The organism is Vulcanisaeta sp. JCM 16159, assembly GCF_001316265.1.
Classification (GTDB): Archaea; Thermoproteota; Thermoprotei; order Thermoproteales; family Thermocladiaceae; genus Vulcanisaeta.
In genome coordinates this window covers 55499-110724 of record NZ_BBDN01000002.1, presented here as the reverse complement: position 1 = coordinate 110724, position 55226 = coordinate 55499, and the positions used below count along the sequence as shown (strand labels likewise).

Here is a 55226-nt window from a genome sequence, read left to right as displayed (position 1 = left end):
TGAATCCCTCATTAACCTTACCAACAACATCATCATCACCAACCACACAGTCATTGAATGTTAGCTCAGAGGTGCCTGTGCCTCTTATGCCCATGACGTGTATTGGGCTTGCCTCAATGCACTTATTTCTCCTTACTAGGAATGCCGTTATTGCCCTATGCCTGGCCTCCTTGGGTCCTGTCCTCGTGAATACTATGTAAACATCGGCATAAAGCCCCTGGGTAATCCACATCTTTTTCCCATTGATTACCCACTCACCACTCCTCCTCTCAGCCCTAGTCTCGATAGCCGCGGCATCACTACCACAACAAGGCTCACTGAGCGCGAATGAACCTATTAATTCGCCCCTAGCCAGCTTAGGAGCTAATTCCTCCTTCATTTGCTTATTGCCATACGTATAGAACGCGTCCGTTACCAGGAATCCCTGTACCTCGGTTAATATTCCCATTGATCCGCTATACCTCGATATAACCTCAATAGACAATGCTGTGCCCAGAACATCCATTCCATAACCACCATACTCCCTCGCAATATTGGGGCCAATACGCCATTCTTGCCCAACTCCCTAATTACCTCGCGTGGGTAGTAATTCTCCCTATCTACTTTGTCAGCAATGGGCTCTATAAACCTCCTACTCAACTCATCAACTAACTCAACAAACTTCTCGTGATCCTTCGTCAATGATGGGTGCCTTATCGGTATCATAATTCTACCTCCGGTAGCCCCCTTGTTAATATTCTATGAATTACTATTTTCTGAACCTCATTCGTACCCTCGGCAATCTCAAGGACCTTGGCATCCCTATAAGCCTCTCGGAGAAGCTCTCCTTTGAGTATCCGAAGCCGCCAAGTATTTGAACGCCATCCCTCGCTATTTCAACGGCCATTTGTGCCGTGTATAGCTTGGCTATTGAGGCGTAGAGTACGAATGATGGGTCCTTATTATCATAAAGCCAGGCAGCCTTGTAAGTCACCGTCCTGCCAATCTCAAGCTTTGTCTTTATGTCGGCTAACTGGAATTGAATCCACTCCCAATCAATCAATGGCTTACCAAAGGCGGTCCTTGTCTTGGCCCACTCAAGGCTTCATCAAGGACTCCCTGTGAAAGCCCAAGGGCTACCGCAGAAATGCCTATCCTGGCTAGGTCCAGCGTGACCATGGCTATTTTGAATCCCTCATTAACCTTACCAACAACATCATCATCACCAACCACACAGTCATTGAACTTAACCTCAGCCTCACCAGCACCCCTCATACCCATCATCTCCAATTTACTAACCTCAACGCAATCACTTCTTCTCACGAGGAATGCCGTTACCGCCTTATGCCTAGCCTCCTTAGGACCAGTTCTGGCGAAGAGCAGGTAAACGTCTGCATAGGCTCCCTGCGTTATCCAAATCTTTCTACCGTTTATTACCCACTCACCACTCCTCCTCTCAGCCCTAGTCTCGATAGCCGCGGCATCACTACCACAACAAGGCTCGGTGAGTGCATACGATGCTACCCACTCACCGCTGGCGATCTTCGGCAGTACCTCCTCCCTCTGTTTGTTACTACCATACTTGAGCAACGCGTATACTATGTTATCATTTACTATCTCTGTTATGAAGCCTAGGGTTGGGCTGTATCGACTCAACTCCTCAACAACCACAACACTACCCCTAAGGTCAATGCCTGGTCCACCGTATTCTGGCGGTGCAGATGGTGTTAGGAAGCCCTGCTTAGCAAGTTCCCTTATTAGTCCCTTGGATAGTAGTCTTCAAGGTCCATTTTTCTGGCTAGGGGGACTATGTATCTCTCGGCAAACTCCTTGACACTGTTTCTAATGAGCTGGTGTTCCTCTGTAAGGAAGGGATCTGGCATATAACTAAATAAAATCATTATATTAATAAGTATTACTCATGTTAGTACTTTCTTAATCAAAAATATTATTAGTAATACTATGATTAATGAGATAGTGAATAACGAGAAATACCAGGCAAATATTAACGTAAATAAACCTGGATTAATACCAGCCTCCTTAATAATTGGGTTAATTACATTGAATACTGGCGAGTTGACGAGAACCTTCTCCATAATGTATGATAAATATATTATAAACAGGGATAACAATAGGGAATAGGGCTCAAGGGCTCCAATTAGTAGTAGATATAATACTATACTTATTATCAGTATAATCGTGTAATTTATTAAGAATGTAGATGGTATTAGAAAGCCCATGACTATTAATAATGATGCATTGATTATGAAAATGTAATTACTATATGTGGGTTTATATGATATGATTATCATGGAGACCATGTTTATAATAATACCAAGAAGCGCCATGTCAGTATATTGCGTTAGTATCAACTCAAGTATTAGCCATACAATACTAACCAACATGTATAAGACGTAATTACTTAACTTGATCATAATAATCGCTATTAAAACTATTGATTGATTATATCGAAATTTAATAAGATAACTTTACTTCTATCACCAATATTATTAAGAACCTTATTTAATTCCTCAGTAAGTGGTTCATCATTAATGGGATTGCTTACGTAGGCTATGTCCCTTAAATCATCCTCACTTACGTACTTGCGAAAGTAAGTCGGTATATCCACTGATACGTTACTCCCATGGTAATTCCTGATAACGCCTATCCTCACCTCGCGTTCTAAATATGGAATAGCGCCCCTACTCACGACCTTTTCCTCAATATAGTCCCTGCGTATTAGTACGACCTTAACCTCGCCACAGTATTGTACTGAATCACTTATCATCTGCAAGGCATCATCTATGGGTCTCTTGCCGTTCCTGGGTATTAGCATCCTCGATGATGCGCTAATTATGAATATTGGGCATGAACCATAATCACTCCTATTAATCATCATTAACTCATTAACCCTCGCGCTGGTTATCCAGTGTATTGATGATGCAGGCCTCTCATAATCATAAATCAATAAAGACCTAAGGTCACCTAACCTACCCTCTAGGGATAAGCCATACTCTATGTAGCCACCAATCCCCGTTCTGCCAATGGACCTAGTTACCTGTCTTGGCTTTATAATGACATCAACATTACGTAATAATAACCTTTGAATTACCAAGAGCCCCAGTGGTTCCTTGAATTCCATAATACCGCCAACAATTCTCGTACTGCCAATCCACCTACCCACTAGTTTGATGAGGTAATCGCCATCATTAACCTTAATTCTCAAGGTATCAGATAGAATATGAGGCGAATGGGCCAACGTAAGTTCCGCATCCCACCGTATTGGTAACCTGGAGGAAACCCTTACGCCAATTGTCGCCGATGAACCTACTGTAAGTTCTACACTACCTTGGCTAAAGATTAATTGTGAGTATAACGCCATTAGGATTGCCAGTAGGTACCATGATAGTACGTAAGACGTAAACACCAGGAAAAGCATTATACCGAAGTATGTACCGAATAGGTTATTGGTCAATAACCCAATGTAGGTAATGCCGGAGAGTACGATGTACGTAATCAATAATTTATTGCTTGGTATTACGCGTATCATGACCTATGAAGCACCCTCTCCATGAGTGGTGTCGGTACTTGCTGAAGCAACTGCCTAATTAATACTGTACTGTCAGTGCTGAGGGTTATGATCCTGTGATTCAGGACATACGGCGCCAGAATCTTTACATCATCAGGTATTACGTAATCCCTACCATCCAACAAAGCCCAGGCCCTAACCAATTTACTAAGTACCTGCGCAGCCCTTGGACTCGCACCTAGCTTAACATCGCGGGCATTCCTCGTAGCCTTATCAAATTCACTATGTACCTAGTTATTGATTGGTCAACGTATACTGAGTGCATTAGGGATCGAAGCAGATCAACCTCCTCCTTACTCACCACGGTATTAATTGAATTAACATTACCAAGGTCTATATTCTCCGCAATCTTCAATTCTATATCCTCACTTGGGTATCCTAGTCTTATTCTTATCATGAATCTGTCTAGTTGTGCCTCTGGTAGTGGGTATGTTCCCTCAAGCTCAATCGGATTCTGAGTAGCTATTATCATGAATGGCTTCGGTAATTCATACGACTTACCACCAATTGTTACCTGACCCTCCTGCATAGCCTCAAGCAAGGCAGACTGAACCTTAGGAGGAGCCCTATTAACCTCATCGGCAAGAACTATATTCGCGAAGATGGGGCCAAACCTAACCTCGAAATCCCCAATCTTAGGATTGAAAATGAGTGAACCCGTTATGTCACTGGGCAGTAGGTCAGGCGTGAATTGAATACGACTGAAGGAGAGACCAAGTGCCTTTGCAAATGCCTTGACCAGCGTCGTCTTGGCAAGTCCTGGATATCCCTCAATTAATGCATGGCCACTAGCGATTAGGCATGCAAAGAGAAGCTTAACTTCATGCTCATAACCAATCACGGACTTAGAAACCTCCTTCAGTAGTTTATCCATAATTTGCCTTGGATTTATTGAATTCATTATTGTTTACCTAAGATATGAAAATGCATATATATTTTAAACTCATCGCGCCTTAACATGACTTATTAATATGTATATTAAATAACCGATTATCCAAGGTAAGACAAGTAGCAACCCAATCATAACCGAGGACCCAATACCTGCAGGACTGATACCTATTAATGGCTTGCTATGAATAGGTGCTGGAATAAACATTACCCAGCCGCCAACAAATGACTCAACCCATAAAATATTCGTTTCGGAACTAAAAACATATACATCATTACCCTCATTAGTACCATAGAAACCAAGGGCTATCCTGGTCGGTATGCCGTAATATCTCAATACGGTCATTGCAAGTGCTGTGAAGTCAATAATGGACCCCTTTCCAGTGCTAAGTAGGTTTTCAGGACCTACGGAATAAGTAGTGAGTTCATACTTGTTGTTCATTAATGTATAAAATACCTTATTAACAATCGCAATTAGATTGCTTGTTTTCTTAATGCCAAACGCCTTTGTAATGTCTAGGCCAGATATTGACACACCCGTAGGCCCTAAATATTCAACTACGTCTAAGAAATTAGAGTTATTGTTAATTAAATTACCACAGACGTACATTGTGTAGTTAGCCTTAATAATTGGCGTTTCAGCAACAACAATATCTCCCGGCTCAAGAAGCATTAATTCCGTCGTTGGATATACACCGATTATTGTCACATTGCTAATAAAATAGGATATTGGTGATTGTGTATTAACAATTATGGGTATTGGAACAACCTTCATTGGCTCGTTGAATGTTACGTTTATGAGATATTCAATACAATCATAGCCATTGCTAAACCATATTGTTAATGGAGGACTTGTGGCACTAATAGTTATTAATGATAATGTATTCATTAGAGTCCCATTGCTATACTCATTAAAGACTAAGTACCTTAAGTAAATAGGCACCTTAGACTGCGCAATAGCCTCAAAACCTGAATAATTACCTGGCGTTAATACCGTAGGTAATGATACAGGTCTATAGGTGACCATAGGTGTGAAGTAGCCTATGAAAAATGAACGGAATATTAAACCATGGTACATCCCAACATACGTTAGGTTATCCACCCTAAGCAAGCCGGCGAATTCACCTTCATACGTATCCTGAGGAACCATTATGTAACCCGTGGCATTTGCAAAAAAATAGTTGATACACATTAATTGAGAATGCGCTTCCAACATACGTAAGCGAAGCATTGATGGGTATGGATGATGAATTTCCCTGCAATGGCCCAAGTAGCAAAAGCATTATTAACAGGTTCATTCTATCTAATCATTAGTAATGCCAATTAATAAAACATTGGTTTATATGACAATACTACTAACACTTATCATAACACTTATTCCACCAATTAATGCGCTTGGAAGCACATACACAGGTTTTTACAATATAATTAATTGGCCGGTAATAAGCGTATCGATAATTAATGGAACATACACAAGCAATGGGATAGTAATAGTAATATCACCACAGGAATTGCCTAACCAGCAATACTATGCTTTCACAGGCATCGGATTAATAGGTAATAATTATCTCCTGATTAATGGCATTATTTACGCCAATGGAACAATAAGTATTGCGGAAATAACCGCAATAAACGCATCAGTAAGTTTAAGCTCTAATAACGAAATTAACACGCAATCAAGCTACAACATCACTACCTATCCCTCAGATTATGAAGTAGTTGGGCAACGAACATACCACATAGGCAAGATAGTAGGAAAAACAGCAACTAACACGGCGATGACAGGTAGTAATAACTCATCAGCAATTTATAAAGGGCAGACAAGTAATATCCAATTTAGTGCAATACACGGCACAAACGTTGAAGTAAGTAATAATGGCATTATTATTTACATAATTATTAATTCCTCGGTAATCGCAACGATATCCCTAATAGCAATGTCTATGATAATGCCATTACTTAAATACAGAGTGCATAATGATAAGGAATGCATAGATGAGTTATTTACGAAACTCGTGAAGAAAACCGGATTAAAAGACCTGTCATTAACCATAGGGACATTCGTAACTACCTAATGAACAAGTTAAAGGTTAATAATGATATCATTGACAAGGTGATAAATTACTACGAAATGGCGATTTATGGAAATAGGCCCATTAAGTGTGAGGAATTTAAGAAACTGATTAAGGAAGCCCTTAATGCAGGTTCTCGTGGGAGGAATTGATGAGGCTGGCCGTGGCCCCATCATTGGACCTATGGTAATGGCAATAGCCATTACCAGTGATATGGATAAGCTGAGAACAATCGGTGTTAGGGACTCAAAGGAGCTCAGCCCAACCAGTAGGTCTCGTTTATTTTCAATTCTTAAATCAATGCTGGATTACGTAGATTATGAGGTCATTGAGCCCTGGGTAATTGATGATTACGTTTATATGCACTCCTTAAATATACTTGAGGTTGAGGTGGCTACTAGATTGATAAATAATGCATTGAGTGCGGTAATGCCTAGAACAATATATATTGATTCTCCAGATCCGAAGCCAGAGAGGTTTAAGGATATGGTTAGGAAGGGAATAAAGGGTAATGTTGAGGTTGTGGCTATGAACAATGCTGATAAGTTAATACCTGTGGTGTCGGCCGCGAGTATAGTGGCTAAGGTCATCAGAGACTCAATAATTGAGGAACTACATAGGGAGTATGGAGACTTTGGCAGTGGTTATCCAAGTGACCCAAGAACAATAGCATTCCTTAAGGGCTGGATTGAGGGCCATGGCGATTTACCGCCTATTGTTAGGAGGAGCTGGTCGACAGTTAAGAGATTACTTAGCGGGCGATTAGATAGGTACCTATGATATTCATAATTTCACTAAGTATTAAATACCCAGGTGATTACTAGCAAATTAATATGAGGACGAGCCTAATGGTGGCAATAATTGGATTAGCATTTATGATCATTGGTTTTATCTTATCCTCAATCGCTAGCAATATATTGCTCTCATCATCATTTTTCATAATAGGTTTCCTACTCGATACATTGGGCATATTGATGATAAATAGGGACATTGAAAGTCTACTTGTTAGGCTTGAAATGGAACATAACAAACCGAGCCCGGATGATATTAAGAGAAGACCCTTTAGAAGACCAAAGAGATGATTTGAGCAAAGCCTTTACATATGTCATCTAACCATAACCCTAGTAACTCTTATTTACTAATTTAATAAGTGATTATACATTGGTGATTCTGTGAAGACAATATTAATAACAAGCGGCACGAAGGGCGGCACGGGCAAGACCACGATAGCCGTGAATATGGCCGTAATACTGGCCTATGAATTAAGGGATAAGGCTCAATACCCTATTGTACTTATTGACTTAGGGTTAGATAGTGGTACCGCGACCATGCTGATGCTTGGTAATGTTGAGGAGCAAATGCCATATACATTGGCCGACTATTTCATGGGCAAGATACCGGACCCTCTTTCAACGTTTTACGTAAAGACCTGGCAAATTGATAACGATATCTTTAAGCTCGTTTTCACAGCATCCATAAGCCAATACCCAAGTCAGGTTAAGATAGATAGATACCTCCTCAAGGCTCTATTGAATGCCGTGGAGGCGATTATACCGTTGTATGTAATAATTGATACACCAGCCCTTGGATTATCCTATGACGCATTAGTCACATTACTTGAGGTTAGTAATAACGTTATTTTAATCGCCATACCCGACCACAGCAGTTTGAAGGCTGTTGGTAACGTAGTTAATCTCATACATGAACTTAAGGCGAGTAATAAATTGCTGAAGCCCATACTAAACATGCTCAATATCAAGTACCCAGTCGATGTGGTAAGTGGTTACCCATGGACAAAGCTCCTGAGGGACATAGTCGGCATTGAGCCTCATGTGATCCCATACGATGAACTATTCTCAATATCAAGACAGGCATTGGAAATAGAAAGCCTTAAACTATCATTTTATGAATCACCAGCCTCGACTCAATTTTTAAGTACATAGATTATTTAATGGAAGCAGCACCACCAAGTTAGACCTAATAGGGCACGCTTGTTGATAAGCCAGACATTGATCCAAATAATGCATTTGCTAGGAATGGCGACATTGCATAGACGAGAACCACCATTATCGTCAGCACCACGGCATGCCTAAACCCTAGGGATAACTCACCCTCACCGAGCTTCCCAGCTATTAGCCCCATTATGAATGAGTCAATGGTTATTGTGAAGGAGAATGAGGTAGCCAATAAATTAACTAAGTAACCAGATGCAGGACCTGCGGTAACACCACCAGGGCCGACCCTGGTCACTATTGCAACCACCGAGAAAATCAAGACAACCAATGTAACTATTAATATGACAGCGCCGATGTACGGCACGTACCTAAGAGGCCTCAACCTAGCCCTCATGTTCTCCTGAACGCTGACTATCGATGATGCGAAGTTAGCAAGCATATCAAGGACTTGCGGCGATGCACCACCAAGGTCTATAGTCTCTGTAAGTAGGAATGTAAATACCTTCGAGTAGTAACTATGTAGTTTGCCCATTACTGAGGAAAGCACGTCTCTCATTGGCACACCATACCTAATCTGCCTAACCATGGTATCCAGGTACTTATCAAAGGCGCCATACCTCCTGGTATACCTCAATGTCTCAAAGGTCTTTTCAGGCGTAAAACCACTCTTTCTTAGTTCAGTAACGTCCCTGAGAAACTCCGCGTATTCCTTATCAATTTCCCACCTCTCATTAACCACCTTAATTGAGTATATTGCGGTAGGCAGAAAGGCTAAGGCCAACGTCAGCCCAAACACTATTGTGAAGTCAAGGGGTATTGGCGACCCACGGATATAAATCCTATTGCTTAAGTCCTGGTGAAACAGCATTGAATATTCAAGAAAACCAAGTACAGCGACGACAGCCATAGACGCACCGGCCCACTTATACGGCTATAATCGGTATACGGCGACCTAAAGGCCGATACCTCACCGAGGTATATGAATGCTATGGATATTGCAGGCACGACAAATAAACCGAACATGTAATTAGAGTTTATTGCCTGCATGAAGGCCGCATACCTATTACCGAAGGGCGTCACGCTTGCGCCAGGTATAGCACATCTAGGCCTATGAGGAGTATTGCCGCTGAGCCTATGTAGCTCTCCATGAGCATTCCGAGGAATTCGGCGGCCCTATTCATGCGCTCAATGGCATTACTGACAATGTCATGAAGCCTGGTGTTTATGTAATGGACTATGTCACCTCCAGTCCTTACAGTGTTACGTAACCACTGATGAACTCCCTAAGCGACCTACTCTCTATCATTGAGGATACGTTGGACAACGCCGTAAGTGGATCCTCGCCGAAGATCTTAAACCTAATATAGGTCCACCTGGCCACCCTACCCATGACCTCCAGGATCTTGGCCTCGGCAATTCTCTCCACTGCCCTGAACACGGAAAGCCCTGAATTCGTTATTGCCGATACATAGGCCACGAAAAATGGCAACTCAGTATCCACCTTAAAGGCGAGGTCGCTCGCCGTTATCCTCGGCAGCCCAATCATTAGTTCGTAGACGATTAGTGGAATAATAATGAGGACAATACCCATAATTATTAAGGTGAGATCCCTAATACCGTAAGGTGTTGAGAATAATAGTCTCATTTTAAGTAGTATTAATGCGTTGTTTAGGTTCATCATTACGAGAATTACACCAAGTGGAGCCGCTATTACGAGCATTATCGTTGTTATGAACAGGACCTAGCCATGTATCTCTCTGAGCTTGTAAATGACAACGATGCATTAAGGCTTCTCTGCAATCTCTCATAAACCCTTGTATTCCTTAACCTCAGGATTAATGGTCCCATCACCGATAATGCTAATTCATCGAGGTCCACATTCTATTCTATAATTTCAACCCTTATAAACTTACCTCTACATGAAATAAAGCAGTGCACGTATAATTATGTAAACAGCAAACGTAATAATACCCAATGCTGAAACAAGTTTTACCACAAAATCAACCTTAGAACCACCATAAACCTTACCAACATAAACAGCGTATGGAAACACGAAAACCCAAATAAGTATCGCCGTGAACAAACCAACCACACTGAAAATGCCAAAGACGCTCATGAAGGAAAGACCTGCTGTAAGCCACCAAAAAAACCTGGTAGGGATTTGTTAATCCCATGGAAACGCCCATGAAGTAATTAAGAAATGGAGACCTATTACTGCTGGTATTCCTGGGTGAAAATGTGGACTTAAGTATCGATATAGCTAAGTACATCATAACTGCAAAACCAATGAAGTATAGGTAATACACGTAGTGCCCCAAAACCCTGGAGAAGAAGTACGTAATAACCATGAGAATGCCATCTGCGGACATAGCCCCAAGACCAACACTGGTACCATGAATTGGCGAACGCGTAGCTCAGCAGCAATTAACGCATTCATGGGACCAGGAGGAACTGCGAGGAAGAAACCAAATACCATTCCAAGTACAAAGTCATAGAACTGATGAAGCATTAATAATTCTCATTAGCACTTAAAATTAAAAATTTACGTATGAATTCTAAATTAAGAGGTGATGATGGACCCAACAGATGAAGAATACTTGGCGGCTAATATTTAGCAATTGAAGAAAATCAATAGTTTTTAATTAAATTATGCCGTGGTTCGCATGACCTTTGTCTTGGCTAAGTCATTGATCCTTGTGAAGTATATGGCAAATGGCCTATATGCCAGGTGTGACCATTTTGCGAAGGGTACCTCCAACACTAATAGTGGTGTTACGAAACCGAGATGCACCGTATATGCTATGTAAGTTTCTATGGGTAGACCCAGGTATTTAAACACATCAACAAGCACGCCTGTGATCACCACGAGGTATAATAGGGTTAGGAAGAACCAATCTGTGGAGTGGGAGTACTGCCTCATTACTGCGTTCTTCCTTAAACGACCATAAATAGCATAGCCAGCGCCAACAAGCAATGCCGCTGATGCTATGTATCCACCGAGCCTTATCGGATTGTATATTGGGTAAAGGGTGTTTGTTTGGAATAGGTCCAGGAATACTATTACGAATACGAATATAGTTGCATATCCATAAACAATTAGTATATGCATTATCCAGTTTAAGGTATTTCTATTGCACTTCAACATCCTGACTTGCGTAAGGAAGTGAGGCACTATTGTCCTTATTAGCTCCCTTATATACGTTATGAAGGATATATCCCTAGCCGCAACTGTGAATCTATACATCCTATAAACATTGGTTAATAATAGGGCAGAAAGCACCACCAGTATTGCTATATCGCCCATCTCCACGATATGCGGCGGCAGGAAGGAATCTAGATCTACCCTTGTGAGGATGATTGGTCCGTGTACGAAGTATACGCCGAGTACTGTAATAGCGAAGAGGAGGATTGTCGAGATGAACTCCACTACTTTTGACCTATAGAATCTTCTTGAGAAGCCTGTGAAATCATAACGTGTCGTTAAATACCTCCTAACGGCCATCATAAAACCAGCTGGATCTGCACCTCTTGGACATGATTCTGTGCACTCACCGCAGTAGTAACACAGCCAGCTCAGTACTTGAAATTAGCTTATCCTCAAGACCAAGGATTGCGTACCTTATTATCTTCCTCGGAAATTCATGCCCCTCCTGGCTAAGGGACAAGTCGCCGTACAAACACCACAGCTATAGCAGGCAGATATATTAAATGCCCCAAGTTCCTTTAGCTCATCTATTAGTTTAGGATTTACCTTAGCCATGGGCCTCACCCCTCAATCTATACCTATAATAGCCATCATCGGTCTTTTCAGTTGGTTCCACTAAGCCGTACTTAAACATGGTCATGAGATGCCAAAAGACTATGTCCTCGGGCAATCCCGTCTTTGAGGAAATCTCTTTAACAGTTAGTTCCCCATCCCTTCTTAAGCAATTAACTATCTTACTTCTTATGGTCGTTATTTCCCTAACGTACTCCGTAAGTTCCTTAGGTGGCTGAATCCCTAATTCCCTCTTTAATTTATCCATTGAGAGTTCCCTCCTAGTCATGAGCACCACCTGCTGCCCTTATCATATCCTCAATCTGTACATTCCTGAGACCCCTAAGTTGAATAGCGCCACTTGGACACACGGCCACACAGGCTCCACAACCTTTACAAAGTGCTTCGTTCACCCATGCCTTCTTACTGCCTGCATATTCCTTAATTACGATAGCGCCGTACGGACATTCACTCACACATAGCCCAGAGCCCCTGCATCTATCTTGGTCGACAAAGGCAACGAAGGGTTCTAGCTCGGTATATCCCTTAAGGACCAGCGACATGGCCTTTGCCGCAGCTGCTGATGCCGATGCCAAGGTCTCACCAACACCACGCGGTGCCTGTGCAGTACCTGCAATAAATATTCCACTCAACATGGTCTCCACAGGCCTAAGCTTAGGATGAACCTCCTGGAGAAAACCATCAGTGCCCCTGGATATCTTCAATTTCTCTGCAATATTCACAGTACCGTCAGACGGCTCCATTCCCGTGACAAGAACCACTAAATCAACGGGCAGTTCTAATTCCATGTGCTCGGTCAAAACATCCTTAACCTTAACAATGGGCTTACCATTAATGTATGTGACCTGCGGCTCGCCCTCATCAACATCATACTTTATGATAACCTGTCCCTGCCTACCGGCCTCCTCAAATAATAACTCATTTATCCCGTAAGACCTAACGTCCCTAACTACATGGTATATTTTGACATCCTTCAGGAGCTCCTTAATGGCCACCGCGACGTCCAATGCAGCTATGCAGCAGTACCTAGAGCAATACTCATTCGCCTTCCTACCCTCTACCCTTCTCTGCCTACTCCCTACACAATAGATAAAGGCTATGCTCCTCGGTCTCCTACCATTAATAACCACATCACCGTACTTATTGATCATGCCCACCAACTCCTGAAGCGTAATTACGCCAGGTAAGCCATACCCATACTCACCCTTTTCAGGCTTATACGGCTTAAACCCAGTGGCTACAACTATTGCGCCAACCTTTAGATGAACAATCTGTGGTTCCTGAGAGAGATCAATCTTATCACTCACCTTAGTACATAGGCCGCATTTATCACATAATGCCATGTCTATCGCCGGTATCTCAGGGTAAGTACCATTGAATGGAGGAAACATTATTGCAGTTCTCTCAGAGACCCCGTAACTGAACTCATCCCTGGTCTTTCTCGGCATATCTTTCTAAGTTCCTCAACTTCTCGTTCATTAGGCTTGCCTTTGAAATAGCGTGGATTCACCCTAATGGTAACATCGAAGTTACCCACATAACCAGACACGTTTTCTACCTCGGCATTAGTATATATAGCTACATTACTCATATTCCTAAGTCTCTCTATTAACTCCCTCACTACGTCGATAGCTGTTTTTTTCGTATGGAAATACCTTAATGTTGCCTATTTTGGCAGCATTACCGCCAAGAAATGGAGCACGTTCAACAAGGTATACCGTAAGTCCCGACTCAGCCAAGTCCAGTGTCGTCCTTAACCCAGCAATACCACCACCAATTACGAGCACTGAACGCTCACAATTCACCCTAATCCTGTTGAGGGGTTCGGCATGCCTTAGATACGCTATTGCTGCCTTAACCTGTCTTACTGCCTTATTTGTAGCCTCCTCCTTATCGTTCTCATGAACCCACGAACACTCCTCCCTAATATCAACATGGTAATACATGTACGGGTTACCACCAGCTCTCGCTATTGCGGCCCTAAATGTTGTCTCATGAAGCCTTGGAGAACACGAAGCAACAACAACAGCATTTACCCTACCACTCCTTATATCATCCTCAATCAACTTCTGACCAGCCTCAGAGCACATAAACATGAAATCCCTGGCAACAACTACACCCTTCTCATTACGTACCTCATCAACAACCCTCTTTACATTAACAACGTCAGAAATATTACCACCGCAATGGCATACATATACACCAATCCTAATCTTATCGCTTCTTTCCATTGCTAATCACCTCTACTGGTATCATCCTCTCCTGCTTAAGCGATTTTAGATAAGCCGCACACCTCGCTGCGGCCGATGCCGCTTCTAGTATGGTATCAGGAATGTCCTTAGGACCTGTTGCGCAACCTGCCGCGAATATACCCTCCACATTTGTTTGCGTTGGTGTTGATGGATTAGTTACTATAAACCCTAATTCGTCTACGGTTATTTTTGCACCATGAACCTTTGAAAGAACCTCATCATTATTTGGTAATAGACCCACCGATAGAACCACTAAGTCGTGTTCTGCTGACTTCACCCTGCCTTCATCGATATCTTCATAAATCACCCTGACATTACCGTTGGATAGCCCCTCAATCTTAGCTACTCTACCACGCACGAACTTAACACCCATAGCCCTTGCCTTCTGGTAAAACTCCTCGAAACCCTTACCATAAGCCCTTATATCCATGCAGTAAATAGTCACATCAGCTAGCGGTAATGCGCCAAGGATTAACTGGGCCTGCTTTATTGAGTACATGCAACAAACCTGGGAGCACCTTGGGTTACCAACCGTCTTATCCCTAGAGCCAACGCAAAGTACGTACCCAATACTACTTGGTTCCTTACCATCCGATGGCCTAAGCACTGAGTTGAATGGCCTTGTTGGCGATAATAACCTCTCCATCTGCATTGCGGTTATCGCATTCGGGATCTTACCATAACCATACTGCTCCTTCCTTTCTGCAGGGAATAATCTATACCCAGTCGCTATTATTATTGCATGTGCCTTGATCTTATATATCCTAGGTTTTTGTGCGAAGTCAATAGCACCAGCAGGGCATGCTCTTTCGCACTGTCCACAGAATATGCAATTATTTATATCAATTACAGCCTTCTTCGGTACAGCAGTATCGAATGGAATATATGCAGCCTTTCTTCCCCTAAGGCCATAATCATACTCTTTAGGCAAAACCACAGGACAAACCTCCTCGCATGTACCACAACCTGTGCATAAGTCCTCATTAACGAATCTCGGCTTTCTTAATACAGTAATCTCGAAGTCACCTTTACCCTTAACATCAATCCTAGTGACCTCGGAGTATGTCCATAAATCTATGTTTGGATGATGAGCCACGGCAGCCATTTTAGGAGTTGAAATGCAACTTGCACAGTCAAGTGTCGGAAACACCTTACTTAGCAGGAACATCTTACCTCCAATGGTAGGTTCCTTCTCGACAAGTAATACCTTAAACCCCATCTCGGCCAGGTTAAGTGAGGCCTCCATACCGGCAATACCACCACCAATAACCACCACGTCATACTCGAAAGAGCCCTGGATTAATTCTGCTCTCTCAAGAATTTTCTGTGATAAGTCATTTCCCATGTCCTCACCTTAATTGGACCTAATTCTATTAACCTGGAATAGAAGTCATTCACTAACCTAACGAAGGCCTCACCGCATACTGAACAAATGGCAGCCATCTTAACCCTCTCAGGCTCTATACCTTATTGCTCATTAGCTCCTGGGCCTCCCTAATATGCTTCGCAGTTCTATCTGTGCAATCCCTTAAGTATGGACAATCCGTACCATCAGCAGCCACAAAAACTCCATCAAAACCACTCTCGAACGCCAGTAATATCCACTCAGGCTTATCATTGACGAACATGGAACCCTAATCATCGTGGTCTGCGCAGGATAACTCAGGTGCATTAAACCAGCGGAGCATACTCCCGGGTCTGAGATTATGTTTGTTGTAAAAATAAGAATTTGTGGATTTAATTTTTTTAAGAACCATCCATATCACCCACCCATTATTTCATTCTCTTTACGAATATTCTCCAGTAACCCGGTTCCTCTATTGTTCCTAGGTATACATGACCCATCTTCCTAGCCCAGAGAGGTAGGTCTCTCTTCGTGCCTGGATCTGATGAAAGAACCTCAAGTATACCCCCAATTGGCACCTCCGTTATTGCCTGCTTCGCAGCAAGTAAGGGGCCAGGGCATGACATACCTCTGGCATCCACAGTCTTGCTCGGCTTGAGCTTCCTAAGCTCCTCCGGACTTAATTCACCCCTTGTCTCACTCATGCCCATCACCTACACAAAGAGTGTTATGTCAGCCTCAGACATCTTATCTACCCACTCACCCGCACCTATTATGTCATCGACTAAGTCAACGAAATCCTCCTTCTTGGCATTCCATATGTTGGCTGCCGTCGAGCATACATAGATCTTTAGGTTGCCCGTCTTCTTGGTCTCCCTCAATAAATCAAACCATGACGGTAATCTCAATTCCTGCAACCTTCTAGCAACCTCAGAACTTAGGTTCTGAAATTCACTGAAGTTCGTGTTTCTCTGAATAACGTCCTTCCTAAATGCATATGCTCCCCACAACTGTAGGAATAATTCAACCTCCATACCCATGGCCACCGCACCAGAAACAAGTATAGCCAAACCAGTCAACCTATCCACACTGCCTGAGAACACGGAAACCGCCATCCTCTTCTGTTTACCACCCATACTATCACCAGTCTTTATGATATTCAAGTGAATAATAAACAGTATTTCACGTCAAATGTAGAATAATAAAAACATTTTAATGTTTAATAATATAATCAAAAAGCAATAAATTAAATCAGCATTACGGATTTAAATCAAATTGATATATTAATTATTCATATCTATACATTTCTAAGCGTATTCCGTCATCTCATTCAATTATTCTCTTAAATTCAGAAGATGCTAATACAATGAATAAAACTACGAATATTGTTAAGGCCAATAAATCAGTTGCTAATCCATTGAGGACACCTATTATCATTGTTTTCCTTAGAGCATCAACAGCATAGGTTAATGGATTTATAAGTACTATAACCTTAATCGGCGTAGGCATGATACTTATTGGATATATGGCATTGCTTGCGAAGAAGAGCGGCATGGTTATTGCCTGCCCAATCCCCATAAACCTCTCCCTAGTCTTCATGTAAGTGGCGATCCATATTGAGAATGCTGAAAATCCAACTGCGGTAATCACCACTATGAATAATGAAAGCATTAAGTAAATTGGATTAGACTTAACTCTGACGCCTAACGCTATGGCTATTGGCGTTATTATTGCAAATTGGAATAAGGCCCTAATTATTGATGCGGAGGACCTGCCAAGTACAATGGACATTCGGGAGACTGGCATTGTCAATAGTTTCTTCAAAATTCCGGACTCCCTTTCCCAAACTATTGTTAAGCCATAGAATATGGATACGAAGGTCACGGACTGCATAATTACGCCAGGCGTTATGAATGCAACGTAGGGAATACCATTGGTGGGTAATGCCCTAACCCTAGCCATTACTGGGCCAAAGACAACAAGCCAAAGTATTGGCTGAACAGCCCTTGTGTAGAGCTCAGTCCTATTGTATTTTATCCTACGTGCCTCAAGCTCCATAAAAGCAAGAATAGCGCTAATATAGCTACCCATACTCAACCCCTCATTACAGCCCTCCTAACAGCTCTTAATTCGCTCACCTTACTCTCAACCTCACCGATTCTCCTTCCGACATATTTCAGGAATACATCATCAAGTGATGGCTTATACACCGATACTCTCCTTATCGATATGCCATGATTAGAAATAACATTTATTAACGTAGGCAAGGACTCATCTGCATCCCTCACCATAACCCTGACAATGCTCTCATCAACAAAACTAACATCCGCAATACCATTACTAACCTCCTTTAATACCTTCACAGTTAATTCAGCATTACTAACTAAAAATTCAATAACGTCATTACTAACGGAACCTCTCAACTCATCAATAGTACCCTGCGCAATAACCTTACCCCTATTAAGCAATGCGGCTCTTCTAGCATACAACTCTACCTCATCCATATAATGGGAATTGAAGAAAATGGTAATGCCCCTTTCCTTGTTAAACGTAATTAACTTCTCCCACACAAGTCTCCTAGCCGCTGGATCCAGGCCCACGGTTGGTTCATCCAGGAATAAAACCTCGGGCTCTATGATCAACGCAGCGGCAATCTCCAACCTCCTAATCATACCGCCCGAGTACGTACTAACCAACCTGTTTGCAGCATCCATTAAATCCATGAACTCCAGAACCTCCCTAATTCTCCTACGTGCCTCATTGCCTGTCACTCCATAAACCTTCGAGTAAATGAGTAGGTTCTCATAACCAGTCAAATCTATCCAAATACTGAACTCCTGAGGAACATAACCAATAACCCTCCTAACCTTATCACCCTCCCTAACCACATCATAACCCATTACATAAGCAGAGCCGGAGGTTGGCCTTATCTGCGTCGTCAGTACCCTCATAAGCGTGGTCTTACCAGCACCATTAGGACCAAGCATTGCAAAGATCTCACCCTCATCAACACTCAACGAAACATCATCAAGGCCCTCACGTTATTATTATAAACCTTTACTAAATTACGAACCTCAACAACACGCATATTAACCAATTACGACAAAAATAACGCATCATTTAAATTACCTACTCTCAATGTTCGCATATTTACGAGACTAAATACCTACAAATCGCACCAAGCGGTGTTTCGTTGATGACTAAAATTAAATTCATGACAGTCAACTATATTTAATTACCTATAAAGGATTATATTTACCTCCAATATAAGTTAATTAATTACTTAACTCCATTATGATTCAAATATAAGTAAAATTTATATATAACTAATTGTTAACTTAGATTATGCCCACACTAAAGAATAGGGTCGCAATAGTCACGGGGGCCGGTCAGGGAATTGGGAGGAGCATAGCCCTGAGATTAGCAAAGGATGGCGCTACCGTCGTTGTCACGGATATAACAGGCAAGGAGAATGAAATCCTCAACGAGATAAGGAACCTAAGCGGCCAGGGAATAGCATTGAGGCTCGACGTGACTGATCCAAGGATGGCTGAGGACGTGGCCAAGAGGGTCTATGACACGTATGGGCGCATCGACATCCTCGTGAACAACGCCGGCATATACCCATTCAAGCCCTTTCTCGAAATGACGATTGACGACTGGTACAGGGTAATTAACATAAACCTAAACGGTACATTCAACGTAACGAGGGCTGTTGTGCCCTACATGGTTAAGCAGAAGTATGGCAGGATAATAAACATATCATCCATAGCAGGAAACATCATGGGCTTCGCAGGACTAACGCACTACAGCGCATCCAAGGCAGGAATTGTCGGCTTCACCAGAGCCCTAGCTCTTGAATTAGCCCGCTACGGAATAACAGTAAACGCCATAGCACCAGGTGCCGTTAAGACGCCAGGTGCGATGCAACCAGGCAGTGAGGAACAGGTGAAGATGATGGAACAAATAATACCAGTGGGAAGATTGGCAGAGCCCGAGGACATAGCATCTGTAGTCGCATTCCTGGCATCAGACGAGGCAAGTTATATCACGGGAGACCTAATAATTGTTGATGGTGGATGGTCAATAACGTAAAGGCATGGTAGATCCAATTACAGTTAATAAAAAAATACACCCCTTTCTTCGTTAACAGTACAGTGCAGGAAATAATTACAAGCAATGCTTCATTTACTTCATTAATAAATATGTAAAATAGTAAAAATTTAGCGGGCCGGTGGGATTCGAACCCAGACCTACGGGTTAAGAGCCCGCCGCTCTACCTGGCTGAGCTACGGGCCCAGTTCGGCTGTTTTTTCTCTGATTTAAAAGCATTTTTCTGGGCTTTTACATATTCGTTGGTCGTTACGTGGTATTGCGCATTTTTGGTAATAGTAATAGTACTTAAATTTGGCTATTGAGAGTTAAGTTCTGATGAGGTTTTTCATTATTATTGCTGCGTTCGTCATGGTTCTGTCCATGCCGGTTTACGCTCAGAGTTGGTTTTTACCCATTAATTCGAGTCAGGTTTCCATTGTCGTGTCGCCGATGAATTCAACATATATCCTCAACGTGATTGGTGAGGCTAGGTGTTGCGTGTACGCTGAGGTTTATGAATTAACCTATCAACCTCTTATTAATGAGCTGGCGAGCCTGGCTCAGAGGGGTGTTGAGGTTTACGTGGTTTTGTCAGGCAATGTATATGGCGGGGTACCCGAGGAGGAGTACTCAGCCGTTAATGAGTTAATTAGTTCCGGTGCCCATGTTTCGTTTAATTATGGCTATGACTATGTGCATAGTAAGGTCTTCGTCATAGATAATGATACCGTGATAATAGGCTCAATAAACCCAACCTACTACGGCTTTGAAAGGGACCTAGGCATTGACCTTGTGATTGAGAACTCAAGCATTGCCCAGGTCTTCGCCGGGATAATACTCACTGATTACCGTAATGAATCAATCACGCAGATAAACTACCCAGGCATTGTGATGTCACCAATAAACTCGGGAGAATACCTAGAGGACCTACTCAGACAACCGGGGACTCTCTACATGGCTATGGAGGAGCTTTACACATCCTCGGGGATGTACAGCCTAATCCTGGCACACAATGATAGGCTTATACTCGTTGGACAACACACAGAGAATGAGGAAGCAGTCAATGAGTTAGGCGCGGTGATGGTTAGTGACCTAACGGCTAAGGCGATAGTCGTTGGCGACTACGTGTATGTGGGTAGTGTGAACCTCGATTATAACTCAATAAATAGCAATAGGGAACTCGGCATAATAATCGAGAACCCACAGATAGCTCAGGAAATAACCGCAATAATACAGCAATGGTATAACGAAAATAACATGCAAAATCCGCAAGTAACATCGCAGTCCAGCTACATAATGCCAATACAGGCCGTACTACTGCTAATCCTAATTATTCTAATTATGTACATGTTAAGATATACGTTAAGACCAAGGAGGCGGAGAATACCAAGGCTATGAGGCATGGATAAACGACCGTAGAAAAATACTTTTAAACCAGTGAATGAAATACAACGAGTCGCGGGGGTAGCTCAGCCTGGTTGGAGCGCCCTGGGGTGGTAGCCCCGCGTATGGCTCATAACCGGGAGGTCCCGGGTTCAAATCCCGGCCCCCGCACCAATCACGTAACACTCCATGTTGTTTGTATTATTTTCGGCTTGAATTTTACGGGACTTCATGACGAGCATTAAACCATGGATCATGAGCTTTTCATAAGTAGGTATTTTGTATAGCAATTACTGCAATGTTTGCTGTTAGGTTCGTAGTTAATCCTGGTGGAAGCATGGGCTTTATTGGTATCACCATAGGTTTGATTTTTGATTGGACTATTAAGAAGGAGGAAAGGGCATATTATATGGTTTCTGTTACTGACTTTATTATTTCCTTTGTTTGTTCTATGCTTTTCTGTATTCCCTGCCATGTCTCGAGTGGCACCTTTATCTTCACGTCCTTCCACTTGTTAAGTACATCGTCAACGTACTTCTCAGCTTTCCTCAAGCACTCTGGGCATAGGTAGTACTTACCAACCGGTATTACCTCGACAACCTCCCTATTCCTATGGTTATTCATGTGGCACTCGAGCTCTATCCTCCTAACGCCATCCTCAAGCTCCTTGATAATATTCAACTCACTTAATTTCGAGTGCACGGTCTCCACAAAGTCACTGATGTACCTTAGCTCTGAGTAGTCCTCTGGTAGGAATACATTGGCTATGTTTGCTATGCTCCTGACATCATCCTCAATAAACCAATCCACAACACTGAGTAGAAAAGCTGCGTTTAACATGCTGTCTAACCTACTTATCAATTCCTCATTAATCCTAACCCTAGCCGCAATGCTGCCGTCTATATTTAAAAACTCAATGTATGGCTCCTTACCAACCACGACCCTATAATCACCCCAATCACTGCCCACTCCCCTCAGTGATTCCTCAATGTTAGACCACCAAACCCTATACTCACGCTGACCAACCCTGAATGAAACAATAAAACCATCAGTGAACATCGGCCTGGCCAAGACATCAACATTACCAACGACATAGTCCCTAGGAACCTTAATGGTAAGCCTATTCCTAAGTGTATCCCTAAGTGCCCTCAACTCCTTAATTATCCCAATGATATCCCCAAGCCCGATTTCCACATAACTCATACGATAGGTTATGCCTTGAGGATTAATTTAAATCTTTTTAGTCTTCTCTGGATAAAGATTTTATAGGTCTCTATATATTACTGTATTTGTTCCCTTGTAGAAAATAAAACGATAGATGCAATACAGAAGCAACGTAATAATTGAGCCGAGGAGAAAAAGAAGAAAGAAAAGAAATGTACTTATTTTAGCCCACGATAGTGGGCCTACCTTATATTTCTCTGATTTCTTCATAATTTTGCTTTTATTTAAAGATTTCTCTGGTGTTTTCTTTGGAATAATCTTGTTTTTATTAACGTGAGTTATTTGCTGTTTGTAAAGTACCGTGTGAGCAATTAATGTTTAAATAGTGGGTTAGGGATAATTGCTTTAACGTGGGCGTTGAAGATTGCATCTCAGGTGGAATTAAGTGCTCAAGGTATTTGGGCGCGTTTGATTGTTTAATTGTTCATTTTTGGTTCCATGAGCTTGAGTTGACCGTTGAGTTCGTAATTAGTGATGATGGGTTGCTTGACTCATTAATAGTTGAGGGGCCGATTTTCCGAAGCCCGGGTAACTACGTCCAGGTTAGGTTTGAGGTTTATACGAAGTATTCACCCATATATGGTAACGTTATTCATGATGTGAAGGGCAACAATGTCCTCATGCGGGTAGTATGTAAAGGGGTTAGGAGAGAGTTATTGATGGGTTATGGTAATGAGGATTTCATAGATAACCCATGTAGGTATGCCATTGGGATGAGAGGTAGGGCTGGTAATCCCAGCGATGATTTAACGCTAAGAATAATAACTAACATAATGGACGACCTCAAGGTAGCGTCTACGGAGCAGATACTCGATTTATTAACATCCTGCTAATTAAGCCCTAACCCTCAACTGCCTTCCTAATCCTTTCTATACCCTCCCTAATCAACTTCTCATCAAGTGCAAAGCTAAGTCTCACGTATTCCCTGCCCATGTGGGTTTCTGAGAATGCTGTTCCGGGCAGTACGACGACTCCGTAATTCTCAAGTAGCCAATCGGCGAATTTCTCAACATCCATGCCCAATTTATCGAGTATCTTCTTAACCCTTGGATACATGTAGAAGGCGCCCGTACTCCTCCAAACCTCGATACCAGGTATCTTCCTCAACTCCTCATACATCACGTCCCTCCTCCTCCTGAATAACTCAATCATGGCCTTGGAACTCCTCCAGGATGCCTCATTTCTAAGGGCCTCAACACCGGCCTTCTGCGCAATGCTCGGTGGGCAACTATAGGTGTTCGCTGCTAACTTCCTTATCGGATCAATAACATCCCTACTAGCCACTAGGTAACCAAGCCTCCAACCAGTCATTGAGAAGGTCTTACTAAAGCCATTGGTATAGAGCACGTAATTCCTCCACTCAGGCTCAAGCTCTAGGACACTCTTAAATGCGCTTGTCTCATAAACGAAGTTGTCATATATCTCATCAACAATAACCAATAGATTATGGTCCCTGGCTATCTCAAGGAGTTTGGTAACCTCCTCAGGCCTGAATATGGCGCCCGTTGGGTTGTGTGGGTTATTTATCACAATGGCCTTAGTCCTCGTGGTTATTGAACTCTCAATAGCGTCTAAGTCTAGCCTAAATCCATCTTCTGGGTCAAATCTCATGGAAACATAGATAGGCTTACCGCCGAAGAATTTCGTGAGCTCTGGATATGCTGGGTATGTGGGGTCTGGTATCATCACCTCATCGCCTGGCCTTACGTAGGCCGCTATGGCTAGGAAAATAGCCGTCTTAGTTCCAGTGGTTACAATGACCTCATCAGGCCTAACGTTAGTGCGGTACCTATAGTTAAGGTAGTCGGCAATGGCTCCCTAAGTTCCCTAATCCCCTCGGTTTCCGTGTATCCGGTGAATTTTTCATCAAGGGCCCTCTTGGCCGCGCTTATTATATTGTCAAAGGTTGGTATATCAGGTTGGCCTATACCGAATGAAATAACCTTAATACCTTCTTCTCGGTAACCTCACGTGCCTTAGCTAGGTATGTGAAGGCCTTCTCACCCTGTAAATCCTTAATAGTGTCCTTGAGGTAATCATTAATTGGGTTCATTGAATGCATGTTATAATTACCTCTTAATAACTATTTTTCAACAAATAATCTACATCACACTAATTATTGCTATATAACTTGCGGTTTGAACACGAACAATAAGAACAAAATTCAAAACTATTCAATCACTCCAGAGGCTTCAATGACATGTCATCCTCATAGGAAATCACGCATATAAACTCAGCCTCGCCATCACCAATATTCTCAATCGCATGGGGCTCGTACGGGCCCGTGAAGAAGAAGTCCCCTGGACCAAGTTCGTAAATCTTCTCATCAGTCCTAACCCTGAGTTTGCCCTTAAGTATTACAACAGCCTCAGTATACTTATGACTATGGAGGGGCATAACACCGCCAGGCTTAACAATGAACCTCCTGACCGCATACTTAGAACCATGCTCCCTAGTTATCAGCCACTGAACATAGAAGCCCCTCGTACCCCTAAGTAGTTTTGAAACGTCCTCGGATGGCACATTGTTTATATTGCCCACAATCACAGGTAAGACATATTGATGAAGTAAATAAGCAGTACCATTACATTGGTATTCGCCGCATATATACATAGTATTTACTATATTCTTGAATATAATTCATATACATATATCCATTGTATTTTTCATTCGAAAAGTCCATTCTTTTATCGTTAATATTAAACTTTATTCTAATCATACGAATTCCATATAACGTAGTTCTTTAAAAATCTTTCTACAAAAGTATCTCCTCACTATTCATTCTCGTTTTATAAACTTAAACCTCTCATAGATAAGGACAACCCCATTATCGTTAATAAAAAAAACTCAACGGGTATTTTGGCCCCATTCACTAGGGTGTAGAACCTGGCGTAGTCCCTTCTTACCTCATCGGGTACGAGTATTGTCGTTTCCTCAGTATACTTCGTTGTACTCTTCATTACTAGGTAGTCTCCTTGCCTTTGTATTGAGATCTTTACAGTACCACCATACGCTTCGTATGCTCCCTCGAGCCTTTTATTCACCTCCTCAATCATAAATGCCCCTAATTCACTTGGGTCATGACCAAGCAACTTGCTTAGTACGTAAATCCCCATCTTTGATAGTGGATAACCCTCGGCATTCGCATTATGATAACCCCCATCTTCTCGCTTGGTATGTATGCCATATCCGCCGTGTAGACACCCACATTGCCGCTATGCTCAACTAACCTCCTACCGTAGAAGTTCTGGCTCACTATTAGCCCATAGCCGTACTTCTCATCACCGATGATTTTCCAGGGCACGTCTATGTAACCCCTCTCGGCAGTCTCAATCAACTCCCTACCCACCATCCTAACGCCATTAAGCTCACCCCTATTGATTAGCATTGACACGTACCTGGTCATGTCAACGACATTGCTAAGTAATCCGCCATCAGAGGTTATGCCGAATGGAAACTTACTCGGTATGTGCTTGCCCTCCCTATCAATTATGTACGGTGTCGCAACCTCAGGGTCCTTGAGAACCTCCTCAGCCATGAAGTAGGTCCTGGCCATGCCAAGTGGCTTCAGTATTTTCTCCCTAACGAAGTCCTCATAGGGCATACCACTAACTCTCTTGATTATTAAGCCCAGTATTACATAACCCTCATTAAGGTAGAAGAACCTCTCGCCAGGCCTTGCCACGGCCCAATCCGCAGCACTCCTCATGAACGCCAGCACATCTTCGGGTGTTGCCAGTGGTAGCCAATTACTGTCAAGACCAAGCACACCATTTATGTAGGCCTCGGCATAGCCGAGCGCGGGTAATCCACTGCTGTGTGTTAGTAGGTGGTGTATCGTGACCGTACCCATTGGGTTTAACTTAATCGGTACGTACTTATCGACTGGGTCCTCAAGGCTCAGCCTGCCCTCCTCAACAAGTCTTAGTATTGCTAATGCGGTGAAGGACTTCGTTATTGAACCGATACCATAGATAGTCCGTGGCGTTGCAGGTAAGCCCTTATCAATATCCCTAAAGCCAAAGCCCTTGGCATAAACCAACTCGCCGTCCCTAACAACACCAATGCTTAGGCCAGGCAGTCTCGACTCCCTAATTTTACTGAGAATGAATTCCTCGATTTCCCCGAAATCCATCGATAAATTAATAGCTTCGAATTAATTAACCTAATTGCGGTATTAACTCCCTGATATTGCAGGAGACATCCCTCGTAATTCCGTACTTGTAGTCATTACCTGCCTTAACAATGCCCATTGATTCCAGGTACTTTACGAGGGCCGCAGTCTCCGTTAACGCCATGTACCTATTCATTGGGTCTAAATCAACATAGCCCTTGTTATCCATCCACCTGAGCTTCTTCGTTATTTCAAATATCGTTAATTCACCATTCCTTAGTGCATTTAGTACTTCGCAGAGTCTCGAAACCCTGTGCATGATTAATTCATTTATCCTCGCATTAACGTTACATATCTCACCCTCATGTCCAGGGTATATGCACTTAAGGCCTATGTTACGTATCTTAATTAATGAATTAAGGTATTCAAGGAGTGGGTTACCTGGATTTATTGGTGTTAAACCAACATGGGTAGTTATTGTGGGTAGTATTAAGTCACCTGTAAATGCTATTCCTTTCTCGTTAAGGATGACTGAAATATGACCCGGCGAGTGACCCGGCGTTAGTAATACCCGTACACTCCCGATGTGATTTTCTTCACCATCAATAATCACATCAGGGTTTACCGAATTCATCCTCCTCCTACCAGATATGTTGCTGGTAACGTTTCTATAAAGTTCCATTTCTGTGCTTGGAACGCCGTAATACTCCGACAACTCCAGAAATCCCCTAACGAAGGAATCCCTGTCCATCATCTTCATGACTTGCTCATAATCCCTCCTATGCATTACCACGCTAAGGCTAAGCCTATTACGCAGCTCATCAGCTAGGCCTGTATGATCAATGTGCATATGCGTAATGAATAAGGTACTTACCCTGCAGTTTGGTATTTCCCTCAACCTATTAATTAATGGGTTAAGTAGGTCCATATTGGGGTAACCTGCGTCAATCATCAAGCAATCATTTCCCTCCCTAATCACGTAGGAGAATACGTAACCAGGGTCCATGGGCATATATATTTTTAATTGATAAATTAGGCCACTAACCTTCTCGTTAACTTCTATCATTATCCTACAACAAGTATGGAGTAATTAATTAACTTTAAGCCGTTCACTTACAATAGGCATAGCCATAATCCTCATGCACACCAACAACTACACACCCAAATCCCTCCTTAACCCATCCAATAACCTCAGGACAGGTATTCCCATAATTCACCTATGGTGCTCAAAGACCGACTCTCTGATCAGCCTAACGTGCTTATAATCATTAGTATAACCTCATATTCACAAAACCCGCAATTCATCTTCAGAACACCCGTACCAACGCTAGCCCCATTAATGTCCTCACCTAGAGTCATCAATCCAACCCAAATTGCATATGCTTTCATTACCCATGGAGGACCAAAGCACATAGCCATTATACTCCCTAAGTCTAGATCTCTCTGAACACAGGTAATACTAGAAATACTATTAAGTGCTGCATTAATAGGTATTACTCCATTAATCAAGTCATTTAGCTCAACATTTCTAACCAGTTACCCAAATGACGTGGGATGAGAACCCAACAGCTATACCTCATTCGCACCTTTTCCCTATGAAATAAATTGCGGCGTCACCGATGAAAGTGCCAACATCAGCGGCATCCTTATTCCTGGCACTAATTACTCTGTACTTATCATCTGTATCGAGAGGTGATCCTGTAATAACACAGGTTACGTAATCCTCAGTGTAAATCTTTATTTGGCATTTTCTGCCTAACCCACTTAACAAGGCCTGTACTGTATCACCGCAATTTTTGCCATATAGCACTTACTTCCCTATTTTATTGTTCCTCTGTTCAATGTCATCAATGATAGAAAGAATCGGCATAGAGCACATACCAGACTCGATGAGGCATGGTAGGACCATGTACCAATTCACATTGTGGTTCGCAAGCAACCTGACCGTGGCCGATTACGCCCTCGGCCCAATACTATATATGCTTGGCCTACCAATACCCTGGCTAGCACTCGCCTCGTACTTGGTAACGTACTCGGCGGCTTATTGGTAGGGTTATTAGCAGCCATGGGACCGACCTACGGCTACCCACAGATAATGATTTCAAGGGCTGCCTATGGCAGGGTAGGCAACCTACCTTCGCAATAGCGAATTGGATTAGCACGCTTGGTTGGTTCTCCGTGAATGCTATAATCGGTGGTTACATAATAAATTACATAGACCCTGCAATACCGCTTTATGTGGCGATTCTCATAACCGTGCTAACCCAATTCATAATCGCACTCTTTGGCTACGACATAATACACAGGTCTGAGTACGTACTATCAATAGTACTTGGGATAATGTTCGCCGTCTCCCTAGCCCTGTCATTATCGAAACCTCACCTGTTGAGCACCTACGTTAGGAACACCTCGTTTAATCCATTCAACTTCGCAATAGCGCTGGCAACGGTGTTCAGCTACATAATGTCGTGGGGCCCGTACGCCAGCGACTACTCACGCTACCTACCAGAGAGCACGAGCAGGCTAAAGATAATAACCTACGCAGCCCTCGGCGGCCTACTGGCCAGCCTATGGAGTGAGGTCGTGGCTTCGCCGTCAGTGCAGCGACTGGAAACACGAGTGGCTTACCAACCGTGCTTGTGCAGTTCATGGGTAGTTATGGGATGGCCTACGCCATAATAGCGTGATAGCCCTATTCCTGGGCGCGCTGGCCGCCAACGTCCTCAACATATACACCAACTCACTATCCGCCCTGGCAGTATACAATAGGGCAAAGAGGTGGCAGGCGTTAGTGGCTGGCGCGGTGGTTGGTACATTGATGGCTGTACTCGGTGGACTGAATTTCGTGGGTTACTACGAGGGATTCCTACTATTCCTAGATTATTGGATAACGCCTTGGATCGGAATACTGCTGGTGATGTTCTACGTGAATAAAACCAGGGATTGGAAACTCGTGGAGAGCGGGCCGAAGGTTATTTGGAAGGCGCTGCTCGCTTACATAATTGGCCTATTAATCTCGGTACCATTCATGAACTTAGATGCCGCCACAGAAGGTTTAATACTCTTCATAGGCCCAGTAGCCAACACCCTAGGTGGCGCTGACATAAGCTACTTCGTATCGTTTATAGCGGCCTCATTAATATACCTAGCTTACTCTTAATCGTTTGAGGTAAGGTATTAAAACAAAGTTAAAAATAAATCAGCAGTATGGGCATGTTGTTATTTTTATTTTCCTAATCCTGGGGTTTATGGTGTATGATACTATTACTGTTAGTATTATTGACGCTATTAGTATAACTAGGTACCAAGTGCTCACTATTGAGTAGTAGAAGGTTATTGCTAGTATGGCTATCCCAATTGCTATGGCTATCCTGCCACCCAAGTGGTTAGTCTCAGGCTCCTATCGCCACGAGTATTAGGCTTAATACGTAGTATAGGGAGTCGATAGCGTAGGCGTCCTCCATGGCGTTATAGGTTAACTCCAGTGGCTTTACGTAACCGCTCACGTAGGCTGCGACATACGCAAGCATAATGGTTAGTACTGCCACGGCAGTGCTTAGATAAAGGGCCTTATGTGGGCTCTTATACCTTGGGTGTGTCTCGGCGAGCCACGCGGGTAATAACCTGTCCCTAGCCATTCCATAGAGCATCCTCGCGGTTGCATTCAGTGTGGCTAGGTAGCACCCGAATACGCTAAGCATAACACTTATTGCGAATAGTATTAAGCCTGCGGTGCCTAGGTAATGCTCTATCAACGTGTATACTGGGTTCGGGCCCATGCCCTCGGCCATACTAACGAAGTTATTAATGGCGCTTTGTGTGTAGCCTATGTTGAGTAGTATTGCGTATGTGACTAATATGTAGAGTATTCCCATGAATACCGTGGCCCACAGCGTGCTTGTCGGCACACTCCTCCTCGGGTCCCTAACCTCCTCGGATATTTGCGTACTAACCTCAAAGCCCATGAAGTAGGTTATTGCGAAGATTAGGCCTCCAGACAGCGCCGTCAATACGCCGGTGGGCGTTGTTGCGAAGGTTCCCTGTGCCGTGAATGGAAGTACTGAGAGTTTATTGATGTTGGTTATGAATGATAGTATTACGAACATTAATAGGATTGCTATTTCAATGCTCGTTAACGTCATTTCGGTCCTAACGCTGGGCCTTATCCCAAGGACCGCGGGTATTAGGGCCAGGACTATGGGTATTGGCAGTAGGATTAATGGGTTTATCACGTGTCCCGTTACTGCGTATATACTCCGTGCCTAGGTATGCGAAGGCTATTGCCACCGAACCGACGCAACGATGCTGTAAAACACTGCGTAGATTATTCCGTTTATGAAGCCTGTCCTGGTATTTATCGTGTTTGTTACGTAGGCGTAGAAGCTCGCTGCATGTGGGTATTTGCGGGCTAGTACGAATATTGAATAGACAATGGCTAGGACACCTAGTAACGTGAGTAGCATTGCCAATGGCGCAGCGGCGTATGCGCTACCCATTATTAGGGCTGCACCGCCTGCGATGCTGTAGGCTGGTGCTTGGCCCGCCAGTGAGTTATACAATGAGCCGAGGAGTCCCGTGGCATTCCTCATTAATTCACTACTTCTCTGTTTCGACATCGTTAGTTACGGCAACACCACACCTTTTTATACTTAGTTAAACGTTTAATAGCGTGAGTCAACGTGAAAACTAAATCAACTAAGGTTACATTTAGTTACTAACTTTTCTCCAGATAGAAGAGGCATCGCAGTGAGCATGGTTCGTGACGAGTTAATAAACCTGTTAGGCGTAATGGGGAGTACGAGGTATAGGACAATCCTTAAAATCCTAGGTGATGGACTTACCAGGTTGGAGATTATTGAGGATAGGTACGTGAGTGATACGGTGTTGAGTAACTTATTGAATACGCTTGTTAATATGAGCATTGTTGAGAGGAGGGATGGTGAGTATGCAGTTATAGACCCGATCTACGCCGCTGCCGCATGAACGCTTTAGGGGAATGGCATAAATAGGTTGGGGCTCAATACGTATGCTGGGGGCATGAGGGTTAGGGACATATACGTGGTGGGAGTTGCGTCGGCCTCCTTCTTCATGAGTTACTTCTCCAGGCTTGCCTGGAGTATTGTATCGACATACTCATCGTTGAGACCCACCATCGTCGAAGATAGTATTGTCTTCTCATTATTCTTCATAGGTTACGTGGTTGTTCAGGTACCTGCCGGGATTATTTCGGATAGGGTTGGTCCAAAGTACGTGATTATAGCATCACTAATCGGTTTGGCCGTATCATCCTTCGTGTCTGGTATGGCCAACGCCATGTGGGTTGAGTACGTGGCTAGCCTATTCATGGGACTGAGCGCTGGGTGGATTTATCCAGCTACCGTGAAGCTACTAACCATTAGCTTTAGGGGACCCGAGCTGCCGGTTGCCATGGGCTATTACAGCATTGCCTGGCCGCTATCCATAGTGCTTGCCGGTGCCACCCTGCCCGAAATCTGCACAGTCCTTGGTTGGAGGTGGAGTTACTACATTATTGCCCTCACTTCAATAATCATAGCGTCACTATACGTGCCAACCAATGTTAGGGGCTATGGTGGTAATGCACGTGGTGCATTAAACCTTAAGTTATTGAGGAATAGCGACGTTATGGTCATCAGCCTCTCCGGTTTTCTATTCTTCATGTCATACTGGACAATAACGCTATACGCCTATAAATACTTCCTATCTATAGGGCTTAATGACTACGTTGCCGGCCTCGCTACTCACTCCTAGCCTATTGGGTATTCCATCAACGTTAATTGCCGGTTACATAATTAGGAACCTGGGCGTCAGGAACACGTTATCATTGTTCGAGGTATTATACGGTATATCAACAATACTTCTTGCCGTGATCACGAGGGAGTTACCACTAATGATACTGGCAGCCTCCATGGGCTTTATCAGGTTTATAATAACGCCGGCAAACTCAACCGCCGTATCCAAGATAGGTGGTGAATTAGCCGGTAGCGTGACTGGCATTGCGAACCTCTTCTGGCAATTAAGTGGCGCCATTGCCCCAGTGGTTGCATCAATTATCCTTACCAATACGGACTATCAATCGTTATGGATTGTTATGGGTATTATAATACTCATCTCAGCAATAATTTATCAATTAACATTAAAGATCCAATAAACTCATGACGATTTATTTCTGCCATTAAGATAAAGCTTATAAATTATTCTAAAATACAAATACTTAATTAACGTATGAAAAATAATGCGTTAACATCCTTACTTCTAAGACTATTAATCCTTAGTTTCACTATATCATTAATTATAAGCTATATTGGGCTATGCAACTAATGAATTATTGGGCTATGTAATTAAGATACCTCCGGTAACCATGTTTAAATTCGTGGGCCTATCGCCATATACTTCGCTAGGGTATTTTGACAACAACATAACTAGTGATATAGTGCTTTTATTACCTGGTTGGTATCATTATGATTATTGGAATGTATCAGGTGGTTATTACATCGATTTTGGTGTTTGGAGTAATTCATCGGTAACCCTTTATGTGCTGACAAGGCAACAATTCAATAATTATTCCTCAACAGGAAAGTTCCTTAGTGGGTACTTATACTCGGTAAGTGGTAGTAATATTACGGGTTATTACTACGTAAATGAGGCGGGGACTTACTACGTGGTTATATTGAATAATGGAGGTAGCACCGCCCTAGTGTATTACATAATAATGGTAACTAAGTCACAAAGTAATCAATGGGCTAACCCAATGGGTATCAGTGATTACGGAATAATGAAAATGGGCAATGAGTACCTGGCCTATAGCTATAAAACGGATGAGTTTGTTGGTGAAGCAACCATATACAATGCTTTAACGCAAGAACCTAATTCATGCTTAACCGGCTTCGTAGAACCAGGTAATGATTGGTTTAGTGTTCAACTCAATACTATCTTAATTGTAAACGCAACTAATGGTAATACCCAGTACTATTGGCTACAGGATATTTTACATTTCAATTCTCAGGGTAATCAATTCCAAATACTTGACAATATATGGAATCATACCAGTGGCGTAAGTATACTTAATTCGGCGTTGATTAATGGTAATGGAGCCGTATCCACAACTAAGACAGTTGTAGGTAGTGAGCAGTATTATGGTGATTTGGGAATAGAGCAGCCGGAGTCGGCAACCTTGCCATTCACCATTTACCTGGTCATAAAGACCGGGCTAAGCAGTAACGGCTACCCATGGGCAGCCTTCGGATACTCACTCAACGGACAAACAACCACGTGGTACGACAACGTAACAATAAAGATAAGAGCCATGTCAGCATACATGGAGGTCGCACCGACGGATGATGGTAGGGGATTACCCATCGATGCCGAGTTAGTAATTGCCGGCCCATGGAATAGTGAATGCACAGTCGCTAATTCATTAAATGCGTCGCTAGGTCTTTATTTTGCATGGCCGTATCCGTATAATTACTACTTATCGCCAGTGCCGTCCATGTGGAGTTTTGGTTCTGATACTGCTGAAATGATATATAATGCTCACGTAGTACCTATTAATTATGGCTATGTCAATATTGTAAACGGCCCTGAGAATCTAGCATTCTTGACTACGTACTTCATACCATTAACAATTACTAATCCCATTAATGAAAGCACAATTACTAATGTCTATACTGTGAATAGTACAGTGATGCTAAGTGAGCCGAATATAGTATTACTTACCCCTGGCGAGTCTAGGTATGTGTTTACGGATTATGTAATTAATAGCTCATACGTGGTCACCACAAACCCGCTGAATTTAGTGCTCCAGGGACCAACCAACGTGTATATTAATTACACATTGCAGTACATGCTCACGATTAATGACTTAAGCGGATTGCTTAATGATAAGAGCGGTTGGTATAATTATGATTCTGTTGTAGCACTTAATGAACCAGCGATCTATTACCTTGGTAATGAGACACGATTAGTATTTAATTCCTACTACATATACCTCACAGGAACTAATTTCTACCATGTGGTTACAGTTAATGTCACAAATTTATTAATTGACAATCCATATACAGTCATTGTTAATTGGACGAAGCAGTACCAGGTTAATGTGAATAGTCCCGTGCCTGTGATAATCTCCTTATCGGGGCTACAAAACATTAGTGGCTATTCAATAGTTACATGGGCTAACGAGAGCTCTGTATTAATAATTCTCGTGCCCAAGTACTATGTATTGAGTAATGGAACTCGCCTAGTTTACCTGGGTAGTAATGAGACGATTATTGCAGATTCGCCATTAAATATAACCCTAAGTGACTTTAAGCATCAGTACCTCGTTGTTGTACATAGTGAATATCCAGTGAGTATTAATGGTACTTACACGACTAACACGACCGAGTGGCTTTATAGTGGTGAGGTGCTCATGATTAGGCCGGGCACTGTATTTAGCGATGGGGTATTCCTAAGCGAGCCTGGGCTTGTAATCACCGTCAATAGGCCAGTGAGTATAACCGTGGTATGGCACGTTAATTATGCGCCCACAGTAATAATGTATGCAGTAATGATAGCGGTAATCTACGCATTGACAATGCTCATAATTAGGAGGAGACACGGTAAGCATTAATTATTTTAGGATTTTGCGGAATTTCTCGAGAAATCATTATCCAAACCCACCATGAGAATAGAGGAGCCAAGAGCAAGGCTAAGTGAGGCGTTGAATTATATGATGTATTGTCTGAGTCGGGAGTTCGCTATGGCCTTCTATTTACAATGCCAGGTGACCCACGTATTTCAATTTACCACTTACCGGGTCAACCTCTAAACCCAGTATTTCAAGCGCCGTGACACCAAGGACCTCAGCATCGCTAGGCTCACCAAATACCACCTCTACATCACCCTCGTAATCCTCATACCTAATTGTGATTAAACCAACACTCCTCATAACCATCCTACCATCATGGTCCTGAACTGCCTGATCCTCCTTGGTTTAATACCGATTGATGCCAAGGTATCCTTATTAATCCAGGTAAAGACACTGCCGGTATCCACTATCAGTTCCGCATCTCGACTCGCACCAGTCTCCGGGTTTTTTTTATTATTATCTTAACCTTCGTAATGCTCATTATTCTTCCTACAATAAAAATACACATGGACTTAAATGGCTTTTTATCAATTCTCAATCAGTCCTTAATCCTAATAAGCCACTTGTGAACGGGTTCATTAACATCCCTGACGTTATTTGGGTTTGCATAAACGTCTAAGTGCCCATAACCATCAAGTACCATCACATCACTCGTTAACCTCTTTACTAAGTCCATGTCAGCCGCCTTCATACCAAATAGCCCACTTATGATTGTGAGTATTGGTACCTTAACCTCCATGTATTTAGCCCTGAATTGATCCATTGGCTCTATGAATAACCTAACAGGCCAGTACGGGTCCAGCGTCGCCAATACGGCAAATATGGCTTGGGGAGGCGAGTTTGGGTATGAGTATGGGTTTGCAAGTCCCTGGTTATAGGCTATATTCATCAAATAGTCGCTTAAGGTCTTGAAGCCAGGCTCTGGGCTTGGCAGCGCTGGATTGTATAGTGCCTTAAGCCACACCGTGTTCACCATATTCCCTGGATACTTACCACCAGTTAGGATTGATGGTACCGCGTATAGCTTACTTGCCCTGAGCTCATCAACACTACGCGCAGGCAATGTCTGAATAACGGAGGTCCTTATTGGCGCGCCATCTAGTAGTACTATCGCCTTAACATCCTCCGGGTGAATGGTAACGTAATTCATTGACGCAATACCACCAAAGCTCTCCCCAATCAATACGACCCTATCCCTACCGCTAACCTCCATAACCTTGTTGACGGCTTCCTTAATATCGCCTAGCCACGCCTCCCAGCCCCAGTCAAGCATGAATGAGAGGTCCTTAACGTCAGGAAGTACGAAGTGTGTCCTATAATCAATTGTATAGACCAGGTAACCTCGCCTTGCCAGGTATATGGGTATCATGGAGTCCGGTATTGCTGGTTCTATCGGTTGTATTCCATGCCATGAAACATGGATTAACTGTTCTCCATGTGATGTCATACCAGGCAGTACAAGCACCGGGTATGGGTGAGCCACATCCCTACCCCTAACCTCCCTGAGGGCAATGTGATTGAAGCAACCACCGGGTGGGCGCTCCGTAACCCAAACCCTCTCGGTGAGATCAGGGAATTCCTTAATGCCCCCCTCCCAGGTTAGTTTCCAACCTGGCATACTTAGTAATGCCTTGATTTTGATTTATTGTTTGTGCTTATATGGAAAATATATTTTATATAGTGCTACAGCATTAATTTATTTTTATCACACATTGATCGTGGAGTTAGTAAAATTCCTTAAAGACGTTGAGGAACTGCTTGGGAGGGAAAACGTCATCAGTGAGGGTCACGGATTATCAGCGTTCAGGAGGGATTGGTGGTCGATACTCATGCTCAAGGAGATGCTTGGTCATGATATTGATGCACCACCAGCCGTTATTAGGCCTGGAAGTATTGATGAAGTAATTAATGTCGTTAGGCTCGCTAATAAGTACGGCGTGTGCCTCGCTCCATACGGCGGTGGGTCTAGTGTTGTTGGTGGTGCTTATCACAACGGTTGTGTCGTGGTTGACATGAGGAGATTAAGTAGGATCTTGGAATTCAACGAGGAGGACTTAACATTAACCGTCGAGGCCGGCGCTAAGGTGGTTGATGTTGAGAGGTGGCTTAATGAGAGGGGTTATACCCTGGATTATCACCCACAATCATTTCAATTGCTCACAATAGGTGGTGCAATTGCTCATGGGGGTACAGGCTCACATAGTATGAGTAATATTGATGAGTTGGTATTGTCACTTGACGTAGTATTACCAAATGGCGAGTTAGTAACAGTGGGGCCTGGGAGGCTCGTTAGGGCATCCTGGCCCGACCTTAGAGGCCTATTCATGGGCTCTGACGGCGCGTTTGGTATAATTGTTAGGGCAATGCTTAGGGTTAGGCCATTGGCTAGTTACTACGTTGACTTGGCTTATGTGTTTAAGGACCTTGAGAGAGCCGTTCGTTTTGCCCGTGACTTGGTTATTAATGTGCCTGGTCCGCATAGGGTTGTTATTCATGACAAAGAGAGTGGTAGGTTAATGGTTGGTGAGGATGGGGTCATAGCCTGATAAGGGTTAGGTGGTTTAATGAGGACCTAGTCAATGCAGTGAGTGGCATAATTAATGACTTGGCCATTAAACATGGTGCTGCCAGTGTGGAGCCTGAATTGGTTAGGAGGTGGAGGGATGTCTTTGCTAGGGGTTATGAATCACAATTAATCATGCTTGCCCAGTCAGGTCTTTGGGTTGACACCATTGATATGGCAACAACATGGAGCAGACTAGTTAGGCTTCATAATGAGTTAGTGGGTAGCTTGGTTCCATTGATGGTGTTAAACACGTATTCTCAAGGATAACCCACCTATATCTAAACGGTGCATCCCTCTACAGCGTTGTCGTGTTTAGGCAAGATGAGGATTTATACTGGAGGGTTTGGAGGGAGGCCTTTAATGTGGCTAATGGCATTGGTGCAACCATAAGTCATCACCACGCACGGGCCTATTGAAGAGGGATTTCGCGAAGATCGAGATGGGAAATCAATGGAAATTACTGAGGAGCATTAAAGGTTTGCTCGATGAGAATAATATAATGAATAGGGGTAAGTTGGTTTGGTGAGTTGGATGATGAGTTATAGGAATATCGTTGTTGAGGAGAGGGGTCGTATCTTCATAGTCACCATTAATAGGCCTGAGCGTAGGAACGCCATTGACGCCGACACGGCTGAGGAGCTTTACAGGGCTTGGACGTATTTTGATAATAATCCTGACCTTTACGTTGGTGTGATAACTGGGGCCGGCGGTAACTTTAGCTCTGGGGCTGACCTATATGACATTGATAGGTTGATAAACAGGGTGTCTAATTCCGAGGGGCCGCTGGGCTTCACGAGACTTAGGCTCTCCAAGCCTGTCATAGCCGCGGTTAGTGGTTACTGCGTGGCCGGTGGCTTGGAAATCGCCCTATGGGCCGATATTCGGGTTGCCGATAAAACCGCTAAGTTCGGCTTTCTGGAGAGGAGGTTTGGTGTTCCTCTTGTGGACGGTGGCACACAAAGACTTGCTAGAATTATTGGACTTGGTAGGGCTCTTGACTTAATACTGACTGGGCGGTTGATAAGTGCTGAGGAGGCTTACCAATGGGGTTTGGTTAGTTACCTGGTTGATGAGGGTAAGGCCATTGATAAAGCCATTGAGATTGCAGAATTGATAAGTAAGTATCCCCAGGAAACCCTTAGGAATGATAGGCTTGCCGTGTACGAGGGTTTGGACAAGCCATTGAGTGAAGGCTTAATTATTGAGATGAATTACGGGCTGAAGTCAATAAGGACAGGCGAGATATATGAAGGGGTAAGGAAATTTAAGGAGGGAATGGGGAGGCATGGCGACTTGATTTAGTGAATTGAGTAATGCACGTATGTAGGCAGGTATGGACATTACGAAGCCAGCAGTAAGAAATGGGCGACTTATAGATTATGAAGGAAAATAACAACTGACGATATTGAAGAAGTTAATTGCGGTGTCATGAATAATACTTAATGATAATGACCATAAATTTTAGGGTAGTAAGTCAGTGCTTGGTTATTTTACGTATATAGTGGCCAATCAGTCCGCCGAGCCTGATAGTGCGAGGGCTATTAATAACGTTATTATTAGGAGTATTATTGAGCCAATGATGCTATATGGTAATCCGATTATTGCAGCGGTTACCTCACCGTCATATATCGCATACGGATTCATGAAAATAACGACTAAGACGCCTATGAACGGACACGCCTGTGCAGATGAACGCTGATGATGCCTTATCGGAGTTTAGGACGTAACCGATTATTAACCCTAGCGCAGCTATTAATAACCAATAACCCGCATATGCTAATGCAAATGAAATAACTAGGTTAATGATGAACAGGGTCCAGAAACGAGTCGTGTAACTCATGGCCATGCCCATCACCCTGGCAACGATGCGTTCGGTAGGTATAGATAGTAGAAGTATTGCGGTAAGCCGGGCGGTATTAACGTGTAGTATTGACCAACGAGCCAGTACTCAGTCGTATCGTTATAAAACGGGCTTAGTGGATTCTCCGAAATACCACCTGGGTAAACACCAACGCCAGTGAGTGGATTTGCCATGTCGACTATCTGGCGCCAGCTCGGTCCTTCATTAGATATTAGGCCGTAGGCCGCATTAATGGTATTGCAATCACCAGGTGCTGGGAATGGACCGACGGACAACGCATTTATACCGAAGAGACTTGTTAACTCCCTGTAATGCACCCTTCCCCAGTACCAGGTTGATGGGTTTGGACCGAGTTCATGCATTAACTCCGTTATTGTTTGGTTGAATGCCAGCAACATGACGATTGTGGCATTCCTCTCTTGGCCCGTTAATGGATCATCAAACCACTGAATGTTTGGGTAATTATTAGTCCAATTTGCTAGGTCCAGCACTAATGGCCCATGGAATGCCGCGTCCGGGCCTAGGAATAGTGAGAACTGGCCTAAGCCGTCGGCTGGCGTTATGTTGTAGTACTGGAACCAGGGCATGAATGTGTCGTTTAAGTAATTCCAAAGCCAGAAGTAGTATATCGTTGCTGCGGCGGAGTTGGTCGTGAAGTCGCCATTCCAATTCCTCAATAGCTCGTATGCCTCGACCTCGATTGGCGTTAGTTGGCTTAGATGCGTGGATAGTGCATTGAGTAGTGGTGGTAGGAATAGGTTGGTGGAGTAATCATGTACATTGAGTTGTATGGCCTCCATTGATGCGTAGGTTATGTTGCCCTCGTCCTCGAACTGCGATAGTAATGTGTAAATCTCGTCAGCCCTGAAGCCGCTTTCGAATACCCAACCCACGTAGTACGGGTAGTTGGGTGATACGAGTATTTCATTTGCCGATAATGCGAAGTGCGAGGGTGGGTTTAGTACGTAGGGCTGGTATTGAGTTGGTATGAAACCGACCCAGTCGTATGACCCATTACCGAGCATGACAGCCCTTGGGTCACCACCCATGACGATTGGGTATAACCCCCAGGCAAATATTCCAATATTGCCGTACCTATCGGCATACGCAAAGTTCTGAATACCGACCTTGAAGTAAGATAGGGCATTGAGGAAGTCCGATAGGTTCCTCGCAATGTCGAAGTACAGGAATGTCGCGCCCTCATCTGTTGGGTACATACCGGTCCAATTCATAACTATAATCACATTACTGTAATTTGCAATTACCACACCATTGCGTGCAAGATAGACATTATATGGCACATAACCAACACCCTTAACATAGATCTCCTCGTGAATAACCTCAAAGGGTAACCAGGAACCATCATAGTAATACTCACCTGGGTGGTCTGGGCTTGTGACCTCCACGTAGTAATAAACCACCTGAGGCTCGGCATCCGTGGCGCCCCAGGCAACGTATGGGTTATGGCCGAGTATTACACCGGGCACCCCAGGAAAAACGACACCAACGACATTCATGCCAGGCCCAACCAATTGGAACCCAATCCATATGGATGGTACCGTGGTTGTTAAGTGAGGGTCATTTGCCAGAAATGCCTGCCCATTTGGCGATAAAGCCACCCAATTATTGCTGCCCTCATCGGTTAAACCTATTACTAAGTGCTCGAATGGGTTTATGCCAGGTAGGAGTTTACTAGCTAATGAGTCTCTGAACGCCGTATCACCCTCAATATAGAACTTTATTGCCTCATCAATAGCGTTAAGAAACTCCTGTTTTGTAATGCCGGGAGGCAGTGGATTCAATGAGTATAGGTCTAGGTAGTTCATGTCCCCTGCGGTGTTGTAAATGCCTGGGTTCCATTCCTTGGGATATACAGGGTATTGAATTGATGATGGGTACGCAGGGTAAAACGCATAAATGACCTGCGGTGGCATTTTAATGAGGGCCACGGTGAACGGTAATTGATCAGCCGACCCACTCAATGACCACGTGAGCAATTGCTGTATGGCGAAGGTATCCTTCATGGTCCATGGAGGTGGCCTGAATCCAAGTACCTTAAATATTATTGGTATCCTACTTGGGGTCAGGGAATTAACATAGGCATTCACGCCGAGTACATAATAATACAGCGCCTCATAGGTGAAGCCTGACTTATTTAGTGAGTTTACTATTTCCTGAGTAACCTGCGGCGTTAATAATGTTCTGAAGAACTCATCGCTGGGAAGTACCGATGGACCCAGCATTGATGATAGGTTACCCATACTCATCATTGCCATGAAATAAATCTGGGCAAGCCTATACTCAGCCGTTAGGTAACCCTCCTCATAAAACACGGCCCAAGTCTCGTTGGAGGCAATCCTAATGAAGCCATCGGGAGTTATACAGACAACAACAGCCGCGGAACTACCATTAAGCGTTATAACACTGCTATGGCAACCAACACTGGAGGGAGGAGAAACACTACTCCAGATGCCAGTACCTGGGTTAAGAACCTGCCCAAGCGGTGCCATAATACTAATAGGAACACTCAACAAAACCACAACTAAAACCAAGCCAACTAACGCTAAGCCAAACTTTACATAAATCGATACAGCCATACAATATTTAACGATTAAGGCTAAGCTTATAAAAATAGAAATTTTATAAAGTATGTAAATTATACTATGAAATAAAAAGAAGATATTTAAAAATAAATGCTTTATTACGCCCGATATAATAAATTATATTCAAGTCTTCAATGATCATAATATAATGAGCATAAAGACCTTATTTTATTTTTCGTATATTTTATTTATAATTTTATTAATGTCTATTCTTAAATAGAGTATTGCAGTATAATTTGACAGGTGGGTCAAGTGTCAGATAAAGAGCTTAAGCTTGGTGAACTTCGAGCCAGAATAGATAGACTCCCCATAAGGCCCTACCCAGTTTCTTGGATGGTCATTATTGGGCTTGGTTACTTCTTTGCGTTTTATGATATACTAACATTATCATTCGCTATAGTTTCACCCATGGTTCAACAATTAAAAATGACCAGGCTAGAGATTAGTGAAGCAGTCTCTGCTTCACTGTTTAGTTATATAATTGGTGCCTATTTCGTGGCGACGATAAGCGATTATTGGGGGCGTAGGTGGGGGTTAATAACCAATGCCATATTAATTGCCGTTGGTTCTCTTGGTAGTGCCTTATCAACTAATGCTATAGTTTTGATAGTAAGTAGGTTAATAACGGGTATGGGCATTGGAGCTGAAATAGCTATAATAAATACATACATATCGGAGATAACGCCTGCCTACATTAGAGGCAAGATGGTTCAATTCACATACCTAGCAGGCGCCTGGGCTTCGCAGTAACACCATTTATAGCATTTGCCTTGATACCAATATCACCAATAGGCTGGAGGTGGTTATTTGGGCTTGGCGCGCTTGTTGCCGCAGCGATAGTACCACTAAGATACTTAATGCCGGAAAGCCCCAGGTGGCTTACAATAAAGGGTAAGATCGATGAGGCAGAGAGAGTCGTTAAGATGCTTGAAGATTTTGTTGAGAGAAGGATTAAGCCATTACCGCCAGTTCCACCGCCACTCCCTGAAAAGGTACTAACGAAGTTTCCAACTGCCGAATTATTCAATAGAAAGTATGGGCCTAGGCTCATAATGGCTATCCTATTCTGGTTCTTTGATTACATGCTAGCATACGGGGTGATTGGATTCGCACCATACATTTTTGTGGCTGCAGGCTTTACGTTCACGACAGCCACCTGGTACATAGCGCTGGGTAGTATTGGTTATATAGTTGGTGCCTTGTCCATGGCGCCCATAGCCGATAAGTGGGAAAGGAAATACCTTGTTGCATCAGCCTTTAGTATAGCCACGCTCGCGGTGTTCCTATACGCTGTTGCGGTTGCTATACGTTCACCAATAGTACTAACAATAGGCGCATTCCTGGGCGCCTTCGCAACCGCATTCGCCGTACCTGCCTATACATATACCGCTGAATTATTCCCAACAAGGCTAGAGCAAGTGGATTCGCCTTAGCCGACGGGGTTGGTCACCTTGGTGGTGCCGTTGTTCCCTTCATAATTTACCTCGTCTTTAATCCATTAAAACCGCTTAGCACCGGTGTGTGGACCTTCGTATTACTTGGCATATTTGAGATCATCGCAACATCGATAGTACTCACCGGTCCGAGAACAACTAAATTAAGGCTTGAACAAGTTTCTGACTGAGGGGATAATATGAGGAGTGGTTATGCAATTACAAGAGATGGAACGTCAATATACTACGAAGTTGATGGAGAGGGGGAACCATTAATATTAATCGAAGGTTTAGGCTACGCTAATTGGATGTGGATTAAACAAAGAACGCTTGCTAACTACGTGAAATTAATAATATATGATAATAGAGGGGCTGGATTATCCTCAAGGCCCGATAAACCATATACCATGGATGATTTTTCAAATGATCTTGAGGATCTCATGAATTATTTATCAATAGACAAGGCGTTTATATGGGGTGTCTCAATGGGCGGTATGATAGCTATGTACTTCGCATATAAGAACCCAGGTAGAGTTAAAGGTCTAATTCTTGGTGAGACAAATTTCGGCATTAAATCATTACCGCCAAGTAAGGAGGCCCTTGAAGTATTATTGCAGCCTCCTAATCCTAACCTTGATAGAAGGCAGATGCTTATTGAGAGGATGAAGGTGGCATTTTCTAGAAGCTTCTTTGAGATGCATAGGGATGAAGTTGAACGTATTGTGGATTTGAGGATGAGGTTTGAGGAGGACCCAAAGGCATATAATAATCAATTGGCTGCAGTATTAACATTCGACTTTAAGGATAAGTTGCCGGTAATAACTGTTCCAACATTTATAGTGACTGGGGATGAGGATTACGTGGTTAATCCCGAGAATTCCCACATAATGAATCAATTAATACCTAATAGTAAACTCGTTATACTAAGGGGGGCAGGTCATTTAGCAATCATCGAACGTGCCGACGACTATAATAGGTTAGTTCTTAACTTCATAAATGAGGTTATTAACGGCACATTTAAACCATCAAAGGAGCCCATGGTGATCTAAAATGCTTGAGAGCTTACTTAAGCATAGGGCTAGAATTGAGGACTCAATAGCCATTAAGGTAGGAGATAAATCCTACACATACTCCCAGCTTGAGTCCTTATCGAATAAGGTCGCCTTCGCACTGCATAGGCTGGGTGTTAAACCTAGTGATAGGGTGGTCACCCTCGTAAAATCGCCATTATACCATGTAGCATTATTTTTTTGCGTTAAGGAAAATAGGGGCGGTATTAGTGCCCGTAAATCCAAGGCTTGGGCAGGACTTCCTAAAATTTGTGATTAATGATGTTAATCCATCGCTCGTAATAGATGATTACTTCAATGAGGGCGTAAGAATGGATGAAGTACTTAAGGAGGCGTACGATGAGTATAGGTATGAGTATAGAATGAACCTTAACGAAATCGCTATGATATTATACACGGGTGGAACCACGGGACCTCCTAAGGGCGCGATGATTCATGAAGGATCCATATTATGGAACGCCATAATAACAGTGCTGTCATGGGGTTTAACGAGGAGTGATTGTACCCTCGTTTCACTACCTCTTTATCATACCGGTGGGTGGAATGTATTAATGATGCCCTTATTATTAGTTGGTGGACGTGTCGTTTTACCTGATACTGATAAATTCGATGCTGATTGGACAATAGAGACCTTGGCCAGGGAAAAGTGCACAGTATACATGGGCGTGCCAACAATGCTTGATTCCATAAGTAAGTCGCCTCTCTTTGATAGGGTTGACCTTTCTCATGTGTTATTTATAAGTGGTGGTGGACCATTGCTGCCAAATGTAGCTAAACGCTTTATTGATAAGGGCTATAGGCTATTTCAGGGCTATGGATTAACGGAGGCGGGTCCCAATAACTTTTACATATCGCCAGAACGTTATAAGGATAAATTAATGTCGGTGGGAAAACCCCTTCTCTTTATTGAAATGAGACTGTCAAGTGATGGAGAACTATTAATAAAGGGACCCCACGTATTCAAGGGTTATTGGAATAGACCCGGTGAAAATCCATTCACGAGCGATGGTTATCTAATGACCGGCGACTTATTCACCGTCGATAATGAAGGCGACTTCTCATTCCTCGATAGAAAGAAGGACATGATTAAGACTGGAGGTGAGAATGTATATTCAACAGAGGTTGAGGTGGCACTAAAGCAACTACCGTATATAGATGATGCGGCCGTGTTTGGGGCGGATGAACATTGGGGGGAGGCTGTTATTGCAATTGCAGTTAAAAAGCCTGGTTTTAAGGTGACTGAGGATGATGTAAAGAGAGATCTTAAGAAAGTCCTGGCATCATACAAAGTACCAAAGCGTATAATATTCGTTAGGGAGATCCCAAAGACACAGATTGGTAAGATTTCAAAAAGGGAGTTACGTGAGAGATATTTAAGGGATGGCTTTAAAGACATACTCGATACTTCGTGATTATTTATGAGGAAGGCTTATATCGTAGATTATGAATTATATATACCAAGTACATACGTTGATTATAAACAATTGTCCCTGGAGACAGGCTTGCCTGATTGGGTTGTGAGGGATAAACTGGGTATTAGTAGGAAACCCATTGAGAAGTCATTGTCCGTTTCTGATATGGCGAAGCTCGTTGCTAAAAAAATTAATGAGCAAGTATGGTAACTTAAAGATTGATTTAGTCGTATATGCAGGTTCTGACTTTAAGGATAAGTACGTATGGGATGTGGCGCCTGACGTAATAGGCCATTTGCTTAAGTAATGCCTATGGTGTTGACGTATCAATGCAGTGCGTTAGTAGTATTGTCGCGCTTGACTTATTGAAACCAAGATTAGCCATAAAGGATGAGGACTCTTACATATTACTAGTTAGTGCAACAAAGCAAAGCATGATAGTTAATTACAGAGATAAGGCCTCAACATTCATGTATGATTTCTCGGACGGGGCCGCTGCGGTTTTGTTGAGTAATGTTGATGGAAAGTACGAAGTTCTTGAAAGCTCAATAATAACTGATGGAAGATTCTCTAATGTTGTGTATCAAAGGCTTGGTGAGAGATTCATAAATGATTATAACCAGGGATATTTACTACAGGTTAATAGGAATGAGGATTTTAACAAGAGCTTTGAGGAGATTTCATTAAGGAATTTCTTATATGTTATAAAGAATGCCCTGGAGAGAAGTGGCCTTACCATAAATGATGTTGATTATTTTGCAATACTTCATATGAAGAGGTCATTCCATGATAGAATACTAAGAGAATTAGGCGTGTCTTCTGATAAATCGATTTACCTTGAGAATTACGGGCACATGCAGGCTGTGGACCCATTCTTATCATTATGGTTAGCGGAACAAAGCGGTAAAGTCAGAAAGGGTAGTATCATAGTTTTGGTTGCAGCGGGAACTGGTTGGACATGGGGTGCCACGGTGCTTCAACGCGTTAAATAATTTTCTTGCAAAATTTAAATTGCGTTGTTTTATTGATAAATAAAACATGAAGTATTCTCCGAAAACAAAGAGGGAGAGGAGTCATTAAATAAGATATTAAGTGCTGCCATAGCCGTAATAGCTGAGAAAGGATTTAACGATGCGTCAATTGATGAAATAACATCGAGGGCTGGCGTATCACATGGGCTTTTTTTTACTTCTACTTTAATAATAAGGATGAGTTATTGGTAGAACTCATTAAACGAATAAATAAGGATATGAGACACTACTTAACATTAAGTACCTCAGGACTTTCTAATAGGGTATCAATAGAGAAGAGGGGGTTTGAAGCGTTCTTTGATTGGATGTACCATAATCAGTATCTTTATAAAATATTAATAGAGGCTGAATCGAATAATATTGAAATTTATAAGTGGCATTACATGAAACTTTCTGAAAGATATTCCATGAGGTTGGTAGAAGCTATGAATAGGAATGAGATAGCTAGATATGACCAGAGGTGCTTTCCTTCGCCCTAATGGGCATTGCTGATTTTATAGCTAAACGATATATTCTATGGGTAGATAGTAAGATACCTAGTTATGTAATTAATGAGGTAAATAGGATACTTGAGAGGATATTAAATCCTGAGTGTAGCTGTTGATATCTTCAATATAAAGTATATATTTGCTTATGCACTATAATAAAGGTAAACTTTATAAGAGAATTATATTAAATAATAATGTATGTCAAATTATCTCGAAAACAATATAGACGTGTATGGTTTTCTGTCCAATATCTATGGTATGAATGTTTATGACATTGATAAGCCATTACAGCGGTTTCTCCAGTATTTTATTGGTAAGGTTCCTTCCTTTAGTGAATTAGGGATTTTTGCCGGCCGTGATTTACTTGAAATTACTGATTATGTGGATAAGGTTTCGAGACCTAGGCATATTATGTGGGATATCAATGGTAATAGGGTCGATAGGGTTTGGCTGAATCCGGTTGAGAGATGGGCTATTGAGAAGTTGGTGCTCGATTTCGGCATAAACAAGCCTCCATATCATGGCGGTAGTTGGCATGAACACTACGCAATGGGGTTCCTAGTATCAGACCCAGGTCTTTACTGTATAATCACCATAACAATCCAGACGGCATACGCACTATATAAGTATGGTAATGATGAACTGAGGAGGTACATACCGAGGCTGATTGGCGATGAGCGCCCAATTAATTTCGGCGCCACGTGGTTCACGGAGGTGCAGGGAGGCAGCGATCTAGGTGCTAATGCTACGATTGCCAAAAGAGATGGTGATTTATGGAGGCTTTACGGCGATAAGTACTTCGCCAGTGGGGTTGGGTTGGCCGACATTGCATTGACATCAGCGAGACCGGAGGGTGGTAGAGCTGGGGCTAAGGGATTGGCGTTGTTTGCCGTTCCTCGCCTAAATTCGAAGGGGGACCTTAACTTCATAGTTAGGAGGTTAAAGGAGAAGAGTGGTACGAACTCAGTACCCACCGGTGAGGTTGAGTTTCACGGTACTGAGGCGTACCTCATCGGCGACTTAAGCAATGGCATTTACTATATAATGGAAGATTTAATGGTTTCAAGGCTTGCCAACGCTATTGGCGCTGTTGGTGTTGCCAGAAAGGCTTACCTGGAGGCTTATGAGTATGCCAATAAGAGGAGCGCATTTGGTAAGTTGCTCATCGAGCATCCATTGGTGATTAGGGACTTGATGGATATGGAGGTGACTATAGAGGGTGCGACAGCGTTGGTCTTCAAGGCTGTGAATGAATTTGATAAATCATGGCGTGATAAACCACCATACAGTGAACACTACCACTATGCCAGATTACTAACCCACATTGCTAAGAATGTCACGGCGGACGCTGCGGCATACGTAACTAGACTTGCCATGGAGTTGCACGGCGGCATTGGGTTCCTGAGTGAGTATCCAATTGAGAGGTGGCATAGGGAGGCCTTGATAACGCCTATTTGGGAGGGTACGAGCAATATACAGGCATTGGATATGCTAGAGGCGATGACCAAGAAAAACGCACATATTGCAATGCTCAATGACCTTGAGAATATCGTAGCCGAGATCAAGGCATACCACAATACTGCTGAGGCGGCGATGAATGTTATAAGGAGTACGTTACAGACGGCTACGTCATTAAGTCCATTGGAGGTTGAGTTTAGGGCTAAGGATATACTATCACTACTAGGCATGCAATTGCCGTGATAATCCTAACACATATTGCAGAAAGATTGGGAATTGATAGGTATGCGCTGGTGGCTGAGTTATATCTTGAGAAGTATTTGCAGAGTGGTTATAAAGTTGGTTCATATGACTTAGGTAAAAGGATAATAAATATTGAGGAGGGGTGATGATGAATGGAGGGCTTCGGTATTGGGTTTACGGTAAACAATGTTATAAAGAGAGCTGCGATATTGTGCCTGAAACTGAGATAGTTTGGGAAGACAATAGGATTAGTTACGGCGAAGCGTATAAACGCATTATTTCGTTGGCCAATTCATTATTATCATTGGGTATTCGTAAGGGCACGGTTATTGGTGTTGCCGATTGGAATACGTTACCGATGTTTGAGCTCCACTACGCAGCGGCTATGATTGGCGCCATAATTTACCCAGTGAATGTAAGATTACCGCCTGACCAAATAGCGTATACGATCAAGATGGCCGATACGGAGTGGCTGTTTTACTCCGGTGACTTTAGGGCGCTAAGCACATTAGTAAGTAAGGATAGGACTATAGGACTGGACCCTGAGTGCAATACAAAGTATTGCTATAATGACCTAGTTAATACCAAAGCTACCAAGGAACCCGAGATTGAGATTACTGGAAGGGACTTTTACTCAATATTATTTACATCAGGCACAACGAGTCTCCCCAAAGCCGTTAGGTATACTCATGAGAAGTTTGTACATGGCGCATTGGCTATAGCATACCAACTTAGCATGTATAATACGCCGGCTAGCCTACATCAGGGTGATGTGATAATGCCATTTATACCATTTTACCATATTCACTCATGGGGTAGCTTCATTCATGCACCATACCTATGCGATAAGTATGTATTAATGGGCAGGTTCACACCTGATAAGGCATTAAAACTTATTGAGGCTGAAGGAGTTACTTGGGTAAATGCCGTACCTACTATGATGTACATGCTTATTGACACGGCTGAAAAGATGGGTAAGACTAATGTATTACGTGGATTAAAGGCGTTGGTTGGTGGTATGCCAATAACTAGTGGACTCACTAAGAAGATGCATGAGCTCGGTATTAGCTTCTCATCCATATATGGAGGAACTGACATGCTTGCCACGTCAATCTCAATAGCCCCCAAGAACTATAATTCAATAGATAAATTCCTCGACTACATAAGATTAACAACGCACCCCGTACCCTTTGTCGAGGTAAGAATTGTCGACCCAGCAACAGGTAAGGATGTGAGCCCTGGCCAATTTGGTGAGGTTTGGTTGCGAGCTCCATGGTTACCATATGAGTATTACAAGGACCTGAAAAGACCAGGGAGAGTTATGTGGGTAGTTGGTTCAGGACTGGTGATGTTGGAATGATACTTAATGACGGTGGATTAAGAATACTTGATAGGCTTAAGGATGTAATCAAAAGCGGTGGAGAATGGATACCAACAAGCGTTCTCGAGGCCATTATTTCAAACATACCTGGCGTTGACTTGGTGGCTGTGATTGGAAGGCCGCATGAGAAGTGGGGTGAGAGACCTATAGCCATTATAAAGCCCAAGGAGGGCTATAACTTAACGAAGGAGCAAATATATGAGGCATTAAATAAAGAGGTTGATGCCGGCAGGATACCTAAGTGGTGGATGCCTGATGATGTAATTTTCGTTAAGGAGATTCCGTTAACGAGTACGGGCAAAATTGATAAGAAAGAACTGAAAAAGAATATACTTAGCTAAAGTTAATTTAAATAATGTATTAATAATACCATAATTATATTGATACTTGTTATAATGCATTTGTATATTAACCTATTATATTTATAAAGCCTTCGCTCAGTGTGAGTAGGGTATTCATTGAAGTTTTTATATATTGATCATTTACTCATTGCCCTGATGAGTACTACTGTTGACAAAGTACTCAGGAGGAAGGGAATAACCATTAATGCAAATACCTCTGTTAAGGATGCCATTGAATTAATGGTTAGAGAGAACATTGATTACTTGATAGTAACTGATGATAAGGGCAAGGTCATGGGTATCGTTACTGCTAATGATATATTAAGAACGGTAAGAAAGACGGATAGCTTAAACGTGAGCATTGATCAATGCTGTTCGTATAATAGGTTAGTTTCTGTGAAGTTAAGTGATAGCATTTATAGGGCTGCCTTGTTGATGAGTGAGTATGGCGTTAAGTACCTGCTTGTGGTTGATGATGAGGGTAATCCATGTGGTGTATTAACATCTGATGATGTTATTTGTGAAGATAGGATAATATCGAGGATGGCTGAGTTGGCAATGCCAAAGCAGTCTGAGGAGTATTACGGTGCCGATTGATATTTATGCAAATAAGCTTGGGCTTATTTAAAATTAAACGAATTTGTCTGCATCATTTTATAACCGATCTCCATCGCTTTGACATTCTTATTAATTATTTCTTCGATCCCCATCCTCCTACTTATTAATGTTTCCCTGAAGTAGTTAGTAATCACTCTTTTTGAGTACTCTAGTGATAACTTACCCCTTAGTAGTTCGGTGTTGCTTAGGTAGTTTATTGATGCGCCTAGGATTATTGCTGACACAAAGACGTCACTGCCCATTAGCCTTGCATTAGTTATTATGCTTAATTCACGGTATCTCTTACCGCTACATTGCGTTTTACCGCCCTTATCAACGTGATCATCAATGACTATAAGTCCATCATCCTTAACATAGCCACAGTACTTGTTATATGCCGGTTGTGTGAGTAGGAACGCCAGGTCTAACTTTCTAGCCTTTGGGTAGTCTATCTCCTCATCACTGATTATTACGTCTGACAAAGCATCACCGCCACGGGTTTGGAAGCCATACGATGGGCTGTAGACCACGTATAAGCTTGGGTCGGTCTCTATCACGATTAATGCCAATAACCTGCCAGCCGTAATCACGCCTTGACCACCAAAGCCGGCAAACCTAACCTCAAGCCTCACTCTCACCACCCCTGATAATTGTTATTGCATAGTCAGGGCAGTAGAGCTCACAGATTCCGCAGTCAACGCATCTATCCACGTACTTAGCCACGGGTAAGAATGCCCCGTAATCACCAACGATATTGGATACCTCAAAGACCTTCGTTGGGCACTTATCAACACAGATGTAACAGCCCTTGCATAGGTACTTATCCACATCAATCCTCACCACAACTGATTTACGTCTCGTGATCACCATCCTCCCTCACCTTACTCACCATACTCCACATAATTTCCTCATAGGTTGGTCTTTCGTAATCCGCGAACTTGCCAATGGTTATTTTATCTCCATACCTCGACTCATTGGATACCACGGTTATCTTTAGGAAGTAATCCATGATCCTTGACGGCCTATCAATGCCAATTACATACCTGCCTGATAAACAGGGCATTGGGATAGACATTCAAGTAGACCGAAGCCCCTATGAAGTAATAACTCCTTAATTGACTGAATGCACTGCTTAGCTAGTGGCACTGCCCACCTGCTACGTACGTGGCGCCAAGTGATACTGCTAACCTGCAGGCGTCAAGTGGTGGTTCTGGGTTACCGTAGGGTGTTGTGTGGGTTATAGCCTCCATGGGCGTTGTTGGGGCTACCTGACCTCCGGTCATACCGTAGAGCATGTTATTGACGAGGATCACCTTTATGCCGACATTCCTCCTTATCGTATGTATTAAGTGGTTGCCTCCAATCGATAGTAAGTCACCATCACCGGCAAATATCACGACCTCGCTATCGGGCCTTACGAGCTTTATACCCGTGGCAACAGATAATGCCCTACCATGGAGTGCGCGCACGATGTTGTACTTAAGCGGTACTGGTATATTACCTGAACACCCAATGCCCGTCACTATGTATAGCTTGGAATCATCAAACCTACCCTCCCGCTTTAACTCATCGATCGCCCTAATGAAGTATCCAAGTATTATGCCATTGCCACAGCCAGGCAGAATATAGTCCTCCTCCTACCCTGGGTATACTCACTGCGTAGGTACTTCTGAATGAGTGGGTTCATGAGGTAACACCCCTGGCGACATTGTATATTTCCTCTGGCGTCGGCATTTTACCACCAAGCTTTGGAATAGGCACAGCACTTAAGCCGAGCATCCTGAACTCGTTGGCCATATAACCAGCATTCATCTCAGGCACAATGACCGTATTCGCACCCCTCATGGCGTTTTTAATGGCGTTTTCTGGGAATGGCCAGAGAGTCACAAGCCGTAGAAAGCCGACTTTATAGCCATCCCGCCGAAGCATCTTAACGGCCGCCAATGCCGACCTCGCAGTACATCCGTAGGACGCTATAAAGACCTCGGGATCATCCTCCACATATTTAACCTCGATTCTCGATATCTTATCCACATCATCCCTAATCTTCCTTATCAATCGCCACAATGCCTTAGCCGATAGTTCAGGATCATTGGCCACGTTATAGCCCCTCTCATCATGAAGCTGACTTTCGAGTAGGAACCTCCTCATCACCATGCGTAGGTGGTGTGACGTGGGGTAGCACCGGGTATTCTCCAGGGTCTGGTACGTAGATCTTCTCCCACAGGTGCGCAGTGACCTCCTCCGTGAGTAATATCACCGGTGTGCGGTATTGCTCTGATAAGTTAATCGCATCTATTGTTAAATAGAGCAACTCCTGAACATTGGCGGGACTTAGGACTATTATCTCGTAGGACCCGTGAGAGCCATACCTGGCCTGAAAGACGTCTTGCTGCGATGGCATCGTTGGTTGGCCAGTCGATGGACCGCCCCTCTGGACATCAACGATTAATAACGGTACCTCGGCATTAATAGCATGTCCAATACCCTCTTGCATGAGTGAGAAGCCCGGCCCACTAGTTGCGACCATGGCTTTCCAATCTGCCACGGAGGCGCCTATTGCCATGTTTATGGCTGCCAATTCATCCTCGGTCTGCACAAAGATACCGCCAACCCTCGGCAATAACTGGGACATGTACTCAGCAATTTCGGTTGCTGGTGTTATTGGGTAGCCTGCATAAAATCTAACGCCTGCGTAAATGGCGCCACGGACCAGGGCCTCACTACCCATCATCAATGAGTACTTACCCATTTGGTAGATCCCGTAGATTAGTAATTAGAATTAAATTAAAAATATTATATCACTATTGCCATGAAATGCCTAGTAACATTTTTAATAATCATCAATAGTATTTTTATGATGATACTCGATATATACACCGACATACTTGGTTATCTCTTTTGGGTACTCCTCTTCATAGCGATGTTATCACCGTGGCTATCAATGAGGTCGTTACAGCATACGAGATTGAGGCTCATTGCATTGATGGAGCGTAAGTATGGATCTAGGGTAATAACTATGATACACAGGCAGGAGAGGATTGGTTTGCTCGGCGTCCCAATTTATAGGTACATAGATATTGAGGATTCGGAGGCCATTATAAGGGCTATCAGGACGACCCCACCCAACATGCCAATAATGCTCATACTACACACACCGGGTGGTCTCGTACTTGCGGCATCACAAATCGCCAAAGCCCTTAAGTCACATCCGGCTAAGAAGGTCGTAGTAATACCTCACTACGCCATGAGCGGAGGCACATTAATTGCCCTGGCAGCTGATGAAATAATAATGGACCCAAACGCAGTACTTGGACCATTAGACCCACAGCTAGGCGGACCTGGTGGAACCTACTTACCCGCGCCATCAATACTTAGGGCAGTTGAGATTAAGGGTAGGGATAAGTTGATGACCAAACATTAA

72 protein-coding genes, 2 tRNA genes and 7 pseudogenes (2 of these 81 running past the window's edge) are annotated in these 55226 nt (G+C 43.1%); 35 read left to right on the top strand and 46 right to left on the bottom strand.

Annotation, left to right across the window (positions count from 1 at the left end):
- The 8 genes and pseudogenes from JCM16159_RS18265 to JCM16159_RS02050 all read right to left on the bottom strand — a co-directional run.
- A protein-coding gene (locus JCM16159_RS18265) for an acyl-CoA dehydrogenase family protein (RefSeq protein WP_367834230.1) crosses the window boundary here: on the bottom strand, positions 1-94 show its 5' end (the start). Its footprint begins 455 nt before the window's first position; 94 of the gene's 549 nt are visible here — the first part of the coding sequence; it begins with the start codon at positions 92-94; the stop codon falls past the left edge of the window.
- A 12-nt stretch (positions 95-106) separates the two neighbouring features.
- Positions 107-705, bottom strand: a pseudogene (locus tag JCM16159_RS18260) (acyl-CoA dehydrogenase family protein); the annotation flags it as partial.
- Positions 702-1862, bottom strand: a pseudogene (locus tag JCM16159_RS02070) (acyl-CoA dehydrogenase family protein). The pseudogenes JCM16159_RS18260 and JCM16159_RS02070, both read right to left, overlap by 4 nt.
- 36 nt (positions 1863-1898) lie before the next feature.
- Positions 1899-2414, bottom strand: a complete 516-nt coding sequence (locus tag JCM16159_RS02065; RefSeq protein ID WP_054856806.1) for a hypothetical protein — start codon at positions 2412-2414, stop codon at positions 1899-1901.
- 17 nt (positions 2415-2431) lie between these two features.
- Positions 2432-3529: a hypothetical protein gene (locus JCM16159_RS02060; RefSeq protein ID WP_054856805.1), complete on the bottom strand. Its 1098-nt coding sequence runs from the start codon at positions 3527-3529 to the stop codon at positions 2432-2434.
- Positions 3526-3717 (bottom strand): annotated as a pseudogene (locus JCM16159_RS13610) (magnesium chelatase); the annotation flags it as partial. The gene JCM16159_RS02060 and the pseudogene JCM16159_RS13610, both read right to left, overlap by 4 nt.
- A gap of 29 nt (positions 3718-3746) precedes the next feature.
- Positions 3747-4442 (bottom strand): MoxR family ATPase, encoded by a 696-nt coding sequence (locus tag JCM16159_RS02055; protein ID WP_243665587.1) that lies wholly within the window; start codon positions 4440-4442, stop codon positions 3747-3749.
- 69 nt (positions 4443-4511) lie between these two features.
- Positions 4512-5606: a transglutaminase domain-containing protein gene (locus JCM16159_RS02050; protein WP_054856804.1), complete on the bottom strand. Its 1095-nt coding sequence runs from the start codon at positions 5604-5606 to the stop codon at positions 4512-4514.
- Positions 5607-5772: 166 nt separating this feature from the next.
- Between JCM16159_RS02050 and JCM16159_RS02045 the strand changes: the two genes are divergently transcribed.
- From JCM16159_RS02045 to JCM16159_RS02030, 5 genes are all read left to right on the top strand, one after another.
- Complete coding sequence (locus tag JCM16159_RS02045) at positions 5773-6531, top strand: hypothetical protein (protein ID WP_054856803.1); 759 nt, start codon at positions 5773-5775, stop codon at positions 6529-6531.
- Positions 6531-6680 carry a hypothetical protein gene (locus JCM16159_RS13605; RefSeq protein WP_243665586.1) on the top strand — a complete coding sequence of 50 codons (150 nt, stop codon included), beginning with the start codon at positions 6531-6533 and terminating at the stop codon, positions 6678-6680. The genes JCM16159_RS02045 and JCM16159_RS13605 overlap by 1 nt, the downstream gene beginning before the upstream one ends.
- Positions 6655-7308 (top strand): ribonuclease HII, encoded by a 654-nt coding sequence (gene rnhB, locus JCM16159_RS02040; protein ID WP_054856802.1) that lies wholly within the window; start codon positions 6655-6657, stop codon positions 7306-7308. Before JCM16159_RS13605 ends, rnhB begins: the two co-directional genes overlap by 26 nt.
- 53 nt (positions 7309-7361) lie before the next feature.
- Positions 7362-7610 carry a hypothetical protein gene (locus JCM16159_RS02035; RefSeq protein ID WP_054856801.1) on the top strand — a complete coding sequence of 83 codons (249 nt, stop codon included), beginning with the start codon at positions 7362-7364 and terminating at the stop codon, positions 7608-7610.
- Positions 7611-7700: 90 nt separating this feature from the next.
- The gene (locus JCM16159_RS02030; protein WP_054856800.1) at positions 7701-8471 is read left to right on the top strand and encodes an AAA family ATPase; all 771 of its coding nucleotides are present in this window, start codon (positions 7701-7703) and stop codon (positions 8469-8471) included.
- 34 nt (positions 8472-8505) lie between these two features.
- Here JCM16159_RS02030 and JCM16159_RS13600 read toward each other — a convergent pair whose 3' ends face one another.
- The 15 genes and pseudogenes from JCM16159_RS13600 to JCM16159_RS01970 form a co-directional block, all read right to left on the bottom strand.
- Entirely contained in the window at positions 8506-9390 is an 885-nt protein-coding gene (locus JCM16159_RS13600; RefSeq protein ID WP_243665585.1) for a type II secretion system F family protein, read from the bottom strand.
- A gap of 345 nt (positions 9391-9735) precedes the next feature.
- The gene (locus tag JCM16159_RS13595; protein ID WP_243665584.1) at positions 9736-10203 is read right to left on the bottom strand and encodes a hypothetical protein; all 468 of its coding nucleotides are present in this window, start codon (positions 10201-10203) and stop codon (positions 9736-9738) included.
- An 8-nt stretch (positions 10204-10211) separates the two neighbouring features.
- On the bottom strand, positions 10212-10361 hold the full coding sequence (locus JCM16159_RS13590) for a hypothetical protein (protein ID WP_243665583.1): 150 nt from the start codon (positions 10359-10361) through the stop codon (positions 10212-10214).
- A 37-nt stretch (positions 10362-10398) separates the two neighbouring features.
- The gene (locus tag JCM16159_RS13585) at positions 10399-10599 is read right to left on the bottom strand and encodes a hypothetical protein (RefSeq protein ID WP_243665582.1); all 201 of its coding nucleotides are present in this window, start codon (positions 10597-10599) and stop codon (positions 10399-10401) included.
- Entirely contained in the window at positions 10508-10831 is a 324-nt protein-coding gene (locus tag JCM16159_RS18255; protein ID WP_367834229.1) for a hypothetical protein, read from the bottom strand. Before JCM16159_RS18255 ends, JCM16159_RS13585 begins: the two co-directional genes overlap by 92 nt.
- A gap of 299 nt (positions 10832-11130) precedes the next feature.
- A complete protein-coding gene (locus tag JCM16159_RS02015; RefSeq protein ID WP_243665581.1) occupies positions 11131-11988 on the bottom strand; it encodes a hypothetical protein in 858 nt (285 codons plus the stop codon).
- 247 nt (positions 11989-12235) lie between these two features.
- Positions 12236-12529 (bottom strand): ArsR family transcriptional regulator, encoded by a 294-nt coding sequence (locus JCM16159_RS02010; protein ID WP_054856798.1) that lies wholly within the window; start codon positions 12527-12529, stop codon positions 12236-12238.
- Positions 12522-13709: a 4Fe-4S binding protein gene (locus tag JCM16159_RS02005; RefSeq protein ID WP_054856797.1), complete on the bottom strand. Its 1188-nt coding sequence runs from the start codon at positions 13707-13709 to the stop codon at positions 12522-12524. Before JCM16159_RS02005 ends, JCM16159_RS02010 begins: the two co-directional genes overlap by 8 nt.
- A 147-nt stretch (positions 13710-13856) precedes the next feature.
- Positions 13857-14492 (bottom strand): FAD-dependent oxidoreductase, encoded by a 636-nt coding sequence (locus JCM16159_RS02000; protein ID WP_054856796.1) that lies wholly within the window; start codon positions 14490-14492, stop codon positions 13857-13859.
- Positions 14476-15858: a CoB--CoM heterodisulfide reductase iron-sulfur subunit A family protein gene (locus JCM16159_RS01995; RefSeq protein ID WP_054856795.1), complete on the bottom strand. Its 1383-nt coding sequence runs from the start codon at positions 15856-15858 to the stop codon at positions 14476-14478. Before JCM16159_RS01995 ends, JCM16159_RS02000 begins: the two co-directional genes overlap by 17 nt.
- A gap of 115 nt (positions 15859-15973) precedes the next feature.
- Positions 15974-16185: pseudogene (locus JCM16159_RS13580) on the bottom strand (hydrogenase iron-sulfur subunit).
- A 101-nt stretch (positions 16186-16286) separates the two neighbouring features.
- Entirely contained in the window at positions 16287-16562 is a 276-nt protein-coding gene (locus tag JCM16159_RS01985) for a sulfurtransferase TusA family protein (RefSeq protein WP_054856898.1), read from the bottom strand.
- Positions 16563-16571: 9 nt separating this feature from the next.
- Positions 16572-16994 carry a DsrE/DsrF/DrsH-like family protein gene (locus JCM16159_RS01980; protein ID WP_243665579.1) on the bottom strand — a complete coding sequence of 141 codons (423 nt, stop codon included), beginning with the start codon at positions 16992-16994 and terminating at the stop codon, positions 16572-16574.
- Positions 16995-17184: 190 nt separating this feature from the next.
- Entirely contained in the window at positions 17185-17949 is a 765-nt protein-coding gene (locus tag JCM16159_RS01975) for an ABC transporter permease (RefSeq protein ID WP_054856794.1), read from the bottom strand.
- A 2-nt stretch (positions 17950-17951) separates the two neighbouring features.
- Positions 17952-18875: an ATP-binding cassette domain-containing protein gene (locus JCM16159_RS01970; protein WP_243665578.1), complete on the bottom strand. Its 924-nt coding sequence runs from the start codon at positions 18873-18875 to the stop codon at positions 17952-17954.
- 328 nt (positions 18876-19203) lie between these two features.
- On the opposite strand from JCM16159_RS01970, the gene JCM16159_RS01965 reads away from it, so the two are divergent.
- Positions 19204-19953, top strand: a complete 750-nt coding sequence (locus JCM16159_RS01965; RefSeq protein WP_054856793.1) for an SDR family NAD(P)-dependent oxidoreductase — start codon at positions 19204-19206, stop codon at positions 19951-19953.
- A 132-nt stretch (positions 19954-20085) separates the two neighbouring features.
- Here the strand turns inward: JCM16159_RS01965 and JCM16159_RS01960 are convergent.
- Positions 20086-20157, bottom strand: a tRNA-Lys gene (locus JCM16159_RS01960).
- Between the two features lie 132 nt (positions 20158-20289).
- On the opposite strand from JCM16159_RS01960, the gene JCM16159_RS01955 reads away from it, so the two are divergent.
- Together JCM16159_RS01955 and JCM16159_RS01950 are read left to right on the top strand one after the other, a co-directional pair.
- The gene (locus JCM16159_RS01955) at positions 20290-21351 is read left to right on the top strand and encodes a phosphatidylserine/phosphatidylglycerophosphate/cardiolipin synthase family protein (RefSeq protein ID WP_054856792.1); all 1062 of its coding nucleotides are present in this window, start codon (positions 20290-20292) and stop codon (positions 21349-21351) included.
- A gap of 60 nt (positions 21352-21411) precedes the next feature.
- Positions 21412-21510, top strand: a tRNA-Met gene (locus JCM16159_RS01950).
- Between the two features lie 231 nt (positions 21511-21741).
- Here the strand turns inward: JCM16159_RS01950 and JCM16159_RS01945 are convergent.
- Positions 21742-22539: a hypothetical protein gene (locus JCM16159_RS01945; protein ID WP_054856791.1), complete on the bottom strand. Its 798-nt coding sequence runs from the start codon at positions 22537-22539 to the stop codon at positions 21742-21744.
- Between the two features lie 371 nt (positions 22540-22910).
- On the opposite strand from JCM16159_RS01945, the gene JCM16159_RS01940 reads away from it, so the two are divergent.
- Positions 22911-23393: a hypothetical protein gene (locus tag JCM16159_RS01940; protein WP_243665577.1), complete on the top strand. Its 483-nt coding sequence runs from the start codon at positions 22911-22913 to the stop codon at positions 23391-23393.
- Between the two features lie 7 nt (positions 23394-23400).
- On the opposite strand, the gene JCM16159_RS01935 is transcribed toward JCM16159_RS01940, so the two are convergent.
- The 8 genes from JCM16159_RS01935 to JCM16159_RS01915 form a co-directional block, all read right to left on the bottom strand.
- On the bottom strand, positions 23401-24318 hold the full coding sequence (locus tag JCM16159_RS01935; protein WP_243665695.1) for a pyridoxal phosphate-dependent aminotransferase: 918 nt from the start codon (positions 24316-24318) through the stop codon (positions 23401-23403).
- 166 nt (positions 24319-24484) lie between these two features.
- On the bottom strand, positions 24485-24613 hold the full coding sequence (locus JCM16159_RS18250; protein WP_367834209.1) for a hypothetical protein: 129 nt from the start codon (positions 24611-24613) through the stop codon (positions 24485-24487).
- A 125-nt stretch (positions 24614-24738) separates the two neighbouring features.
- Positions 24739-25107 carry a cupin domain-containing protein gene (locus tag JCM16159_RS01930; protein WP_054856790.1) on the bottom strand — a complete coding sequence of 123 codons (369 nt, stop codon included), beginning with the start codon at positions 25105-25107 and terminating at the stop codon, positions 24739-24741.
- Positions 25108-25349: 242 nt separating this feature from the next.
- Positions 25350-25676, bottom strand: coding sequence for a hypothetical protein (locus tag JCM16159_RS13575; protein WP_243665576.1), 327 nt, complete (start codon positions 25674-25676; stop codon positions 25350-25352).
- Positions 25658-26695: a serine hydrolase gene (locus JCM16159_RS01925; protein WP_243665575.1), complete on the bottom strand. Its 1038-nt coding sequence runs from the start codon at positions 26693-26695 to the stop codon at positions 25658-25660. The genes JCM16159_RS13575 and JCM16159_RS01925 overlap by 19 nt, the downstream gene beginning before the upstream one ends.
- Before the next feature lie 25 nt (positions 26696-26720).
- On the bottom strand, positions 26721-27740 hold the full coding sequence (locus JCM16159_RS01920) for an MBL fold metallo-hydrolase (protein WP_054856789.1): 1020 nt from the start codon (positions 27738-27740) through the stop codon (positions 26721-26723).
- 179 nt (positions 27741-27919) lie between these two features.
- Positions 27920-28183 carry a hypothetical protein gene (locus tag JCM16159_RS13570; protein ID WP_243665574.1) on the bottom strand — a complete coding sequence of 88 codons (264 nt, stop codon included), beginning with the start codon at positions 28181-28183 and terminating at the stop codon, positions 27920-27922.
- A gap of 67 nt (positions 28184-28250) precedes the next feature.
- A complete protein-coding gene (locus JCM16159_RS01915; protein ID WP_054856788.1) occupies positions 28251-28484 on the bottom strand; it encodes a hypothetical protein in 234 nt (77 codons plus the stop codon).
- Positions 28485-28515: 31 nt separating this feature from the next.
- Between JCM16159_RS01915 and JCM16159_RS13565 the strand changes: the two genes are divergently transcribed.
- Genes JCM16159_RS13565 through JCM16159_RS13555 form a run of 4 tightly spaced genes read left to right on the top strand, consistent with a single transcriptional unit; the run spans position 28516 to position 29834 of the window.
- Positions 28516-28725, top strand: coding sequence for a hypothetical protein (locus tag JCM16159_RS13565; RefSeq protein ID WP_243665573.1), 210 nt, complete (start codon positions 28516-28518; stop codon positions 28723-28725).
- A 14-nt stretch (positions 28726-28739) separates the two neighbouring features.
- The gene (locus tag JCM16159_RS18245) at positions 28740-28820 is read left to right on the top strand and encodes a hypothetical protein (RefSeq protein WP_367834228.1); all 81 of its coding nucleotides are present in this window, start codon (positions 28740-28742) and stop codon (positions 28818-28820) included.
- A gap of 32 nt (positions 28821-28852) precedes the next feature.
- Positions 28853-29353 (top strand): cytosine permease, encoded by a 501-nt coding sequence (locus JCM16159_RS13560; protein ID WP_367834208.1) that lies wholly within the window; start codon positions 28853-28855, stop codon positions 29351-29353.
- A 4-nt stretch (positions 29354-29357) separates the two neighbouring features.
- Positions 29358-29834, top strand: a complete 477-nt coding sequence (locus JCM16159_RS13555; RefSeq protein WP_243665572.1) for a hypothetical protein — start codon at positions 29358-29360, stop codon at positions 29832-29834.
- 39 nt (positions 29835-29873) lie between these two features.
- Here the strand turns inward: JCM16159_RS13555 and JCM16159_RS13550 are convergent, their stop codons facing one another.
- Positions 29874-30056, bottom strand: a complete 183-nt coding sequence (locus tag JCM16159_RS13550; protein ID WP_243665571.1) for a hypothetical protein — start codon at positions 30054-30056, stop codon at positions 29874-29876.
- A 10-nt stretch (positions 30057-30066) separates the two neighbouring features.
- Positions 30067-31137, bottom strand: a pseudogene (locus tag JCM16159_RS01905) (APC family permease).
- A 289-nt stretch (positions 31138-31426) separates the two neighbouring features.
- On the opposite strand from JCM16159_RS01905, the gene JCM16159_RS01900 reads away from it, so the two are divergent.
- The 4 genes from JCM16159_RS01900 (at position 31427) to JCM16159_RS01890 (ending at position 35300) form a co-directional block, all read left to right on the top strand.
- A complete protein-coding gene (locus JCM16159_RS01900) occupies positions 31427-31657 on the top strand; it encodes a hypothetical protein (RefSeq protein WP_243665570.1) in 231 nt (76 codons plus the stop codon).
- A 54-nt stretch (positions 31658-31711) separates the two neighbouring features.
- Complete coding sequence (locus JCM16159_RS13545; protein WP_243665569.1) at positions 31712-32443, top strand: MFS transporter; 732 nt, start codon at positions 31712-31714, stop codon at positions 32441-32443.
- Positions 32409-32843, top strand: coding sequence for an MFS transporter (locus JCM16159_RS13540; RefSeq protein ID WP_243665568.1), 435 nt, complete (start codon positions 32409-32411; stop codon positions 32841-32843). Before JCM16159_RS13545 ends, JCM16159_RS13540 begins: the two co-directional genes overlap by 35 nt.
- 153 nt (positions 32844-32996) lie before the next feature.
- Positions 32997-35300, top strand: a complete 2304-nt coding sequence (locus JCM16159_RS01890; protein WP_054856786.1) for a thermopsin — start codon at positions 32997-32999, stop codon at positions 35298-35300.
- 141 nt (positions 35301-35441) lie between these two features.
- On the opposite strand, the gene JCM16159_RS01885 is transcribed toward JCM16159_RS01890, so the two are convergent.
- Together JCM16159_RS01885 and JCM16159_RS01880 are read right to left on the bottom strand one after the other, a co-directional pair.
- Complete coding sequence (locus tag JCM16159_RS01885; protein WP_243665567.1) at positions 35442-35618, bottom strand: hypothetical protein; 177 nt, start codon at positions 35616-35618, stop codon at positions 35442-35444.
- A 238-nt stretch (positions 35619-35856) separates the two neighbouring features.
- A complete protein-coding gene (locus JCM16159_RS01880; RefSeq protein ID WP_054856784.1) occupies positions 35857-36936 on the bottom strand; it encodes an alpha/beta hydrolase in 1080 nt (359 codons plus the stop codon).
- Positions 36937-37036: 100 nt separating this feature from the next.
- Between JCM16159_RS01880 and JCM16159_RS13535 the strand changes: the two genes are divergently transcribed.
- The 4 genes from JCM16159_RS13535 to JCM16159_RS01870 all read left to right on the top strand — a co-directional run bounded on the left by JCM16159_RS13535 (position 37037) and on the right by JCM16159_RS01870 (position 39186).
- Entirely contained in the window at positions 37037-37864 is an 828-nt protein-coding gene (locus JCM16159_RS13535; RefSeq protein ID WP_243665566.1) for an FAD-binding oxidoreductase, read from the top strand.
- A 38-nt stretch (positions 37865-37902) separates the two neighbouring features.
- Positions 37903-38151, top strand: a complete 249-nt coding sequence (locus JCM16159_RS13530) for a hypothetical protein (protein ID WP_243665565.1) — start codon at positions 37903-37905, stop codon at positions 38149-38151.
- A 145-nt stretch (positions 38152-38296) separates the two neighbouring features.
- Complete coding sequence (locus tag JCM16159_RS13525) at positions 38297-38410, top strand: FAD-linked oxidase C-terminal domain-containing protein (RefSeq protein WP_243665564.1); 114 nt, start codon at positions 38297-38299, stop codon at positions 38408-38410.
- 5 nt (positions 38411-38415) lie between these two features.
- Positions 38416-39186, top strand: a complete 771-nt coding sequence (locus JCM16159_RS01870; RefSeq protein ID WP_054856895.1) for a crotonase/enoyl-CoA hydratase family protein — start codon at positions 38416-38418, stop codon at positions 39184-39186.
- A gap of 207 nt (positions 39187-39393) precedes the next feature.
- On the opposite strand, the gene JCM16159_RS18240 is transcribed toward JCM16159_RS01870, so the two are convergent.
- Genes JCM16159_RS18240 through JCM16159_RS01865 form a run of 3 tightly spaced genes read right to left on the bottom strand, consistent with a single transcriptional unit; the run spans position 39394 to position 42342 of the window.
- A complete protein-coding gene (locus tag JCM16159_RS18240; protein WP_367834207.1) occupies positions 39394-39528 on the bottom strand; it encodes a hypothetical protein in 135 nt (44 codons plus the stop codon).
- Entirely contained in the window at positions 39506-39730 is a 225-nt protein-coding gene (locus JCM16159_RS13520; protein ID WP_243665563.1) for a hypothetical protein, read from the bottom strand. The genes JCM16159_RS18240 and JCM16159_RS13520 overlap by 23 nt, the downstream gene beginning before the upstream one ends.
- 5 nt (positions 39731-39735) lie before the next feature.
- The gene (locus tag JCM16159_RS01865) at positions 39736-42342 is read right to left on the bottom strand and encodes a penicillin acylase family protein (protein ID WP_054856783.1); all 2607 of its coding nucleotides are present in this window, start codon (positions 42340-42342) and stop codon (positions 39736-39738) included.
- Between the two features lie 258 nt (positions 42343-42600).
- Between JCM16159_RS01865 and JCM16159_RS18235 the strand changes: the two genes are divergently transcribed.
- The 13 genes and pseudogenes from JCM16159_RS18235 (at position 42601) to JCM16159_RS01810 (ending at position 51802) form a co-directional block, all read left to right on the top strand.
- Entirely contained in the window at positions 42601-43098 is a 498-nt protein-coding gene (locus JCM16159_RS18235) for an MFS transporter (protein WP_367834206.1), read from the top strand.
- Positions 43099-43118: 20 nt separating this feature from the next.
- The gene (locus JCM16159_RS18230) at positions 43119-43781 is read left to right on the top strand and encodes an MFS transporter (RefSeq protein ID WP_054856781.1); all 663 of its coding nucleotides are present in this window, start codon (positions 43119-43121) and stop codon (positions 43779-43781) included.
- 200 nt (positions 43782-43981) lie between these two features.
- Complete coding sequence (locus JCM16159_RS01850) at positions 43982-44830, top strand: alpha/beta fold hydrolase (RefSeq protein ID WP_054856780.1); 849 nt, start codon at positions 43982-43984, stop codon at positions 44828-44830.
- A gap of 1 nt (position 44831) precedes the next feature.
- A complete protein-coding gene (locus JCM16159_RS01845; protein ID WP_054856779.1) occupies positions 44832-45110 on the top strand; it encodes an AMP-binding protein in 279 nt (92 codons plus the stop codon).
- Positions 45061-46263, top strand: a complete 1203-nt coding sequence (locus tag JCM16159_RS01840) for a class I adenylate-forming enzyme family protein (RefSeq protein ID WP_243665562.1) — start codon at positions 45061-45063, stop codon at positions 46261-46263. The genes JCM16159_RS01845 and JCM16159_RS01840 overlap by 50 nt, the downstream gene beginning before the upstream one ends.
- 6 nt (positions 46264-46269) lie before the next feature.
- Complete coding sequence (locus JCM16159_RS01835; protein WP_054856777.1) at positions 46270-46473, top strand: hypothetical protein; 204 nt, start codon at positions 46270-46272, stop codon at positions 46471-46473.
- Positions 46474-46592: 119 nt separating this feature from the next.
- Positions 46593-47255 (top strand): 3-oxoacyl-[acyl-carrier-protein] synthase III C-terminal domain-containing protein, encoded by a 663-nt coding sequence (locus JCM16159_RS01830; RefSeq protein WP_054856776.1) that lies wholly within the window; start codon positions 46593-46595, stop codon positions 47253-47255.
- Positions 47256-47294: 39 nt separating this feature from the next.
- Positions 47295-47486 (top strand): TetR/AcrR family transcriptional regulator, encoded by a 192-nt coding sequence (locus JCM16159_RS18225; protein ID WP_367834227.1) that lies wholly within the window; start codon positions 47295-47297, stop codon positions 47484-47486.
- A gap of 26 nt (positions 47487-47512) precedes the next feature.
- Positions 47513-47773, top strand: coding sequence for a hypothetical protein (locus JCM16159_RS01825; protein ID WP_243665561.1), 261 nt, complete (start codon positions 47513-47515; stop codon positions 47771-47773).
- Between the two features lie 207 nt (positions 47774-47980).
- A complete protein-coding gene (locus JCM16159_RS01820) occupies positions 47981-49483 on the top strand; it encodes an acyl-CoA dehydrogenase family protein (protein WP_243665560.1) in 1503 nt (500 codons plus the stop codon).
- The gene (locus JCM16159_RS13510; RefSeq protein WP_243665559.1) at positions 49480-49629 is read left to right on the top strand and encodes a hypothetical protein; all 150 of its coding nucleotides are present in this window, start codon (positions 49480-49482) and stop codon (positions 49627-49629) included. The genes JCM16159_RS01820 and JCM16159_RS13510 overlap by 4 nt, the downstream gene beginning before the upstream one ends.
- Before the next feature lie 6 nt (positions 49630-49635).
- Positions 49636-51205: pseudogene (locus tag JCM16159_RS01815) on the top strand (AMP-binding protein).
- Positions 51206-51361: 156 nt separating this feature from the next.
- Positions 51362-51802 carry a cyclic nucleotide-binding/CBS domain-containing protein gene (locus JCM16159_RS01810; protein WP_054856774.1) on the top strand — a complete coding sequence of 147 codons (441 nt, stop codon included), beginning with the start codon at positions 51362-51364 and terminating at the stop codon, positions 51800-51802.
- A 23-nt stretch (positions 51803-51825) separates the two neighbouring features.
- On the opposite strand, the gene JCM16159_RS01805 is transcribed toward JCM16159_RS01810, so the two are convergent.
- The 6 genes from JCM16159_RS01805 to JCM16159_RS01785 form a co-directional block, all read right to left on the bottom strand.
- Positions 51826-52434, bottom strand: coding sequence for a 2-oxoacid:acceptor oxidoreductase family protein (locus JCM16159_RS01805; RefSeq protein WP_243665556.1), 609 nt, complete (start codon positions 52432-52434; stop codon positions 51826-51828).
- Positions 52424-52672, bottom strand: a complete 249-nt coding sequence (locus JCM16159_RS01800; protein ID WP_054856772.1) for a ferredoxin family protein — start codon at positions 52670-52672, stop codon at positions 52424-52426. The genes JCM16159_RS01805 and JCM16159_RS01800 overlap by 11 nt, the downstream gene beginning before the upstream one ends.
- The gene (locus tag JCM16159_RS13500) at positions 52653-52877 is read right to left on the bottom strand and encodes a hypothetical protein (protein WP_243665555.1); all 225 of its coding nucleotides are present in this window, start codon (positions 52875-52877) and stop codon (positions 52653-52655) included. The genes JCM16159_RS01800 and JCM16159_RS13500 overlap by 20 nt, the downstream gene beginning before the upstream one ends.
- Before the next feature lie 61 nt (positions 52878-52938).
- Positions 52939-53325 carry a thiamine pyrophosphate-dependent enzyme gene (locus JCM16159_RS13495; protein WP_243665554.1) on the bottom strand — a complete coding sequence of 129 codons (387 nt, stop codon included), beginning with the start codon at positions 53323-53325 and terminating at the stop codon, positions 52939-52941.
- Between the two features lie 160 nt (positions 53326-53485).
- Positions 53486-53959: a transketolase C-terminal domain-containing protein gene (locus JCM16159_RS01790; RefSeq protein WP_243665553.1), complete on the bottom strand. Its 474-nt coding sequence runs from the start codon at positions 53957-53959 to the stop codon at positions 53486-53488.
- Entirely contained in the window at positions 53919-54554 is a 636-nt protein-coding gene (locus JCM16159_RS01785) for a thiamine pyrophosphate-binding protein (protein ID WP_054856770.1), read from the bottom strand. The genes JCM16159_RS01790 and JCM16159_RS01785 overlap by 41 nt, the downstream gene beginning before the upstream one ends.
- 108 nt (positions 54555-54662) lie before the next feature.
- Between JCM16159_RS01785 and JCM16159_RS01780 the strand changes: the two are divergent.
- A pseudogene (locus JCM16159_RS01780) lies at positions 54663-55226 on the top strand (ATP-dependent Clp protease proteolytic subunit); it runs 274 nt beyond the window's last position.

Coding starts and splice junctions, on each gene's coding strand:
- JCM16159_RS01845 (WP_054856779.1), top strand. CDS start 44,832: ATGCTTGAGAGCTTACTTAAGCATAGGGCTAGAATTGAGGACTCAATA.
- JCM16159_RS01955 (WP_054856792.1), top strand. CDS start 20,290: ATGAGGTTTTTCATTATTATTGCTGCGTTCGTCATGGTTCTGTCCATG.
- JCM16159_RS02015 (WP_243665581.1), bottom strand. CDS start 11,988: ATGATGGCCGTTAGGAGGTATTTAACGACACGTTATGATTTCACAGGC.
- JCM16159_RS01850 (WP_054856780.1), top strand. CDS start 43,982: ATGAGGAGTGGTTATGCAATTACAAGAGATGGAACGTCAATATACTAC.
- JCM16159_RS02045 (WP_054856803.1), top strand. CDS start 5,773: ATGCCAATTAATAAAACATTGGTTTATATGACAATACTACTAACACTT.
- JCM16159_RS01810 (WP_054856774.1), top strand. CDS start 51,362: ATGAGTACTACTGTTGACAAAGTACTCAGGAGGAAGGGAATAACCATT.
- JCM16159_RS18245 (WP_367834228.1), top strand. CDS start 28,740: ATGGGACCGACCTACGGCTACCCACAGATAATGATTTCAAGGGCTGCC.
- JCM16159_RS01995 (WP_054856795.1), bottom strand. CDS start 15,858: ATGGGAAATGACTTATCACAGAAAATTCTTGAGAGAGCAGAATTAATC.
- JCM16159_RS02060 (WP_054856805.1), bottom strand. CDS start 3,529: ATGATACGCGTAATACCAAGCAATAAATTATTGATTACGTACATCGTA.
- rnhB (WP_054856802.1), top strand. CDS start 6,655: ATGCAGGTTCTCGTGGGAGGAATTGATGAGGCTGGCCGTGGCCCCATC.
- JCM16159_RS13605 (WP_243665586.1), top strand. CDS start 6,531: ATGAACAAGTTAAAGGTTAATAATGATATCATTGACAAGGTGATAAAT.
- JCM16159_RS02005 (WP_054856797.1), bottom strand. CDS start 13,709: ATGCCGAGAAAGACCAGGGATGAGTTCAGTTACGGGGTCTCTGAGAGA.
- JCM16159_RS02065 (WP_054856806.1), bottom strand. CDS start 2,414: ATGATCAAGTTAAGTAATTACGTCTTATACATGTTGGTTAGTATTGTA.
- JCM16159_RS02000 (WP_054856796.1), bottom strand. CDS start 14,492: ATGGAAAGAAGCGATAAGATTAGGATTGGTGTATATGTATGCCATTGC.
- JCM16159_RS13500 (WP_243665555.1), bottom strand. CDS start 52,877: ATGTCTATCCCAATGCCCTGTTTATCAGGCAGGTATGTAATTGGCATT.
- JCM16159_RS01925 (WP_243665575.1), bottom strand. CDS start 26,695: ATGGATTTCGGGGAAATCGAGGAATTCATTCTCAGTAAAATTAGGGAG.
- JCM16159_RS13520 (WP_243665563.1), bottom strand. CDS start 39,730: ATGGCCATGAGTTACACGACTCGTTTCTGGACCCTGTTCATCATTAAC.
- JCM16159_RS13595 (WP_243665584.1), bottom strand. CDS start 10,203: ATGCTCGTAATAGCGGCTCCACTTGGTGTAATTCTCGTAATGATGAAC.
- JCM16159_RS18240 (WP_367834207.1), bottom strand. CDS start 39,528: ATGAATCCGTATGCGATATATGACGGTGAGGTAACCGCTGCAATAATC.
- JCM16159_RS13545 (WP_243665569.1), top strand. CDS start 31,712: ATGAGGGTTAGGGACATATACGTGGTGGGAGTTGCGTCGGCCTCCTTC.
- JCM16159_RS02055 (WP_243665587.1), bottom strand. CDS start 4,442: ATGGATAAACTACTGAAGGAGGTTTCTAAGTCCGTGATTGGTTATGAG.
- JCM16159_RS01800 (WP_054856772.1), bottom strand. CDS start 52,672: ATGGTGATCACGAGACGTAAATCAGTTGTGGTGAGGATTGATGTGGAT.
- JCM16159_RS01980 (WP_243665579.1), bottom strand. CDS start 16,994: ATGGGTGGTAAACAGAAGAGGATGGCGGTTTCCGTGTTCTCAGGCAGT.
- JCM16159_RS01790 (WP_243665553.1), bottom strand. CDS start 53,959: ATGGTGATGAGGAGGTTCCTACTCGAAAGTCAGCTTCATGATGAGAGG.
- JCM16159_RS01820 (WP_243665560.1), top strand. CDS start 47,981: ATGTCAAATTATCTCGAAAACAATATAGACGTGTATGGTTTTCTGTCC.
- JCM16159_RS02050 (WP_054856804.1), bottom strand. CDS start 5,606: ATGGTTCCTCAGGATACGTATGAAGGTGAATTCGCCGGCTTGCTTAGG.
- JCM16159_RS01975 (WP_054856794.1), bottom strand. CDS start 17,949: ATGGGTAGCTATATTAGCGCTATTCTTGCTTTTATGGAGCTTGAGGCA.
- JCM16159_RS01920 (WP_054856789.1), bottom strand. CDS start 27,740: ATGATAGAAGTTAACGAGAAGGTTAGTGGCCTAATTTATCAATTAAAA.
- JCM16159_RS18255 (WP_367834229.1), bottom strand. CDS start 10,831: ATGGTTATTACGTACTTCTTCTCCAGGGTTTTGGGGCACTACGTGTAT.
- JCM16159_RS13600 (WP_243665585.1), bottom strand. CDS start 9,390: ATGGCTGTCGTCGCTGTACTTGGTTTTCTTGAATATTCAATGCTGTTT.
- JCM16159_RS02035 (WP_054856801.1), top strand. CDS start 7,362: ATGAGGACGAGCCTAATGGTGGCAATAATTGGATTAGCATTTATGATC.
- JCM16159_RS01835 (WP_054856777.1), top strand. CDS start 46,270: ATGAGGAAGGCTTATATCGTAGATTATGAATTATATATACCAAGTACA.
- JCM16159_RS13585 (WP_243665582.1), bottom strand. CDS start 10,599: ATGAGCGTCTTTGGCATTTTCAGTGTGGTTGGTTTGTTCACGGCGATA.
- JCM16159_RS01985 (WP_054856898.1), bottom strand. CDS start 16,562: ATGAGTGAGACAAGGGGTGAATTAAGTCCGGAGGAGCTTAGGAAGCTC.
- JCM16159_RS01945 (WP_054856791.1), bottom strand. CDS start 22,539: ATGAGTTATGTGGAAATCGGGCTTGGGGATATCATTGGGATAATTAAG.
- JCM16159_RS02010 (WP_054856798.1), bottom strand. CDS start 12,529: ATGACTAGGAGGGAACTCTCAATGGATAAATTAAAGAGGGAATTAGGG.
- JCM16159_RS13565 (WP_243665573.1), top strand. CDS start 28,516: ATGTCATCAATGATAGAAAGAATCGGCATAGAGCACATACCAGACTCG.
- JCM16159_RS01870 (WP_054856895.1), top strand. CDS start 38,416: ATGATGAGTTATAGGAATATCGTTGTTGAGGAGAGGGGTCGTATCTTC.
- JCM16159_RS01865 (WP_054856783.1), bottom strand. CDS start 42,342: ATGGCTGTATCGATTTATGTAAAGTTTGGCTTAGCGTTAGTTGGCTTG.
- JCM16159_RS13540 (WP_243665568.1), top strand. CDS start 32,409: ATGACTACGTTGCCGGCCTCGCTACTCACTCCTAGCCTATTGGGTATT.
- JCM16159_RS01880 (WP_054856784.1), bottom strand. CDS start 36,936: ATGCCAGGTTGGAAACTAACCTGGGAGGGGGGCATTAAGGAATTCCCT.
- JCM16159_RS18250 (WP_367834209.1), bottom strand. CDS start 24,613: ATGAACCCAATTAATGATTACCTCAAGGACACTATTAAGGATTTACAG.
- JCM16159_RS01965 (WP_054856793.1), top strand. CDS start 19,204: ATGCCCACACTAAAGAATAGGGTCGCAATAGTCACGGGGGCCGGTCAG.
- JCM16159_RS13575 (WP_243665576.1), bottom strand. CDS start 25,676: ATGGGGATTTACGTACTAAGCAAGTTGCTTGGTCATGACCCAAGTGAA.
- JCM16159_RS01825 (WP_243665561.1), top strand. CDS start 47,513: ATGAGACACTACTTAACATTAAGTACCTCAGGACTTTCTAATAGGGTA.
- JCM16159_RS01785 (WP_054856770.1), bottom strand. CDS start 54,554: ATGGGTAAGTACTCATTGATGATGGGTAGTGAGGCCCTGGTCCGTGGC.
- JCM16159_RS01830 (WP_054856776.1), top strand. CDS start 46,593: ATGCAGTGCGTTAGTAGTATTGTCGCGCTTGACTTATTGAAACCAAGA.
- JCM16159_RS01900 (WP_243665570.1), top strand. CDS start 31,427: ATGGTTCGTGACGAGTTAATAAACCTGTTAGGCGTAATGGGGAGTACG.
- JCM16159_RS01885 (WP_243665567.1), bottom strand. CDS start 35,618: ATGAGGAGTGTTGGTTTAATCACAATTAGGTATGAGGATTACGAGGGT.